Source organism: Candidatus Xenohaliotis californiensis, from assembly GCF_963930935.1.
GTDB classification, from domain to species: domain Bacteria; phylum Pseudomonadota; class Alphaproteobacteria; order Rickettsiales; family CAWVOK01; genus Xenohaliotis; species Xenohaliotis californiensis.
In genome coordinates, this window is record NZ_CAWVOK010000023.1 from 1 (window position 1) to 48,083 (window position 48,083).

Sequence of the window (48,083 nt, forward strand, 5' to 3'; positions counted from 1 at the left end):
ATCTGATGATATATTACCAAAAAATGGAGTGTATAAATGGTCAAAAATTATACATTTTTTAGGTAGGAGAATATAAATTTATGCTTGATAAAAAATAATATTATTTTATTAAATGTTCAAAATTTATTGCTTATTAAGCTTTCCAGCTTTGATTACAATATTTATTTTAATTTTTTTAATTAATCATGGTAATAAAACTATAATATATTTAACTAAGTTTTAGATAAATAAAAGATAGTTAATTAAAATAATTTGTTTAATTTATTTCAAAGTATATTCAATTAAATTTAATCAATGATTTATTTTTTATGAATATAAAAATAAATTTATTTTGCAATAATAATTTTACTCTATATAATTCTATGCTTTAGAAATAAAATTAGGTTTGATTACATGGATGGAAAACAAGAAGATTATCAAACAAAAAAACGTTTTTTTAATAGAAAGACAAAAATGAGAACATCAACAACACGGTATAAAGATGCAGTAACAACTGATAGTCCAGAATTTAAAAGTTTTACGGAAATTACTTATAGTGCCTTGAGTAAACTTGCTGACAAGGATTCTGATGAAGTAGATGAGATAGCTGATATAGTTACAGAAGCTGAAAAAATGCTTGAAGAAATGCAAACCAGTGAAGTGAAAAAAAGATTTATTCCCTCAATGAAAAGTGCATTAAAAGGTATATGTAAAGAGAATACTGATATAAGAGATCGAGATCAAATATTAGATAGACTTGGAGATCAAGCAGATATTGCTAGTAAAGCAAAAGATCAATACACTGTTGCATTGAGTAAAGGTTTGTCTAATGGAGTTAAAACTGTTGACATTCTTAAGAGTTGCCATGCAGACTTGAAAGCACTATCAACAGCTGAGGACTTTCATAATGCTTTTAGAGCCAAGGCAGTACAAGATTCTCTAGTTTTTACTAATGGAGTTATATCTAACAATATAAATAGTAGCAAAAAAGAATGTCATGAAAATTTATTTCCACTATATGCAACACATACACATGCTACTTATATTGCTAACAATGCTGTTCATTCTGATTTAGATGATGATAATGCTCTTGAAGTTGATTTGTATAGAGTTCGTCAAAAACATGAGGCAGAGCTTGAACAAACATTAAAACAACTTGTTGAAAGCGCTCCAGATACTTCTAAAACAACTGCTACTACTAGTGCAGATAAAGCTAAAACAATTTGTATGCAATTGCGCAAATCAACTGCAGATTTTATGAATTCAGAATTTTGTTGGAATGCTAAGAGTAGACTTTTTATAAGGAACAACATAGATAAAGTTGCAAAATGTCAACAAATTGATCTAGCAGAAATAAATTTTGAAGTTTCTGATGTTTTTAGAGGTGTAGATAGTATGCAAGAAGCAAGAAATTCATTAAATAGGGAATGTAGTAGAATTGTAATGAAGCATACTAAACAAGGGGATGTTGATAAAAAATCTGTTATAAAATTTCTAGAGAATACAGAAGTTGTTCATTGTGTGAAAGAATTTACTGATTTTACTGCAAAACGATTACAAGCTCATGCTAGTTGGCAAATAGAATTTTTAACTGGCAAAGAGATAAATCATGAACTTGTGGCAGACTTTACCTATGCTGCTGTTGAGGTAGAAAAGTACAACATGATGCATGGCCATGAATCTGTTATGCATAAATTTTTCTTAAAAAGCAATTTGTATAATCCAAAATCAGTAGATAATAATGAAGGTATTGCACAATTTGCATCAAAGGTTTTTATTGTTTCTGGTCAACAAGGACATCTATCAGAAGCTGTAAAAATGCATATTGAAGATAAGGAAAAATCTGGAACACCAACAGCAAAAAATATTGAAGATTTATTACATGTTCTTGATAGAAAGCATGGTAATTTATCATCAAGACTAGAGCCTAAAGGTGAAGTTCAATTTACTAGTGAAGCAGCAAAAAGTTTTACAATGATAGATCGATTCATGGGTGATTTTTATAGAAGTAATAATCATTCTCATAGAAATAGACCAGAAGCAGCATTTGGTAGTCTTCCTGTGGATTTTAGAAGATTACAAGAAGAAATTCCAGCAGAAGGAAAGTCCCCACACCGCATTCTCAGTGGAATTTTTGTTGATGCGCAAAAATCTATAATTCAAAGAGATATAGCTAGTGTAGCTCATCGTTCAAGATTTGCTGAAGTTGTAACCACTCCATTTAGAGCTGGTGATCATCAAGTGGTTGATTATGATGAATTATTTACGTTACCATCAAAAACTAGTTATGGTAAACTAGATAATCCACATGCAGCTGTAAAACCACAATATGCTGTAACACTTCTCTATGAAAATTCATCAGCTGCTGCTGCTGCTCTTTCAGATGCCAAGCACTCTCATACTGCCTTGGGTCCAAGATATTTTATGAGCGTTGTTGATGGAAAATTATACAATAGAGAAGTGCATAATTTTAAAAGAAATGGAGGTTATCTTGCATCAGAAAAGATTAAGGATGATGATTCAATATCACAACTTCATTCTTTACTATCAGGATTTCATAATAGTCTTTCATTAGCTGAAAAAGAAGGTGATAGTGCTAGAATTGCTGATGCAAAAAAAAATATAGAAAAATATAATAAAAAGCTGGAATTAATAAAAGAAGCCCCAAGACCAAAGCATAGAACTTTAGAAAAATTTGAACATCAAGATATATCCTCAACATGTAGACATGTTGCTGTTCAATTATACAACAAAATATCTTCTGCAATTCCCGAGAAAAAAGATGAAAGATTAACTGAATCCATTGACTGTTCTGTAGATGAACAAAAGAGTATAATAAAACATGTAGAAAAAATACTTAAAGATACAGAACTTAATGAAACACTGAGAGAAGATATTTTTGTTAGATCTGCAGGAGTTTTACATAAAAAATTTGATGATTTATTAAGTGATGATAAATATAGAAAGGCTGTTACCAATCCTTATCTAAGAGATCAGCATATGTGGCAAATAACCCAAGAAAATATACGAGGCTCAAGAGAGAGTAATAGATGGCATAAAAAATTTTCTGAAAATAGTCCATTTAGCAAATTGCATAGAGCTGTGAATGACTATGCATGCTTTCATGATCATTTTTCTGATTTTTTAAAAGAAGAATATCTAAAAAAACATTCTATTACTGAAGTTCAGGCAGTAAATACAGTATTTGCTGGTGAATTTTTTGCTGCTGATTTAAGGTTGATTAATGATAAACATAAGAAGCTTAATGTAATTACTTCAATGGAGATTGATGATGTGCAAAATGTAATGGATGCACTTAATAATGCACGCAAAAAAGCAGTCTTACATTATAAAGGTTACTGTAGTCTTCCTTTTTCTGATGAAGATAGAAAAAATTTTTTTTCCAATCCAGCAAAAGTCTTAGAGAAATCTAAACATGGTTGGGCTGTTTGCAAGTGTGCAAAAGAGGGCAGAGTAGAAAATATTGTGCAATCTTGCACAAGAGATGTGTTGTCAGAAAATGATTCTAAAGCTTTATCTAAGCTAGCTTCATCAGTACATGATAGTTTTTCCGAATTTTCTGAAGCAACAGAACCTCGTGCATCGAGAGTTATAAAGTCAATTGATGTTTTAATGGCAGAAGCTCAGAGTTGTTTCTATGACCATTTAACTAAACAGTTAGAAACTCCAAGAAGCATTATGCATTTACCTGACAGGCAGAGTATTAAGAGAGTTGCAGATAGTTGGAGTGAGGTATCGAAAAGAATTGCTTATTATGAAACAAGACATACAGTGATGGTAAGAAGAGATTTTTCTGTTGAGGATGATGAATCAAAAGTTGCTAATACTGTATTGCAGAAAAGTGTTAATAATTTTTCTCGCAAAGTTATTGTTAATATTAGTGATGCAAAAGATATACTAGGATCTGATTTTGATACTGACCCACACCTTAGAGATATTAGTGCAGCAGATATGCATAATAATCAAGTAGTTCTTTTGATGTCATCTGACGCTATGTTAGAGCTTACACCTGAAGAATACAAAAAATTAACTGGTGAAACCTATAAAGCTAAAGAATCTTTTAGAAAAATTAGAGGTAATATTGTAGAAATAACTGATTCAAATACATCTAGCAGCAAACAATCTGGGACTATTATTTTACAACCAGTAGATAGGATGAATGCCAGAAAATTGGCTTTAAATAGAGAAATGACTACTCAAGATGTTATTGACTGCAGAAGTAGCGATCAATTGCTTGAAGGAATGGATGAGGGCAGTGGAAATTTAGACTCAAAATTGCACTATACAAAAAATGAAGATGTTAAGAGATCTTGTGAAGATTTATATGTATTATGTGGTAAATCTTTAGTTAATGATATGAATGAATTGCTTGATAAGATGGAAAGTGATAGACACTCAGTTGTCTTTGAAGCAGAAGAAAATGCTTTAGCATATAAAAGACTGCAAGAAAAAATGCAGCAGTGCACTAACTTAATGCTAAGATTTAAACATTTTCCAGATGAAAATTTTTCCCAACAATTTACAGAATGTCAGCAAAGAGTATTGACAAACTTTGAATTAAAAGATTTCACTAATGGTAATTCCAAATTTCAAGAGGCCATGGGTTCTAATACTGCTTGTACTAAAGTATTTCATAGTGTAGATCAGCTTTCTTTAAATACGCCAGCAGATTTTAGATTTCATGCTGCGAGATTTGTGGGTACTGTAGATGTGATTGTAAAAAAGCAATGGCAATTAGGAAGCATACCAGGGATAGAGCGCTCTGTGATTGCAAATAGTGGTAATATAAAATCTCTTGGCACTGAAACACTTGCTGAAGTACTTGACACTGAGTATAATATATCAAAAGTACTACCTAGTACCCAAAATCTAGGCATGGAAACTGAAGGAACAGAAATTTTTCAGTATACACCTCTTGATGTAGAGGAAAATAATACTAGGGTAATGGAAGCTAGAGTGCTAGGCAACATTACTTATTATGAAGGTTTTGATGAAGCAACTAGTGTTGATGATTTTATGCATCAACAGGAAGAACAGTCATTAAGGCATGGTACTACTTTAGAGAAAGGAATTATTCAACAAAAAAAGCAATATTTATCAGCAACAGGCTGCAGTAAGGCAAAATTTGCTAGTAGAAATTATTTTAGTGATGATGTTGATGCTGATGTTGGTGGCAGTTCACAAACAATTAAAGTTCAAGTTCATAATGATAATAAAGAAAAAATACCTCAAACATTAATGAATGCAAAGAGAGCGGATGCAGCTGTTGCTAAAAAAGTTGCCGTTACCGCAGTATAATAATTATTAATTTTAAAAAATTTTATTTACAGGTTATTTTATGATGCAGTCAACAAAGGAAAGGATGAAAGAAAAAGCAGATAGAGATGCTGCTAGAGAATTAGAAAGAAAGCAACGTGAAGATATGCAGGCAGCACGTAAAGTTGCTACTGGAGAATTAAAAAGTAAAGAAGATGCACAAAAAATATATTCACCTCAAGAAGCTAGAGATAATGCTTCTGCTCAAACTTTTAGGAAACAGAGAGATGAAGATGTACGAGAAATACGTAGTGCTGCTGCTGCAGATTTAGAGAGAAAAAAGGATGTGCAAGCACAAAAAGATGCTCGTGAGACCAGTATTAGAGATGCTGCTGCTAGATCTTTAAAGGAACGTAAAGCTGAAAATGTACAAACAGCATTCATAGATCAAAAAAGAGATGATGCTTCTAAGGTAGAGACTAATAAAGGAGTAGTTGAAGCTGAAAAATTAAATACACCTTCTAATTTTTCTGAAGACTATGCAAAAGAAGTTCATTATCATAAAATGGAAGATCTGTCCAAATTAGAATGTTATACAAGATCTTTATCAATTAATATGAATGATCCTAAAAAGAATATACATTCAAAAAGTGGAGTTGCTAATAATAATAAGATTGGTGTTAATGATCATGCTATTTATGAGCTTGAGCGTACTGAAGTTGGTGAGCCAGAGAAAGTATCAGACTTTATTGATCCCAAGCGTATGACTTTATCAGAAGTTGGATTGTGTAGATTTAATGAACGAAATTTTGGTGAATATAGACATAAAAAACTTAATGGTAATGGATTTGTTAGTTTTGCAACTACAGAGTTTACACCAGGATATGAATCTGAGATAAGCAGAATGTATTGCCCAAGTTCTGTTGATCATCGAGGTGGTTCTACATATGGTGCACATGGATTTGTTCCATATGAACATACCATGAGCCATATGCAATCCCCTAAAAGATCTCATGGTACAGAACATTGTGCCTTACATGTAGATGCAGTGCATGAAGGTAAGGCAGTATTTGAAGTACATGGAGATACTAGATATAAAGGATCTGTAGTGCAAGATGTTATAAAGGGCAAAAAATTTAGCAGTTATTCAATAAACACAGGTTATTGTACTATAACAATGAAGGATCATGGTAATGGCGCTTCAGATATTGTTGAAAGTAACAAGTTAAATATTCTTGCCCCACATCCAGCATCTTTGGAGTTGGCAAGTGAAGAAAAAACAATGAAGTTTGCTGACAAAAAGATTGCAAATGTTAGACCTGGAACTCATTTTGAGCGTGTAAGCAATACTAGTTTTAAGTTAGATGTAAAAGAGCTACAAAAAGCCCCTCGTGATGATTTTAGATCAGATAAACTAATGGTATCTTATAGCAAAATTTCTGAATATAGAGACACTGTTGCTAAAGATGAACAAAATGCTAATCATTTTGTTTTTTCTACTTCAGGTAAAGTTGAAATGTCAAGAGCAGATCTCCAAGCATCTGTAGGATCAGCTTACTACCATAACAATGTAGGTCTTGGTGCAGATTACTGTTACCTAAAAAATGGAACAGTTCCTGTTACTTGGAGCAGTCTTGATTCCACTACAGTAAGCTCTCATGGCACGGCTAATTTTGATGCAATGGAGTCACGTGATATACAAGTAGCTCGTGATAAAGTTTATACACTTACACAACCAGGCAATGCAACTTTGTTGTTTTTTAATAAAAATGCCAGCAGAACTGAAAGTGCTACTAAGGACAAAACAGTTAGTGAGTATAATTTAAAAGATACAATGATGCCAAAAGAACAATTATCTGATTTAGATATACATGAAAATTTTGCAGCACGAAGAGCAGTTGAAGATTCATACGAACATTTTCATAATGTAGCAAATACTGCTGTTGGAGAGTATGATAGGGGTGCTGCTGTAGAATACAGAAATGCTGCAATGCATACATTGCAAAAAGAATGTATTAATCCAGAAAAATTATTTGCAAATCCAATGCAGGATATTCTGCCAACTACAGATAAAGGTCAGCCAATTGATAGCGTAATGATGCAACATATTGGTGCCTCTAATGCTAATATGTATTACCCTTCTGGTGATTGCAATAGGGATAACACGTGTGTTATGTTGACAAAGAATCGTACTTTTATACCATATTCTTCTTTAAATACTGATTCTGAATATAGAGCTGCCATGGATCAAATTTTTACCAAACCTCAAGAGAGATTAGCTGTACTAGGGGAACCACAAGGAACAACAGTAGAATGTTCTATAGAATCATCTTGTACTAAAGGCAGCTCTGCAAATTTTTTAAGTGTTAAGAAGATACATGTTTATCAAAATGAATCTTCTCAAACCATTGTTAATGAAGAACTTTGTAATGCAATGCATTCAGAAAGAATTCCTATAAAAAGTGATACTGATTTTCTTAGAGTTTTTAAGGAAGAACTTAAGGAAAATAATCCAACATCAATTTTGAGTGATGTTGATTATAGTGAAACTCATAAACATATCACTTTAGCAGAAAAATTTGCTGCAGATGGTACTACTATTTCAGAACCAGGGCATAATATTTCTAATGTACAATTTTTAACCAGAAAAAAAACAACATTAGAACCTAAAAGAAAAGGTCTGTTCCTCAGAAAAAAACACTTTAAGGAGGTTGTTACAGAAGAAGAAAATGCTACAAAGGCAATGCAAGGATATAAAGACCCTCAATATTGTCAGTCAAATGCAAAATACACTTTTACAGTTGGTCTTGACAAAAAAGTATCATCTTGTTTTGTAAATTCAGCACAATATAAGTCAGATGATATACCTCTAACCAATGTTTGGCATATTGAAGAAAGAGGCTCGGTTGCTGAAAGAGAATTTGGCTTGCAACAAGATCCAGATAATAAATATGATGTGAAATTAAAACATAACCAATCTTTTAAAAAATTATCAGATGTTTATACAGCAGCAAATAATTCCAGAACTTGTGAAGATGATGCTGCAGTTTGTAATACAGTAGGAACCACACTAAATAGATCTGGAATTCCTTCTACTGTAGGAGAAAGTCAACAGGAAGGAAAATCTTATGATGTGAGAGTTAGTGTTGTAAAAGGTGGATGTGATGATATGGCTCATCTTAGTAGAACATGGTCAGAGGTTGGTAGTTTAGGCTATACTAGCAAGCATGATGGTCAGTATTCAGCTGAATGGCATAGTGCTACAAAAGAGCGTAAGATGGATGTTAAGAAAAATATATTTAAAAGTGCAGGAGAAATAGAAAAATCTCTATATCTTAATGATAGCACCACTGTAGGAGATGCTAAAACTTTACAACAAGCTGCTGGAGAAAATGTACCTGGAAAAACAGTAAGTGCTTTAAGTACACAATTTTCCACTAAAGATCATGATATAGCAGAAGCAGCAGTGCTAGAATTAAGTAAAGAAGAAAGATTGCAAGAAAGTTATCAAATAACTTCAGAAAGGTTTGATAGAACTCCTCTTGAGGATATTTCTAGCACTACAGCTATTACTGCAGATCAAGGAGCTATAAATGAAGGATTTTCAAATTCTGCAGAAGGTTTTGATGCTAAGGCTACCACAGCAGCAGTTTTTACTGCAGATCAAGGAGCTATAAATGAAGGATGATGCCAAGGCTACCACAGCAGCAGTTTTTACTGCAGATCAAGGAGCTATAAATGCAGAGGGTTTTGATGCCAAGGCTACCACAGCAGCAGTTTTTACTGCAGATCAAGGAGCTATAAATGCAGAGGGTTTTGATGCCAAGGCTACCACAGCAGCAGTTTTTACTGCAGATCAAGGAGCTATAAATGCAGAGGGTTTTGATGCCAAGGCTACCACAGCAGCAGTTTTTACTGCAGATCAAGGAGCTATAAATGCAGAGGGTTTTGATGCCAAGGCTACCACAGCAGCAGTTTTTACTGCAGATCAAGGAGCTATAAATGCAGAGGGTTTTGATGCCAAGGCTACCGCAGCAGCAGTTGATGCCACAGTTATAGGAACTTCTAAAGAAAGAGTAACTAGCCATGATCCAAAATTTAACACTGTAGAAAAAAAACCATCAAGTAAAGTGCATAAAGCTACTAAAGAAAAAGCAAAATCTAAAAAGAAAACAGAAGAAGCATTTTTAGCATAAAATAATGATAGATTTATTGTAAATGAAAGTATCAGGCATGCCATAGCTAACATTATGGCATGTCATGATGTAATGATAAGTATATTTAATTTTATAAAAAATTAATACAAATAAACTGTTTTTCAATGCATAAGTTTTTACTAAAACAGCATTTTTAATTTTAATAATACTGTGCTGATAAATTTTATGGCACTGTAGCTATTTCTGTCATTAATTCTATTAAAATAGTATATGCTAATATTTTAGTACTGCAGTAACAACCATTATAAAAATTATTGTTTTAGGAAAAATAAAATAATTAAATCAATGGTTATATTAATTCTGATGATATTTAATAATCAAGAACTCTAATTGTATCCTATAAAGACCATAGAGTAATATTTGAGTCAATTGATAAATATTTTTATAAATTATACAAATAGATCTTCTTTTTTTTAAAAACTAAAATTTACAAAAGATCTAAACAGTATAGCAATAAATATATAACTTAACTTGAAATGGCACAAGTCATCATGATTCAGAATGCTATAAATTTAATGCTCTTGGTATACAAAAAGCTGCTAGATATCTCAAAAATTTTTACTGAAAACTAACTCTGTGGGCAATAAATTTTAGAAGTACTAACATCTCTTTTGTCCTATTATAATACTTCATTAAAATATTGAAATAATATAAAAGATATAAGCTCCAAGTCTAGTGCTGTGCATCCCAACTATTAAAGTTCTGACAGAGTGTTTACATACTGGATGTGATAAAAATGTTTATACAAAACCCTAATAGCACTATACTCATCGGCAGGTTTTACCAAAAAGATTTTACTATTTCCACACTCTCTAGTAGCAAATACTCTAATCCCACTCTGCATTAGTAAGTTCAAGATATTCTGCAAAGAAAATATCATATCTAATGAAACCACTGATACTTCAGTCATACAAACAACTTTTCCAGATAATTTCATTTTGTTAAAAATTGTAGCACTTGGTTTTTGCATATAAACAAACATTATTTTTGGTGTAGTGACTGAGTTTGCAATATAGATGTTTTGATGTAGTCCAGTTAATAATTCAGAATTATTTGTAATGCAAGCATATATGTTGCATCTAGAACAAAGCATTATTTCACCACCACTACTGTTAGCAGTTAGCAATGTACCATCAGTTTCCTCAAAAGAAGGTAGAATTTCTATAGTTAAATTGTGTTTCATTGCATCATTAACTGCTTTATGGTGTATAACTTTTGCACCTAATAAAGCAGCCTTGTTCATTAAAGTATAATTTAGTTGTGTAAACTTATGTGCTCCTAAAACAATCTTAGGATTTGCAGCATAGATTCCATCCACATCAGTGTATATTTCACACTTATAAGCATTCAAAATACTGGCTAGCTTGGTTGCTGTAATATCAGAGCCACCACGACCAAGTGTGGTAATATTATAACTATAACTAATGCCTTGAAAGCCAGCAACTATAGGCACAACACCTGCTGCTATACAATCTTTCAATTGTTTAACATTGATATCAATAATATCAGCATCTCTGTGTAATTCATTAGTTATGATAGGCAGTTGCCATCCCATAAATGAACGTGCCTTAACACCTATTTTGATTAATGTTATTGCTAGAAGTGCTGCATTAATTTGTTCACCTGTGGCTAACACTACATCCTCTTCACAAAGGCTAATTTCACAACCAATGTTGGCTATATGTTCTAATAAGGAATTGGTTTGACCAGATGCAGCTGACACAACCACCACTACATTAAAGCCATTTTGTATATCCTCAGTAATTACCATAGCAGCATTTTGTAATGATGTCTCATTGTAGAGTGAGGTGCCCCCAAACTTTTTTACCTTTGTGATCATAAAATGAACAAAACTATAAAAATAAAATATTATTATCAATATACAGATTAATTACAATACCAATCACCACTAATAAGCTAACTTGAGTTTTATCCACCAAAAAATAAAAATATTTTAAAATTATATACTTTTACTACCTTGTTTTTCTGTGGTGTGTGGTGTTTGGTTTGCAGATGTAACTTGATTACTGTTTTTAAGGTCAATTCTAGACATAGCACTAATCTCTGCTGCATCTAAAACAACCTTTATTGCATGATCCAATGCTTGTGCATCTTGTAATATTTCATGCTCTGTTTGACTAACTCCTTCTTTTAGATCTTTGTTAATCTCCCTTTGTTTTTCAATCTTAAATTCATTCATTTCTTCCTTTTTTGCCAAATCATAACCAGCATTATGTCCTGTTTTTTTACTGCTTTTATTAGATTGGGTTACAATTTTTTGTTTATTGCTTTTAAGTGTATTTTTATTATTATTCTCATGTTGTTTAGTAGCTTTGTTTTTTTTACCTGTTTCTTTTAGACTTTTGTTTTCTGATACAGCTGAAATCTTCTGACCTATTTTATGTAGCTTACCAGCAACATCTTTTTGTTTAGACTGTATTCCTTTTTTTGAAATTTTTTCTAGCTCAACATTTTTTTTTACTGCCTCTCTTAAGTTAGTAATATATGACTTGTTGTGGTTAATTTCTGCAGCCATTTTTTGCAAATCTTTCATTATTTGCCCATCATGCTCGGATCCCTGTTTAATTTTTTCCTTAAGCACACCCATAATTTTCTCATACAGATTCATGTTTTTATCTTCAATTTCATTAATAAATTTTATCTTATCTGCAGCCGACATGCTAAGCCAACTATCAATAAATTTTTTATTCATGTGCTTTTTTTCAGCATTTGCTATTGAATATTTATTACTTGAAACAAGAGTATGCCTTAATTTTGAGATTAGGTTATTTAATATGCTGCCCATTAACAAAATTACATAATTTATAAACTATTAACTATCATAAAAGAAAAAAATTAAAACTTTATAACATATACTTTTTAAATTAAGATCTAATTAAATTAAAGGAAACAAGATTATAATATATAAAAATAAACTTTAATAAAAATAATAACAAAACGCTTTTTATTAAAAACAATAGTTAACAGCCAATTAATTTAGAAAGGTTCAAGTCTGTATATGTTGACACAAAATAAAATATATCTTACAGCTAAAAATATCATTAGATAATGAAATAAACCTCCAATATGCTATTAAAATATCTTCCATTTTTAATGTTTATTTTGTTTCTTTCCAATAATATATTTGCTTCAGCATATATAAATATGCCAGTTGGCAGGGATGAAATATACTCAACTAATCAAGACATAGCATCAATTTCTATAGGTAATAAAGATTTAATAGAAGTTACTAAACATGGCAATAGAAGACTTTCTGTGCATGGTAAAAAAATAGGATCAACTACTTTATCACTGTATAGTGACCATGATAGTGTAATAGAAAAAATTAACATCAAAATTATACAAGATTTACCTAGTATTAGACATGCAATTAATAACATGTTTGCAGATGAAAAGGTTGGGATAGATTACATGAATGATAGTATTGTTTTAACTGGTAAGGTTTCTAGCGAAGATGCTGCACAAAAAATTTTGCATATGACTCATAAAATATCTAACGAACATGGGTCTGATAAGATTGTTAATCTTATGAAAACAAGCTCCAATCAACAAGTCATGCTACGTGTACGTGTAGGTGAAATTAAAAAGAATGCTACGCAAATGCTAGGCAGCAATCTTTCAATTAAAAATGAAGATATTAACTCCAAATTATTAAATAGTGAATTTAACTCTTCAACAATACTTGACACTGGTTTATTCCAGTATCAAAATGCAGCATCACTTTTATATAAAACTGCATCAGATATTGTTTTTAAAGTTATGCTATCGGCTATGCAGACTAAAGGTTTATTTAAAGTATTAGCTGAACCCAATCTTGTTGCAATATCAGGTCAATCTGCTAAATTTCATGCTGGAACTGAAATAGCTATACCAACTGCACAATCATCAGGGGTCAATACCACAGAATTTAAACCAGTTGGTGTCAGTGTGTCATTTACTCCCACAGTTCTATCAAATGATCGTATACGCATACTGGTTGAGCCAGAAGTATCAGAAATATCTAAAAAAACTAGTTTTAACACACCATCTGTAGCTGTTGGTAATGTAAATTTTGTACCAGATATAAATGTAAGAAAAGCAAGCACTACAGTTGAATTAGCACCTGGGGAAAGTTTTATGATTGCAGGATTAATTAAAAATGAGGCACACAGTAGATCATCAAGCATACCATATACATCAAGAATACCAGTTATAGGATCATTATTTAAAGCTGCTGACTATGCTGAGGAGTCAAGTGAGTTAGTTATATCAATAACCCCATATATTGTTAATCCTGTTGATGATGGTGATATAAGACTGCCAGTTGATGATTATCAATTTCCAAGTGCATTGCAAGCAATAATTATGGGTAATAATGGTGGCTATCGTAAAATAGCCAGCAAAAAACACTCACCTTTAGAAGGGCCATATGGATATATAATGGATTAAAATATGTACAAAAAATTTTTATTACTACTAATTATAGTGTATGCATCACAACTATGGGCCATAGCTACAGTTGAGAGTTTAGCTAAAAAAATACAACGTTACCATGATATAGAAATAATTGATCAGAATGTAATCAATAGTGTTATATCTGAGCTTAATGAATGGTTATTAGCTGGCAGAATAGCTAGGATAAGTCTATTTTGTACTGAAAACAATATGCCATGTGAGAGTGTACAAATATATCTAAAAGACAAAAATATACCATTTAGGCAGCTTGTCAACAGAACATCTGGTAATGATAAGTTAAGAATTATATACCATGAAATTGTACAGCATAATAAAAAACGTAGAGAATTAGGTCATTCGGTAGCACATAATATGCTACACAGTATGTCCAACCTTGAATCACTTGCTAAGTCAAACAAAGTACAGCATTATGACACTAGAAACAAACATTAACTTGTTATATCATGCAAAACAATTATGAAATGATCATAATGTTGACTCAAGAAATGAGTTAAACATTAAGTCAAGATGCTTAGTATAACTAGATTGTTATTTACTTTAAGCCATAAAAATTAAGTTTTCATAGTTCTTTAATTGCACTTTTTATTTATAAATGAATATATTTATGTTAGAAAAAATTTTTTTATTAATGTTGGATGGACAGTTATTGAGTTGGAGTAAATTTTAGAACTGGTAAATTTCTCTCAGGGAATTTAATTGAAGGAATCAATATAAACATTATGTAAATTTTTTGTTAAAATATTTATACATGATTTAGTTATTTTATTAACTATAGAAATAAAGCAATCAAGATTTACTATAAGCAAGCTATAATTAGCTTTACCAGCAATTAATCTTTTTATTATAGCATATGTTTTTGTAATAAATATAACCAATGAGTAGAAAATATTTTGATAAATATATACCTATAGTTGAAATAGATGGCGATGAAATGGCACATGTAATGTGGGACATGATTAAGAAATATTTAATATTTCCTTATATTGATTTAAATATAAAATATTTTGATATAAGTGTAGAAAACAGAGATAAAACAAATAATAAAATAACTACACAAGCTATTGAAGCTGTAAAAAAATATGGCATAGGTGTTAAGTGTGCAACCATAACACCTAGTGTTAATAAAAAAATAGAACTAAAGATAAAGAATGACCTGCCATCACCTAATGCCTCTCTGCGTAATGAGCTTGGTGGAACAGTATTTCGTCAGCCTATATTATTCAACAACATTAAACCATTGATAAAGAATTGGCAAAAACCAATAGTAATTGCAAGACATGCTGAAGGTGATCAGTATAATGCATATGAATGTATTGCTGAAAGAAATGATATTGTGCAGTTAGAAAAAAAATCTAATGGCATGCAGAATATTATTGCATATTATAAAGCTGATACATTAAGTACTTTTTTGCTTATGTGCAATAATCAATACTCTATAAAATCTTTTGCTCATGCATGTTTTACATATGCTATAGAGAAATCTATGAGTGTTTTTTTATCTACTAAAAGCACTGTATCTAAAATTTATGATGGTTTGTTTGAGCAAACATTTAACAATCTTTTTACAGCAAAATTTTCCAGACAATTTGCAGCAAAAAATATATCCTATGAGCATCGCTTAATTGATGATATGGTTGCTTATACAATGCGCTCTGCTGGTGGTTTTATATGGGCATGTAAAAATTATGATGGTGACGTCCAGTCAGACTTCATAGCACAAGGATTTGGTGGTCTAAGCCTTATGCAGTCATTGTTAATAAATAAAAAGAAGAATATTGTACTTGCTGAAGCAGCACATGGTACTATAGCTAGACATTTCAAGATTTATCTTAAGGGAGAAGAAACTTCAACAAATCCTATAGGATCAATATTTGCATGGACAGCAGGAATCAGGCAGTATGGTATTGTAAACAATGATAAAAAATCTATTGAATTTGCCTCATTATTAGAAGATGCTTGTAAAAAAACAGTAGAAAAAGGTTGTTTTACTAAAGATATTGCAAATTTTGTAGGTATAAACGCTAGTCAATCAATGACAACAATTGATTTTATAAAAGAAATTAATTTTGCTATAAAAAATAGCTTTGGTTAATAAAACACTAACTAACAAGCATATTGTCAATAATATTTGAAATTCCAAATTAATTATGCAATGATTATTTAAAAAATCATCAACAATGAGTGAAAGTGGTTCATTAGAGTTAGATATGCTATCAAAAGGCCTTACTAGGCCACCTATGATTTTAGGTGTTAGTATAACATTTTTTACACTAAACATGACTGTAACAATGATTGTCTATGTGCTTACTCAACGTATGACTTTGCTATTTATAGTTTTACCCGCTATACATGCACTTGGTTATATTATTTGTTTTAAAGAGCCATTATTTCTAGAACTCTTTCTTATTAAAGGACAAAAGTGCAGTATGTGCAGAAACAAACGCTATTATGGTGGTAACTCTTACAATGTTCTTTGATGATCTGTTAAATTTCCATCAATACAAAGGTAAAAAATCTAGAGTTATTGACCATGAAATAGATACTAAAAATTTTTTACCTTATGAGCACCACTGGAACACTACAACTATTATTACTAAAAATGATTGGTTACTAAAAGTAATTAAACTTAATGGTTTTTCATTTGAAACGGCAGATGATGAAGATGTTGATATTAGAAAAGCAATGAGAAATCAAATTTTTAAAAGTATGGCATCTGGTTCTATTGGGCTATATTTTCATATAATACGCAGATCTCAAGATATTTTCTCTAATGAGTTTGGTAATGAATACTTGGATAATTATTTTATTGATGAATTGAATGAGAAATGGCGTAAAACACAAGAGCAAAAAGTGGGTTTTATTAATGAATTATATATAACTGTTATTAGAAAGTCGGACACAAAAGGTATTGCAATTCTTGCCCATCTTATTAACAAATTTAAACAAAGAGCTTCAAAAGGTGCATGGGAAGAGAGTATGAAAGAAGCTCATGAGGAGCTTGAAGAGGCAACTACTAGGCTTTTGACAAGTTTTCGTGACTATGGGGCTAGAGTGCTTACTGTAAAACACACTAAATATGGTGTTGCATCTGAAATAATGGGATTCTTATCTAGTATATTAAATGGTTCTTTCAAAGAGAGTATAATGATAGATCCACTGCTAACAATAGCAGAGCAACTAGCAACAAGTAGAACATGCTTTTCAGGGAAAACTATTGAGGTTTTCACTCCACAGGAAAAAAAGTATGCTGGAATAATAAGTGTAAAAGAATACTCTCAGCATACATCAGCTAATATGCTTGATGGATTTTTACAAATACCACATGAATTTATAATGTCTCAGTCATTTCAATTCATTAACAGACAGATAGCTATTGGCAAAATGCAGCTACAACAAAACAGAATGATACAAACAGAAGATAAGGCCATATCACAGGTAGCAGAGATCAGTAAGGCAATAGATGATGCCACAAGTGGCAGAGTTGGTTTTGGTGAGCATCACATGACTGTAATGTGTTTTGAGAAATCTCTACGTGCCCTAGAGTCAGCAATGTCTCTAGTTGATGTAGAAATGGCAAATACTGGTATATATCCATCTAGAGAACGTGTTAACATGGAACCTGTATTTTGGGGTCAAATGCCATGCAATTTTGATTTTATAGTACGTAAATCTGTTATAAACACACTTAACCTAGCAAGTTTTTCCTCACAGCATAACTATCCAGTGGGAAAAAAACATGATAATCATTGGGGTGATGCTGTAACAGTATTTAATACTACCTCTGGAACTCCATTTTTTTTTAGTTTTCATGTTCGCGATGTTGGTCATACAACAATCATAGGACCAACTGGTGCTGGTAAAACCGTGCTAATGAATTTTCTCTGTGCACAGTCAATTAAATTTAAACCTAGAATTTTCTTTTTTGATAAAGATAGGGGTGCAGAGATATTTATACGTGCAATAGGTGGCATATATACTGTTATACAAAATAGAAAGGAATCTGGACTCAACCCTTTACAACTTGATGATACTCCAGATAATAGAACGTTTCTTATGGAATGGCTACAAACTTTAGTAACAGTAAATGGTGAAAAAATAGATGCAGGTGATATAGCAACATTAAGTGATGCTATTGATGGTAATTTTAAACTAAAAAAAGAAGATCGTTGTTTAAAAAATCTTGCCCCATTTCTTGGTATAGGTGGTTCAGATAGCTTATCAGGCAGGATTGCTATGTGGCACTCTGATGGCTCACATAGTACTATGTTTGATAATCCAATAGATGAAATAGACTTTAATAAATCCAGCTTTTTTGGTTTTGAAATGGGTCAAGTACTTAAAGACAAAGCTGCACTTTCACCTGTACTGTTGTATATATTTCATAGAATTAACATTTCTCTTGATGGCACACCCTCTATGATTATTTTAGATGAAGCATGGGCATTAATTGACAACCCAGTATTTGCACCAAAAATAAAAGATTGGTTAAAAGTTTTGCGTAAACTTAACACTATGGTGGTATTTGCTACACAAAGTGTAGAGGATGCCTCTGATAGTGCTATTAGTGGTACACTAATTCAACAAACTGCCACACAAATATTTTTACCAAATCTAAAGGCTACACAAGCATACAGAACAAGTTTTATGCTTAGCCAAAGAGAATTTATTCTTATCAAAACCACAGATCCATCAAGTAGATTCTTCTTGGTTAAACAAGGAATAAATGCTGTAATAGCTAAATTAGATCTAACAGGAATGGATGAGGCAATCACTGTGCTCTCTGGCAGAAGTGAAACTGTAATTTTGTTAGATACGATACGCAAAGATGTTGGCAATGATCCAGCTGTATGGTTACCAATATTTTTCCAAAAGGTGGCTGATGCATAAAGTTATATTTTTTTTAATAATTTGTTTAAGTGCAATAAATGTAAGTTATGTGCAAGCATTAAGTGAACCTAGGATTACAGGTAATAGTGGTAAGGCTGTTGATGTACATTCAAAATTTGTCTCATCAGATGATAAAAACAAGATGATGTCTGAATATAAAGCACAACTTGTATCTAGGGTTAATGGTACTTTAGGTTTGGATGTAGATCATTATGAGTGTGATTTAGCAATAGTAACAGTCCTTATTGCCGACATGTTATATCCATTTGTAGGCTCAATGCTTGGTGGGGCAGGTTTAGTAATGGGTCCAGCATTACTAGGATCAGCAAATGACATAGCATGTTGGTGGTCTGTTGTTAGAAATCCAGTAGCAGTATACCCTGATGTTATAAATCCTAATAGCATAGAAAAAATGAACTCAGGTCATTATAAAAAAATTGCTCATACTAGTCCTGATGCTAATGTAATTATATATACTTCAACAGATAACTATGAAGAAGCTGTTAGGTCTAGTATGAGTGAATATTTAACAGTTTGCCAAAGATTGCCACTGCCTGTTAACGTTCTTACTCCACAAAATTTAACAAGTGAGGAGATTATTTTAAAAGACAGTGAAGCACTACAATGGCTATTAAAAAGAAGTGGTGACTTGAAATGTGCTAAGGGTAAGGCAGGTGATTCAGTTACAATAAATTCCACTGTATTTGATATATATCAGCTTGGTGATCGTATATGTGCTAAAGTTGTCAGTGCACTTGGAATTCCTACTTCATGGCCGCAAAATACGGTTGGTTGTCATAGAACTCCTGTATCTGGTGTTGCACCAATGTGTCCAAGTTCACTGCCAATAACGAATGCAGAGAATGTAATTGTTAGCTATGATAACACTGGGTGCTATAGTTGCTATATATCACCAGCATGTTATAAGGAAGAGCTTAGAGTTGCACAATCACCATTGCCAATTGCAACATCATTAGTTCAATGTTTTTTAGAAACTGTAACTCTTATAGTTACTGGATCACAAGGTTCTAGTGGTAGTATGCATGCTTGTGTTAAAGGTGGCATGTTATATAATGCACAAAAAAAACTTTTTCAAACTTTACAAGCACTGTTAGTACTATCCCTTACATTGTATGGTATAAAAATAATGATGGGGCAAGATGCACCTAAAAAGCAAGATGTTGTATCTTTAGTTCTTAAAATAACTTTAATACTATATTTTTGTGCACCAGACAATGGAGGAATGAGAAAATACTATAAATACCTGCAAGATTTAACTGTTGGTTTGGCGGATATTTTGATAGCTAGTTCAGGTAATCAATCTATATGTAATTATAAAACAAGTGAATATGTGCTTCCTGCAGATGCAAGTCAAATGTTTAGACAACATGTTCCACAACTAGCACTATGGGATAGATTAGATTGTCGAGTTATGCATTATCTGGGAACACCAGCATTCACATTAGATGCAGCAGTTAAAACAGCCATTGAGCGTGGTAATCAGTCTGTGCAAGTTAGCAAAAAATTTATGTTTTTTATTATACTAATCCCAGCAATTATTACTGGGCAACTTATTGTTTTTATTGCAGCTGTTGTAATAGTTGTTTTTGTTTTTGCTATGGTAGTGTGGGCACTACAAATATACTTACTTTCTGCATTAGCACTTGCAATTGTAGTTGTGGTTTCTCCACTGTTTATTCCTATGGCATTATTCCAGTACACTAAACCATTTTTTGATAATTGGTTAAAAGAACTTATAGCATACACTCTTTATCCAGCGCTCTTAATAGGATATTTAGGTTTCTTTTTTACGGTTATTGATGAAATATATTTTGGTGATTTAGTTTTTGAACGCGTAAGCCAAGGTGGTACTAAATCTGTTTGGTTTACCTTAGCTTCTACTGGTAGTAATGCACATCTATATGATGATGCATTAGACACTAACACTCCATTAGTACTAGGTATAGCAAGTGGATTAACAATTAAAACTCAAATAATAGCAGCATTTTTACCTATTGCAATGCTAGGAAGTGTGGGGGTAAAAGTGCTTTATCCTATGCTTAAGATGGCCTTAGCACTTTTAATGTTTATGTTTTTTAACAGAATAATTGTTACTATAGTTGGTGAATTATCTGGTGGCTCAAGATCTGCAATTGAGATGGGAAGTAGTGCACAAGATCCATTAAAGACAGTAAAACAAGTTGCAAGCGTGGCTCAAAAAGGTGCTAAATTAGCTAAAAAAGGAGCACAAAAAGCTAAAGAAGGAATCAAGAAGGCAGCAACAAAGAAAAGAAGTGGTGGTAGTTCAGGAGGTAGTAGTGAAGGTTCTGCTACTAAGATATCTAGACTTAAAAAATAGTAAACTATGCATAAGTTTATAAATCAACGAAAATTGTTAAACAAAATTATATATTGGCAAGATTGGTTAAAAATCCAAATACTTATTGTAAGACAAATTGTAATGGTAGAATGGTGAGATTATCAAGATTGTTAGTGTTGGCATTAATACTATCATTAATCACTGGATGTGCAAATGATGTATGTATTACACCAGAAGAAATATATACAGAATCTACAAGTATTGTTATGCATGCCTATCCAAAAGAACCAAGTGATAGTGAAAAAAAAGATAAACCTTGGTTAGAGCTTGGTTGGATAAAAGCAGGATTTCGACACAATGCTAATGCTGATATAAATCTAAAAACTAGTGGCAATGCAAACATGTGTGGGATTTCTAAAGATGAGCTAGAGGCATCCAGTAAGATTCCACTTGATCAAACAAATGATGCATATTTTACAATAGATTACTCCACTGCCCAACAAGATATAAATGTTAATATGCAGGTATTGAAAGGTGATTTAGTGTCATTTCATTTAGACAAAATACGTGTGCCAATTGATTGCAATAATCCACAAAGCAACGTTAATATACGTGATAAAGATGCTTGCATGAATGGCACAGAAATTGATGTTAAAGGACAAAAAATTAAAATAGATAAATATCAGGGTAGTTCAATTGGTGTAGACTATGGTAGTAGTAAAACTAAACCTAGTAATTTTGTTTTTAGAAGCATGCCATATAACTGGATAGCAGGTGGAGAAAATGGTGCCTATGATGTTATTGTGCCTATGTCTACTAATGATCTGGATAAACAAGATTGTAATACCATGCGTAATAATCGAGATAAATATTCAGCATATATAATTAACAGAATTTGTGGATTTTTTTGTTCAGATACAAGTGATATGATTAATGGTAATTGTGTGCTAGGCCTTATGACAGACTCAGATACACAGAAAATAGACAATAAAGCAGAATTAAGAAATCAATATTTACCATCAATAGCTAAATTTTATATACAAAAAGATAGCCACAGGCACACTATGACAGTTGATCCTGTTTTAAAAATTGACACTCCATATAAGGTAGATAATTCAGGCTCATTATTTGCAACACGTTTAAGCAAATTTTATGCATTATACGGTGGTTTTAAGTTAAAAGTTAAAAGAGACTGCTCACAAAGAGCATACAATTCACTATACTTATATATCAGTGATACCCCACCAAATGCAAAACCAAGTGATCAAAATGCAATTAGAGTATCATCTTTAAAAGATATAGCCCCAAAGGGCAATATCAAAACTGCAAACACGGGCATGACACACAGTTATATGATAGACAAAACACTTCCATTGGGAGATATTTACTTAGGATTTGATACTGATGGAGATATTATTGAAAATAATACTGGTAAAATAAATGTTACCTTAGGCAGACCTAGAGTTCTTAAAGGTGCAATATCCAAAGGGATTATGAATACTAGGGACTCTATTCTAAATCTTGTACAAGGAAAACATATAGACAAAACTACTGGTCTTAGAAGTGGTGGTGCTAGCGATGAGATATATAGTCAAATCTTACGGAATGTCCAGTTTAGAATGATCATATATGCTATAGTATCATTATTTGTCATGATGCAAGGAATTTTTTACTTCACAGGTATAGCACCACTAACCAAAGAGGCTGTTATAATTAGTATTTTGAAAGTTGCAATAGTTATGAGTTTAATGGCTCCAGCAACAGCTGCAGTTTATAGAAATTTTCTACAAAGCATTTTTATAAATGGTATGGATTATATAATTAACATAACAACTTCTTTTAACAAAGGCTTTAGCACTAAAACAGATTTCAATTTTATAGATTCATCATTAGGCAGGTTTACTATTCATGAAACATGGGTGCAAGTACTTGCTTTATTTCTCAGTGGTCCATTAGGTTGGTTGGCTTTATTCTGTATTTTAGTTTCTTTGGCTGTATATGGTTTTGTGGCAATTAAAGCAATAGTGTTGTATCTAATGAGTTTAATATTAATAGTGTTCCTAACTGCTTTAATGCCACTATTTATATTAACATTGCTGTTTAAATTCACTAGTCGCATCTTTCATACTTGGATTAAGATATTGGTCACTAACATGATTAAACCAATATTAATATTTATAACACTTGCAATATTAAATCAGCTCATGATGTCAGCATTCTTTGATGTTTTTAATTTTTCAGTTTGTGATGATTGCATATTATCATTTCGCATATTTGCTGAGCTAGGTTTGTTTTGCATTCTTAGTGGTCCAGTACCAGTTGGCTATGATCCTGTGCTAACTTTTGAAGAAAAAGCAAAAAGAGCTTCTGCTATGTTTCAAACAACACTTTTTACCTTACCAGTCAAAATGGAAGATTTATTTTTTATGGTTTTTATTGCATTTGCTGCAAAAATAATGGCAGAAAGATCAGCAACCATGGCATCATCAATAACTGGTACATTTGGTGGTAGTATTGGTTTTCATACAGTTGCTGGTATGATGGATAGTGCTATGGGATTGATAGGCATGGATAAAGAAAGTAGGGATCGTAGAGCACGCTCATTGTATCAATCAGCAATGTCGAAAAAAGCAGATTTAACTGCAACAGAAAAAGATGCCTTAAAAGATACAGGAGCTAAAAGAGCTGATGGCAGTAGAACTAATGCTTCTAATGCTTCAGCAACTAGAATATCTAAGCCAAATGATTTAGATATGAAAGACTCTAAGAGAAAAGAATCAGCTGGTGCTAAAGATCTAGATGATTTATTAGATGAACCAATAGATCCTTATGATGGTGAAGAAATTTATGATGAAATTAATGATGATGAAATGGATGATATCTCTGATGAATCTAGGGATGGCATAGATCAAGCAGGTGATGATAGTAATCCAGCAGAATCATCAAACACAGAAGATTTATCTGATGCCCAGCCAAAAGATACAGATAGTAGTCAAAATACAGCAGATACAAGTGATAATAGCAATACACCTAGTAAAGATGATGAAGAAAAGGCAACTAGATCTACCATAGATGTTGATAATAATGAACCCAATATCAATAATGATGAGGGGGATAATGATCTTAAGTAAGTTGCTGCCAATATTACTTATGTTTTTGCTAGGTGGTTGCATAATTGATCCAGTTGATGACAAAACGACAATTAATACTGGCGATGAACATGGAAATTGCTACATGCCAACAAAAATAGGTAATCGTGATGTAAATATAGAGGTTTTTGCCAATCCTCAGGATTCTTCAAGCTATGATTCTAAAAATGGCATATGGGTTGACAGTGGTGTTAAAAAAAGTGATCTTGGTGATCTAAAATCAGTAATAATAAAATACAGCACTGGTAAAATAGAATTATGCGAAGGTCACGATAAAGATTTTGAAATATCTTATTCAATGTGTTCAGATGGTAGTGCAATAGATTATAGCAAAATTAAAGCTACAAAATTTGGCTTTGAATCTTCTGCTGAAGAAATGTGTCCAAAGACCAAAGAATTAATAAAAACCATGAGTTACAAAACTACAGGAATTTTTTTAGAGCCAAATGATTTAGTTACATTCTCTCCCATAAGGTCAGATATTTCACTTGGTGATTGTAATAATATCTCTAGTAAGTTTGGTCAGGCTGATGTTGATTTATATAATAAAAAATATACAGCTAAACAGTTATGTGAAGGTGTGGATATAAGTGATGGTAGTATTGATAAATTAACAATCAGATTAAGTGATGATCAGGGTAAGTTATTAGGATTAACTACTAATGATCCAAGTCCTAAGGGTAACAAAATTGATATAGATGGACAAGAATCAAAGGGAATGAATAAGGTATTGGATCCTGTAGTAAGTGAGTTAATGGTTGAACATGCTGGTAAGCCTATGAGCATATTAGATATTCACGACATGTCTTGTGATGATGCCAACAGAAAATATGGTGTACTTTCTGCACTTAGTAAAAAAGATAATTTTGCTAATTTCGTAATGGACGTATACCATTTAATACCATTGCTTCCTCAAGAAGATGACTACAAGTATGACTATGGCATAGGAGATGTAGCAAGAAATAAACTAACACAATACTTTAGTATTTTTATGAAGCATATAGACTACAATAATAGTACTAGAGAATTTTATATAAAATCACCATTATCTTGTAATGAGATAACAACTCATATGCTATGGTATATTTTTTTTATATCACAAGTTCATCTTGGGCGTTCTGGAAGTTTTACTGTTGAGAATGTAAGCAAATTTGAGGAAACAATTAAAAATAACTATGCATCTAAGGGTTTTGTTGGTTATAAATCAGGGGAGAAAGCAGGATGGCTGGTAGCAGAGGTAAAAGATGCCTCACAGGGAACTTTTTTGCCAGAGCCCATAGTTGTTGACATATCTACCAAAGTAGCACAATTTAAATCCAATCCATGTACACCTTCAAGCTATCAGAGCAAAAGTACAGAATATGCTAAATTTTTTATGAATTTTTTAGCTAATAGAAAATCTGCCTCTTCATTAGATAACATGGATCTATTAACAAAAGCATATAATGAAAATAATATTTTTTTTACAGATATAGATAAGGCTAACTATTTAGCAATAGCAACAAATAACCTTCCAACTGATGAAGCTAGTAGATATTCTGCATTTTTTGAAATAATTAGGCAAAAAAAATGCTCAGCATTTAATGCTTTAATTGATTTACTTGATAAGTTTAGTAAAAAACAACAAATAATTTTACCACCAAGCATGCTATATTTTAGGAATTGGATTCAAGGCAAAGAGTTTGCATTGGCAAATATAAGCAGCAATTCTCTAAGTTCATTTAAATGTAGCGATATTCAACCAAATGCTCCTTATGATCAGTGGGATCTTTATACACTTAATACACAATGCAATACCATGTTATATTCATTTAACATGAATGAATGGAATAAAAGCATTAAGGATATGGGAAAGGATATTGCTTCTAGTAAAGTTCCTAGATTATATGCATCATCATTAATAGCTAAAATTGGTTCAAATGATACCAGTTACAATGCTGTTGGAGATGAATGCTGGCCAGATAACACGAAAAATGCTAAATGTTCAGCATATAGCAATATTAGAGATGGTTTACAAATGTATACTCAATACATGCCAAAATCATCTGGTGAATTAATGCTAATAATTAAAGATCAGTACAATGCATATAGTAATAATATGGGTGGCTATCATATTAATATTAAGCAAAAATGTCCTTATACTGATGGTGAGAGGCTCTATGCATATATAGGCATCAATCCAAGTGGTACACAACCTGGGGATAGCAGTACAATTTCTATTATTCCAGGACAAGGGAATAAGACAATTGATTTTACACCATATAATGATAATGATCATTTATATTTCGCTATTAAACCACGTGCTACAAATAATCACAAAAGTAGTAAAGGAAAATATAATGTAATGTTACAATTACAAGAGACTACAGTAGTACCATCAATTGCCATAGGACAAATCTTTAAGATTATTAGAAATGTTTTAGCTTATGATAGCGATAAATCTTATGTAAAACGTCATTTTGAATCATTAGTACGTAACATGGGCAATGCTATAAAAGCCACTTTAGTGCTTTATATAACTTATACTGGATTGGGTTATGTTACTGGTTTAATTCCAGTAAGCAAAGAGGGTGTTGTAATATCTTTAGTAAGAATAGGGTTTGTGGCACAACTTGCTGCACCAAATAGTTGGCAGTTTTTTAATAAAATGTTTTTTGAGAGCATATTGCCATTTATTAATACATTAATAAGTATGTTATCACTCTCCAGTAAACCAACAGATGATTTTACCTTTTTTGATAGTACTTTTGGTGCATTATTTAGTGCACAGGCTTGGCGTAAAATGCTTGCATTGTTTTTATCAGGTCCAATTGGTTTCGTTATTTTTATAATACTCATTTTAGCATATTGGAAATTTACTAAACTTTGTTTGAAAGGACTGCTAATGTATGCAATGGCCATGATGGCCATTGCATTTTTAATAACACTCTTTCCATTATTTCTTATATTTATACTATTTAAACAAACAAAATACTTGTTTGATGCATGGCTTAAGATGATCGTAGGGTATATTGCACAGCCAGCTTTTTATTTTATTTCAGTAGGATTTATGATTCAATTGCTAGAATATGCAGTAGAAGATTTGTTTTATTTTAAGCTATGCAATCTATGTGTATTTGGTCTAGTAATTGGCATACTGCCTGGTATATTAAGCTTTATACCTCCATTGGTAATATGTTTTGCTGATGGATGGTTGCCAAAAACATATATAGACTATAGCAATGCTGGAGGTGGTGGTTGGCAACACATTCCAGAGTATTTCACACATGATATTGGAGATTTTTTGAAAGGGGAGTTTTTTGGCATGCCATTCTCAATAAATGTATTATTTTTCTTTGTAGTAGCACTTCAATCAATGGATATAATGGCTAAGGTATCTCAAACAATGGCATCCTGTATGGTTGGATTTAGTTATGCACACCAAGGTATAAGTTCTGCAACTAATGCAATGATTGCACAAGGTAAAGGATTTTTGGGAATTGACCAAAAAAGTAAAGACAGAAGACAAATGTCAAAAGACCTGTTAAATAGGTTTAAGAAAAATGTGTCATCAGAAAAAACCAAAAGATCTGACAATAAGTCAAGTATTGATTCCAAGAAAAAAGACATGGGAATGCCAGCAAATGATTTAGATAGCAGTGGCAAAATAAATTCTAAAAGATCAACAAATAATTTGCAATCTGACCTAAAACTAGGAGGTGGAAATGATACAGATAGTGCTAACAAAAAGAATGCTACACGTATAGGAAAAGCTGATACAACTAACTTGCCAAGCCCAGATAGTAAAACAACAAATGGAAATAAGAATGATAAGATACCTAGGAAATAGCTGGATTTGTGTATGAAATATGGATATTTAGCAAAAAATATTGCATGTTGTTTGTTGTTATTAATGCTTTATGGATGTAGTGGTCCTTGTACAGAAGCAGATGATGTTGGCCAAGGATATGCATTAAACGTAAGAGCAAAATTTACTGATATTGCTGAGTTTAACATGTTAGATGATAGTGAGAATGGCTATGAGCCTAAATATCATCAAGTTTTACCATGGCAAGAAACAGAACTAATAACTAATGGTAAGCCATTAGTTATGGAATTATCTGGCAAATGGACATCATGGAACTCAACAGCAAAAGATAGAAATTGTAGTAATTTCAGAAAAGTTAATATAGAAGGTCAGGAGTGTTTAGAAATAATAGATGATAATCCTTATGTTATAAATGATTCTGGCTCTGGATCATCAATAAAATATGGTGCACCATGTTGGTTTGAAGATGGTTTTGGTATTTATTTATTATTTTTTCGAAATTATGCTGTGTATGAAAAAGAATTAATGAAAATTGAAAGAAATGGTGGACTAAGCTCAGCTGCAAAAGAGCAAAAGAAAAAAGAACTTCAGATGCGTTATCATCCAAATGCAACTAAAGCTAGAGTGCAAAATCCTATAGACACAACAGTGCATCTATATTCACCAGGAAAAAGTAGATTTTGGAGTGGTGACACAGCACTAAAAGATTCAGCTGGCAATGAAATACAACCACAGAAAGGTTGGAAAATTTTTGTCAAAGTTATTTCTAGTTACTACCCAGACAATGAAGTGGATAACTTAAAAATAAAATTTATGTCTGGTGTGCAAAGAGGTGGAGGTACAGAGCTGTTCTCTTGGTTATTAAATAAAATAAACTCTCTTTTTTCTCACTATGCTGAAAAAACATTCTCTGGTATTGTCAAGAACCCTAATTACAAGTCTGCAGTCTTAGCATCAGCTTCCTTGATGATTATTCTAACTGGTTTTGGTTATGTTATTGGTTCAATAAACATTAGCTATGCTGATGTTGTAGTTAGAATTATTAAGATTGCTGTCATTGCTTCACTATTAAGTCCTAACAGTTGGGATTTTTTTTATCAGAATTTTTTAATACTTTTTACTGATGGCGTTAGAGATTTATCTGGTATTATTGGTTCTGCCATTGCAGAATATGATCCTGATAATCCATTTTCTTTTATCGATTACTTTTTTTTCACTCAATTCTTTAGTAGCACTATATGGAATATGAAAATACCAGCAGTAATTGCAGCACAACCTGGAGTTGGAATAGTTTGGGTGTTGATATTGCTATGCATTTTCGTAATGCTAATGATTATTACTATAAATGCAGTAGCAATCTACCTATCCGGCATGATGGTAATATCATTCCTACTTGGGTTAACTCCAATATTCTTAATTGCTCTTTTATTCAAGCCATTAAAAAGTATTTTTGATGGCTGGCTTAGCTCATTAATACACAATGCATTACAAATTATTGTATTAATGGCATTTCTAATTTTTGTATTTGATATAGTAAAAACACATGTGCTTAAAACAGTTGGTTTCCCAACATGTAGTAGTACTATAATAAGCTTTGCACCTTGTGCAACTGGATGTGATGTAAGTATATGTTGTCCAGATATAGGGTCAATAACTGGGCATCATCCTGGTGATATTTTCTATCCATTTATACTGTTATCTGGCAGTTCTGCTCCAAAAAGACAAAGAGTTGATGCTAATGATCAAAATAGAAAAATTTGGTATGATAGGCCATATGAGATTGGAAGCAAGATGGAAGTTATGGCAGTGCCACCATACTATGATTTTAAAGCAAAACGTTATGTTAACTTGCCATATCTTGATCCAAAAGATGATGCAGATAGAATTATAGAAATTTTAAATGATGGTAAAATAATTGATCTTAATGAAGCTAGTATAGTTCTGCTAATAACTATATTGGCAATTTTTATGAAGGATGCAGTGCTTGAAGTAGGTCAACTTGTTGGTGGTGGGGAAATATTTAGGGACAATCTATCTGCAACTTTTGGTAACGCCACTAGATATCTAGCATCTTTTGGTGGAAAATATAATCCATTCCAATTTGCACTTGCCCTTAAAGGTAGTCTTCAAGATTCTGTGGCACGAGTTGCACGATTAGATAAAATACACAGCATAGTTGGTACTATTGCTTCACCAGCTGCACTATTTGGTGCACCAAAAACAAGAAGTGCAATAGATAAGGCTAAAAGCATGGAAGACAAGCATAGTGCACTTAGTGCACGTATTAGTGATTCTGTTTTTGGGAAATTAGAATTTTTTGACAAAGGCATAAAAAGACTCACTCCAAAAGGCTTAGCAGAAATGGCAACTAGCCCCAAGAAAACAATGAAGGAACTATATAATATAGGATCTTCATATAAAGATCATGTTGATGGACTTGCTTTCCTGCGAGATAAGAATGTAAGAGGTAAGTTGCTTAATGAAGCACTTGCGAAATATGATTTCCAAGATAAAAATATAACCAATGAAGCTGCAAGAGGTGCTCTCAATATAAACAAATCCAAAGAACCAATTAGTGATGATGAAAACATATATGATACAATTGATGATGAAAACATATATGATACAATTGATGATGAAAACATATATGATACAATTGATAAAGATGACAGTAAAAATATATATGAAAATGACATAGCAGATGCTACAGAGCAAAAAAACAAGGCACTCAAAGATGAATATGGCAAAATATCCAATCAGCAAACTAAAAGATCAGAACTTGACAGAAAACCACAATTACCACCTAGATCACGTAAGAAGAAGTCAGAAATATTAGGGACTGTGGATGATGAAGGATCATTTAATAATGATCTTGAAGAAGATGATAAAGACAAAAATTAACAATATTTACTTATGCCAGCAGAGCAATGTGTCTGAATATACATTCTCACTGCATATATATTGTGATATATTGAAATAAATAATTATTTTGTATTAACAATGCAGATTCTCATAAGAAAAATAGTATTATTATCAGTGGTGTTGTTAATACAAATTGTTTGTTATGCAGAAAATAAGATAGTAGATGACTACAGTGCATATGATGATGAATATATGGAATACCTAGAAACAGATAATAAATTTAAGATAAAAGATAGCATTGAATCATTTAATCGTAATCTATACAAAGTTAATCGTTCATTTGATGCTATTATTGGTATTCCTATAATTAAGACATATAAATATGCAATACCATCAGCCATAAAGCTTATGTTAAAAAGTAGTATTAATAATTTTCAAGAACCTAGTAATGCAATTAATTTTTTAATAGATGGCAATCTAGAGATGGCATTTAATAGCTTTTGGAGATTGTTTATTAACACTACTGCTGGTGTTTTTGGTATATTTGATGTTGCTACTGAACTTGGCTTGCCAGCAAAAAATAAAACATTTGATGAAATTTTATATAAATTTGCAAAAGATGACATATACTTATATGCACCAATTCTTGGACCAAGTACAATTATAGGCTTTATAGGACTTCTTTTTGATTTTATTGTTAATCCACTTAGTTATTTTATACCAGGTTATGTTTATCGTAGTGCATTTTTATTATATATAATACAAATGAAATCTGATATATTTAGTTTTTATGAAAATACTGAGAAACATTCCATTGATCCATATATAAGTTGGCGCAGTTATTATACTCAATACAGAATAAATAAAGTATTTGTTAACTAATCTTAATTATTATTAATAAGTATATTAAAATTTTATAGAAAATGAAAATACTATATTTAAGAAAACAAATGCATGTAATGATGTTGCCAACAGTTGTTTTGATATGTTGTCTATTTTTTATAAATGCTTCAGCAAATGAAGTGGCACAAACTGTTGAAAGTACAGTTGCAGCAATTAAAGAAATTTTGGCAAAGAAAAATAGTGAAGAAGCCAAAAAGAGTGAAGTGTTATCTATTATAGATAAGCAAGTAGATATTAAATGGCTTAGTGGTTTTATTTTAGGAAAAAATAATAGCCAACTAAACAGTGAGCAACATAAACAATTCATTCATGGATATAAAAATTTTGCATTAAATCTTTACTATAGCTCATTAGGTTATATTAGTGATAAAGAATTAAAGATAACTAGCACAAGTGAGCGTAGCAATAATCGTTTTTCAGTAATAGGTTTTGTCTTATCTAAAGATGGCAGCAAAGTGCCATTTGAGGTTAGGTTGCACAAAGCAGATGGTATGCTGCTAATTTATGATGTTATTACATCAGGTATTAGTCTTGCACTTTCTCAAAGAAATGAGGTTGACTCAGTTATAAAAAACAAAGGCATTGATGGTTTGCTTGATACCATTAAGTGACAGCATAGCATACTAATCATTTAACTATATGCATTATCCCACTACTCCAAGAAAACTTCCAAGAGATTTCTTGAGGCATTAATTCATCTGCAAATTTGACCAATAAATTTCCACAGTCTTCTCTTACAATATTTCTGCTTATTTGATCTAAAATTTTGCTGCATGAACAGGCAACATTTTTTCTAGTATTGTTAGTATAGGTGCAATCATAAAAATTAACCCCATTAGCACTAAGCACCTGCCAACCAGGTATCTCCATTGCTATATTTACTAATTTAGCCATTGAAATCATTGCATACAAAAAATCATAAGAATTGCCAAAAACACTAAAATTTTTACTATTATTAGATAAATTTATATCACCAATAATAAGATCAGTAATATGACCATTACTGTATAAAACTTTTGTATTATTTATATTGCCAATGTTGCAAATATGACTATCTGGTAAATAATTACTGTTTGTTCTATGCCATCTTGTTGTACATTTTGTATTACCAATAATTGGATTTATTTTAAACAAAGACTTCTCTGGAATAATTTCCATGCTAATATAACCATGATCACTTTCATCTTCTAATAAAAAATTCACTAATCCTTTGGCTACAAAGCCATACTCAAAATTATACAACACTTCAACAGCAGTATATCCCTTTAAGTTATAAATAAACAGCAGAAATAACAACCAGCACCATTTCATCATGAACAGCTCATCATACTAAGACTTTTACTAATTAGTTCTTCTAGAGTTATGCTTTTATTGTTATTGTATATATTTTGTACAACTTTTTGTGCATCAGCTATGGAGTGTCCTAGTGAGTTTAATGCACCAACTGCATCATTTACAATATTATTATGCTCAGTAATATTGTTTAAAAATCCTAAGTCCATATTATCACCTATGTCTGAGACTAAACGAGATGCTGTTTTTCTGCCAATGCCAGGAATTGTTGCTAGTAATGTTATATTTGCTGAAGAAATTGCTTTTGCCAGCTCATCTACACTTAATGCATTCATTATACGCATTGCATATTTACCACTAATGCCACGAACTTTTGTCAGTTGACAAAAACATTCCTTCTCTTGTAAAGAAGTAAATCCAAACATATTAACACTATCTTCTTTGAACTTACATTCAATAAACAAACTAATATTCTCAGCAATCTTAAATTTTGTAGATAATTTATTAGTAATGTTAACTATAAATCCTATTCCTAAGACTTGGAGTATAATACCATCTTTTAACTTACTATCTACAATACCAGAAAGTTTGCCTATCATATAAAAGCTCCGTATATTCAGACAACATTGTATCCCAGATAATATGAAGATGCTATAATATAAACTATATGAATTAGGCAAATATTTGCTAATTACATCAAAAACAGTTGTTGCTAAGTTGCTTTAACAGAATTAATGTAGCTGAATTTTTTAGTTGAAAAATGCAACTAAGATAGCATTGAATTAGTAGATGATTATACAAATATTTTTACTAACTTAACTAAAAAAATTATTAGAGACAGCAAACATACTATTTTCATATTAATGCCAATTTTGACAATATATTTATTATAAATTACTAATCTAATAGCCATTGTAGTTGAGGCAATTCTTTGAATAACTAAGTAAATTATGTTGTTTTTAATTGCAATGCTATTATCATCACAGAAAATTACTCACTGTCAATATCTCACAATATCTCAGTATTATTGTTTGCAAGACTGGATTAATATATACCAAAGTACTTATTCTCTATTAAAGTTAAAGACAAAGATGATCAGGGTCTGTTTAGTTACCTCAAAGCTTCACTTAATTATTGAATGGCCATACTGCCACTCTTATCATAAAAAATGAAGGTGAATTTATAATCTTCATCACTTTTGGATTTCATCATGTTGTGCCTTACTACTAATACTATTTGTGGTAAGCATGCCTTTTGGTGTTAAGTATTGTTTTACTAACTCTAAACATTGTTCTTTCTTGGCAAATTTTGTTTTTGCAGTACTATCATCACTCCAAGTATCATCACTCCAAGTTTTAGCATTATTTTCACGATTTGCATTTGTTATATCCCAAGGTATAAAAGACTGTTTTGGGATGCTGCCAATTTTTTCTGGAGTCATATCCTCATCTTTAATATAAGAGTGTTCTGGCTTATTGTATTTTTGTTTATGGTATCTGGCAAAATTTCTTTCTTGTATGCTATAGGTGCAATTTAGCACATTATCATGCATTTCCAGCATAGCATCATATGTATTACAAACACAATCTTTAGCCTTGTCATCATCTTTATAATTATAAAATATCAGACTATTTTCTATGTAAGGAGGGTAAGGCCTTCCTCTTTTAGGATGCTCAATAAGATTGAATGGTATATCTTTATGTCCTTCAAACCATGGTAGAAATAATCTAGGATCTAATGCCATATCAACATCAATACTCATAACTGGAGAGCCAAATCTTTCATGTAGATCCATACATGTTCTTGCTTTAGTTATATCAACATGGCTTCCCAAGTCACCTAAATTTGGATTAAATTTTTTTTCTGGGTTACAAAGTTCAATTTTTACTGGTGTATTATATAAAACTTCTAGGAGATTGTGAAAATTTGCTTCAGGCATTGAATCTTTTTCAACGTTTAGCACAACAATCATGTTGTTTTCTTCTGCCATTTTTGCTGTTTGTAGTATATTGGACAACTGTGATGTAAATTCCTGCTCACCAGTTAATTTTACCTCATGTATAGGAAAGTCATCAGGTTGTAATTTATCAGGATCTTTTGTGCACCATGTATAAACTATAAATAGATTTGGTTTTTCACTGCCTTTTAGTAGTATTTCTTCTAATTTACTGTTTAAGTCTGTTTTCATAGAGATATTTAGTTTTGTTATATTATAATTTTTACATTAGTATTCTTAAATTTATTTCATAAAATTTTGTATTATTATAATAAATATTATTTAATTTATAATTAAATCAACTAGCATGAGATGTTTCATTAAAATTTTTGATTTAGTTGAAGGTGAGTAGTGCTAAAAATCAGTTAACTAGAAAATTGAAATATAAAATTTTTAAAAAAAAGAAAAAATTATCTTACAATAGCAGGGAGTGCAATTATCCCTTGTGAAGAGCACATTCTTTGAGTTTTGAAAAAAATTAAGATAAACCTATGCAGTAATAAGATTTCTATGTAGTGTCTTGTAGTTTGTAAAAACTTTCATTAATTCCATCCCTTCATGAACAACTGCACTTGCTGAATGAGTTATTGGAATTGTATTACAGTTAAGGCTAATATTCTGGCTTGAATATGCAATGATGTCTTTAGATTTAGGTGTTTTGCACCATAAACTTGGCTGAGTTAAGTGCATAAGGCATTTGTTAGCTGGAGCAATTTGACCTAAAGGTGCACAGTTTGTTATTAAACCACCTATAGGAGCATATAGTGTTTGAAAATCATTAAGTATACAAGTATAAAATAAGTTAGGTTGATTGCAAGGCACATCTGTGCAAATACCTTTTGTACTAAGATAGTGTAGAATATTATTAGCTTGTTGAGTAGCTTCTTGAGAAGAAATAATTTCAGCGGAGCCTAATTCAACAGTAAAAACTTCAACAGGAATTTTTTTTGGAATACCATTTTTATGGTTTTGATTATAGACTTTTGTTAAAGCAATCCAAGGGCAAAATATTGCTTCATCTAAGGCATGTGCAAAAACAGATGGAATGCTAATAATAAATGGAATTCCTAAATGTGTTGCAGACTTTACTGCATAATTTACACTGTAAACGTGAGGTATGGATGTTGTATCACAATGCAAATCAAGCACAACATCAGCCATAATGGCAATCATATGCAGATCTCGCGCTAGTTTTTTGGCATAGCTCCCATTGCCTTGTTGTTTAAGATGTTGCTTAAGTGTTTGTTTGAAAAGAGGAATAAGTTGATCAAAGTGTGCCCAAGAATGTTTTTCAAGGAAATCTTTAACAAGATGAGTTAAATCTTCATAAAGGCGATTCCAGTTCTCACCTGTTGATGGGTCAAAACGACCAAGTGTGTAATCTCCAACCTTATGATTAATAGCATAGGGATTTGTAAGGGGCAGGAGAGTTATATTGCCCAAGGGTGGATTTTTTCTGAAATGTTCAATAAGTTGTAAACTAACAAGACATCCTTGTACTTCTGAGGCATGAATACTTGATTGAATATATGCAGAGGGGGCATTTTTATCAGTTCCTTTGAAATGGAAGGTGGGTATATTTAGTTGTTCACCACTAGCTAAAGTACGTGTATGAATATGAGTTATTATCATGAAGATTATCCTATTTTAACCATGATTGTGCTGATTGTGGGGTGCGAATTATTCTTATTTTATCTTGATAGTAAACTGCTTCTCCTGGTATCTTATGACATAAAAAGAAAGGTAGGCTTTCAGTAAATCCATATGCTCCTGCTTGCTGGAAAATTAGTATATCATTTATTTGTACATCACTGGGCAACATAACTTTACCTAGAAAATCCAAAGATGTACATAATGGACCATATAATAGGAAATATTGTAATTTTGCAGATGTGTTTCGCAACAAAGATACAGGGAAGAATTCTTTTACTAGTGCTGGTCGGGCTATATGGTTGATTCCTCCTTCTAAAATTAGTATATCTTGAGCATAAGTTTTTTTACGATCTACTACAGTAGTCATGTAAAATCCATAAGGTCCAATTAAATAACGCCCCATTTCAAGCCAGAATTCTGGAATATTATAGGTATTTTGCAGATTTTTTATAAGCATATTAACAGACTGCCATGATATAGGTTTTTCTCCTTGATATGGAATACCTAGTCCACCTCCAACATCAATTACAGTAAAATCTTTAGTTAAAGTCTGGCAAGTTTTAATAGTATGCTCCCATATGGTTTGTAATTTATTTATGCAAAGAATATTGCTCCATTGAAAGACATGAAAACCCAAAAAAGGTAGTTTAATTTGATGTAAAATAGTTTTTGCTGTTTCTAAATCAATGCCAAAATGTGTAGTATGATTGCCTCCTATAATATTTGTATCATCAAAAGAATCCCATTGTAGTTGAATTCTAAGCAGAACAGATGGTTTATAAGAATAGTTTTTTGCAAGCTGTTGCAATAATTGTAGTTGCTGAGCACTTTCAATGACAAAAACACCAACTCTGCAATTAAGTGCCAGTCTTAGTAAATGCTCAGATTTGGCTGGGCCTGTTAAGATAATATGATTGCCCAATATATTTTGTGCAACTACTTGCAGCAATTCACCTTCACTAGCTACATCAAAATGTAAACCAGCTTTTCTTAATGTTTTAATCACGGCACTCAATGGATTTGCCTTACATGCAAAAAATATTCGTATTTGATTGGCAGTTAGTTGTGTTGCATGCTTGTAGAGTTTGTCTAAATCATATACAAAGAATGCACCTTGCATAGCTAATTTTTCTAGTTCTTGATTTTTCATATTTTACCTTAGTGCAGCTTCTAGAGCTATGGATTTATCTGTTTTTTTATCACGATATTTTACAATAACTGCACATCCAAGTGTAAGTTGTTGTTGTTCTCCCCAGGTATTTTTTTTAACAGGGCGCGTTCCTGGGACAACAACAGCATTTTCAGGGATTTCACCTTTAATGATTTTCTCACTTTCAAGATCATAAATAGGAACTGAAGCAGATAGTGAAACATTAGGAGCAATTATAGCACCTTTGCGAACTAAGATTCCTTCTGTTAGGATTGCTCCTGCACCAATGAAGCAATCATCTTCCACAATAACAGGCTGGTAATTAATTGGTTCAAGTGTGCCACCAATTTGTACTGCAGTTGATAAATGAACACCTTTTCCTATTTGAGCACAAGAACCTACAAGAACATGACTATCAACCATGCTATTATCATCAATATAAGCACCAATATTAATGTAAGATGGCGGCATAACAACAACTTTTTTTCCTAGATATACGCCTGGTCGAATTGATGTACCACCTGGAACTATCCGAACATCTGAACGTTCTGTAAATATTTGTGGTAATAGAATAGATTTATCACGAAATCCATTTGGTAAATTAATTGTTTCTGTTTGTTGAAAAAGATCTACAATTTGTTGTTTTAGTTTTAAGTTCACATTCCAAGTTGTTCCTGTTTTGTTTGCAATACGTTGCTTTCCAGTTTCTAAATTTTTAAGAAGTGTTTTATAATCCATATTTTCCTTAATTTTATTAACTTTTGATACATTGATAAAGTTCAATCATTTATGCAAAATTATATGCACATTAATTTAATTATAACCTATATTTTTCACTAGAATTTTGTTGTATGTAGAATTGATTGTTTTTATTAAAGCTGGATAATGCTACAGCAAGACATTTGTTGTGCAATGTATTGTTATATCTGATTCCAAAACATTGTCTAGCATCTTAGTAAAGATATTTGTAAGATAAGATTTATACCAATTACCATTAATGTTATATCATTATTATCATAATAAACAAATGCTTTGGTGGTTATTGTTTTATAATTTGCTAAACTTCTTATCCTACCATTTGGATTTTTCATAGATAGGGAATAGTTGTAATGCTTTGAGTGGTGTATGGATTTTTATATAGATTAATATTGTATGATAATGTTCCAGAAACAACTAAAACAATACTTGTCATTAAAAATTCTAGATCAATAAAATTGTGGCATAATAATAATTATTCTATGGCAATGCCATAAGAATATTTGTATGTAGGTTTAATTGGCATGCAAACACTACCAGTATCAATAATGTTTTTATCAACTAAAGAAGAAACTTATTGTTATGTTTAATAGTATATAAAGTTGTTCATTTGTATGCCAATCTGACAAAGAGTATTGCCATCAATAAGATTATTAGTAGATTGTTGCAGATTTTGTTGTAATTTGTCATACTTAGTTTAAAGGTGAAAATATAACAATATCAACACATTAAGCAGAAATTTAAGGGAAGTTACACCATTAGCACTAGATCATAGATATATGTTTAAATTTTTTATAGTTTGCTTTATTGATCTTAATTTTTAGAAAGATTGTGTAAGATATATTAAATTTTATTATAGAGTTATTTAGTATTAAAAATTGTTGATCATGTTTTGGAAATTGGAACGTATAGTGTGTGTAACTAATCCAGGTTTAAAGCTCCACGTCTTGTTATGCCCAACAATACTTCCTACTGGTAAAATTTCAATAGCTGTTCCTGTTAGAAAGACTTCCTGTGCCTTGTTAAGATCTTCAAGTGTTAGCGTTATTTCTTGAGTAGGAATTCCAGCATCTTTTGCAATTTGCAGGCAAGTACAGCGTGTAATTCCATTTAAAAAGCATTTGGGCACTGGAGTATAAAGTTGACCATTTATTACAAGAAATATATTTGAGCTAGTTGCTTCTGCAATATTACCTTGATAGTCAAGCATAAGTGCATCTTTAAATCCTTGTTTTTCCGCTTCCTTTTTGCTTATAGATGATATTGGGTAAAGCCCAGCTGTCTTACTGTGTACAGGTGCAGTATTTGGATCTGGTCTTCTCCATTGTGCAATATTCATGCAAATACCATCTGAATAATATTGAGATGGATAAGTAAGAGGTCTTTCCCAAATTCCAATAGCCACATTAACATCAGCACCATTATGAGAAACTGTCATAACTTTACTTCCACACCATGCAATTGCTCTTATATACCCATATTGGTATTTGTCTCTTATGATAAGTTGTTGTGTTGCCTCTATAAGCTCTTCTGATGTATAAGGGATTTGGAAGTCTAAATAAGCTGCAGATTTATGAAGTCGTTGATAATGTTCTGTTGCCTTAAATATTTTTCCATGGTAAGAGCGCAAACCTTCATAAACACTGCTTGCATAGTGCAGTGCATGAGTCATAATGTGAATATTTGCTTCCTGCCAAGGAATTATTTTTCCATTGAACCATAAATTACTACCTGATAATTCACTAAACACACTACTCTCCTATTAGTTTTTTGTGAAGTTCCTTTGCAAGATATACTGCATCCTTTTCTTTAACAAGGATTCCAATACTTGAATTACTTGCACCATAGCAAATTAAACGAATTATAGAAGGTTGTATGTAGCTTAATGTTTTTTGTATTACACCTGAAACTGTAAGCCCTGAACCAATTACAGCTAGAAGTGTTAAATCTTTTTCTTGGGCAATATCTGCAAATGGCTTGAGCTCTTGCATTAATTTAGATGATGGATGAAAGACATCTTTACATTCTTTTTCATCAACTGTTAGAGCAATGCTAACTTCACTAGTAGTGATTAAATCAATACTTATCTTATATTTAGCAAGAATATTAAAAATGTTTGCCAGAAATCCATAAGCATTTAACATTTGTAAGCTTTTAACAATAACAAGGATTTGCCTTCCTCGCATTGTTATGGCTCGTATTTTTGGTTCTGGCATTTTGGGTGCTGTCATGCAAATATGCGTTCCAGGTTGATCAGGCTCAAAGGTTGATAGAATTTGCACAGGTATATGTGAACGTATACAAGGCTCTAGTGTTGCTGGGTGGAGAATCTTGGCACCAAAGTTTGCCATTTCAGCCATTTCTTGGAAAGTAAGCTCTTTGATAGGATAAGTAGGTGTAGTAACATTTGGATCCATGGTAAAAACTCCTGGCACATCTGTATAAATTAAAAGTTTATCTACAGACATAGCTTCTGCAATAAGTGCTGCACTGTAATCACTTCCTCCTCGGCCAAGAGTTGTAGTTTGTTTTGTATATGTAGAACCAACAAATCCTTGAGTGATGCATAAATCATTTGGCAAAGAAGCAAAGCGTTTTCGAATTTCTTTTATATCAGGAGTTGCTTTGCCAAAATGAGTATCTGTTATTAAATAGTCACGTATATTAATATGTTTAATTTTAATGCCTTGTGCAATTAAAAAAGCATGGATAATAAAAGAGGATAAATCTTCTCCAAGTGATAGTATTTCATCAATTTGTCTTGTGGTCAAAGCATTGCTGTTAATTTTTGGATTTAGTTGATCTATATAGTTAATAATCTCATCTGTTAAAGAAAGGTTTAGATCTTTGGCAAGTGTTAGATGTGTTTGTTTAATTTTTTCAGCTAAGGTATGTTGCCTTGATGAGCTGGATTTACAAAATTCCATGAGAAGATCAGTAATTCCACTTACAGCACTAACAACTACAACATTAATGTTGGTATTCATGCTAATAATTTGTTTGATCTTTTGAATAGAGGTTGCCGATTGTACACTTGTGCCCCCAAATTTTGCAACTACACTATGAATCATAAGATTTTCTTTCTACATTTAAATAGTTTTTTATGTTTGCTATAACAGCACCTGCAGCACCACGCACAAGGTTGTGGCTTAAAGTGGTTAATCCCAATATATTCAATTGACCTCCTTGGCATAAAGAACCAATGTGAATACGCATATCATCATGATGTAAATCACGTATGCTTTGTGGTCGATCATTTTGCTTATGTAGCACAAATAAGTTAGGATGCTTTTGGTTCCAGTCTTGATAAGATTGAATAGCTTCTTCTGGTGTTATGTTATCTTTAAATGTAATATGCAGTGTTGCTACATGTCCATACATAACAGGTACTCGATGAACATGGGTTGTAATTGGAAAAGTGGCTGGTTTTGTAGCTGTCCCTAGAATTTTTTTTACTTCCTCCGTAATTTTTTTGGCTTCTCCTTGGATATAAGGGATAGTATTTCCTGTGATGTCAATAGATGATATCCCTGGATAACCAGCACCACTTATTGATTGCAACGTTACAATACTAACATGTATAATTTCTTTTTGGTTTGTTAGTGGCCCTAGTGCAAGAGTGGCACCTGTGGCAGCACAGTTTGGGTTTGTTATTAATTTACCTGATGTTGTTTGATTTGCCAGTAAAGACAAATGGTCTTTGTTAATCTCAGGAATGATCAATGGAACATTGTGTTGCATACGAAAAGATGGTGCATTGGAGAAAACAATTTTTCCTTGTTTAGCTAAAATTGGTTCTATTAATTGTGCTGGTTCAGTTGGTAAGCATGAAATATTATATGATGCTTGTAAGTTATATGGATCAACTAATCTTATATTGGCAATATCACTAGGCAGATCCATAATAGGCTCACGCCAATCACATACATTGCCAAATAATTGTCCAGTGTGCTTAGGAGATGCAATGAGTTCTGTAATATGAAAATTGGGCTCTTGAGATAAAAGTGCAATAACTTTTTGACCTACAATACCTGTAGCTCCTAGTATAGAAACATTAATAGACATAAATTTTCCTTAGAATTTGCACAAAATTATATTTAAGAGAAAGCAAGTGCAAAAAATAAATTTAATTTAACTAAATTATATTATTTTTAATCAGATAGGTCAATATTGCGTAAACCAAGCACATCGGTCATTGTATATATCCCTGATGAAGGATAAATTGCATCAAGCCATTCAACAATTTTTAATGCTCCTTCTGCAAATAATATGTGATTAAATGCTATGTGTTTTATGGCAATCATTTCTTTAGAGTTTGTAAAATTGATATTATGCTCTCCAGAGAGATTTCCACTTCTTTCAACAGACATGCTAATAATATTGTCAGGTCTGGATCCTTCTTTTATGAAGAAGTGTGGCTCAGCAGGCTTTATGTTATTACGTTTTTGCACAGATTGAATTTTTTGTACTAAGGATAGAGCTGTACCAGAAGGGCAATCAACTTTATTTCTATGGTGTTTTTCCAGTATGCTGATATCATAGTTATTTTTTAAAATTTTAGCCAACAGTCCTGTAAAATAACGTTGTATACATGCTCCAATACTTGTGTTTTCTGCTATTACAACAGGAACTTTTTGTTTAAGGCATATAAGATCTTCTTTTATGTTTTGCATAGACCATCCTGTTGTGCAAATAATTAATGGTTTAGGATTTTGGTTTGCAACATAGAGAATTTCTTTAGTAAACTTGGATGATGAAAAATCAATAATATAACTATTTTTTTGAAAAACATCACTTAGAGCAACAAAAGGATTTTGTGAGTGAGAATATGACAATCCAACTTCATAATCTTTATGGTTACTAATAGTTGCTGACAGTGCTTTCCCCATTCGTCCTGTAATTCCAATAATACCAATTGATTTATTTATACTTGATTTCATATTATATATTTTAGCTATTATTAATTTTATTTTATTAAATTAATTTTTTTAAGCTATTTATTATTTATTATGTTTCTATGATCTTGATATTGTATAGATCTAAATTTTACTTATTGTATTAAGTAAATGATGTGAGTGATAAAGCTTTAGAACAATAATTAAATCTAAATAATATCAATTAATTATGAGACATTTTATTAGATATTGATACTAATATACTTAGTTCTTGGTTAAGCAATTTTTATGCTCAAATTATCATGAATTTATAAAATATTAGAGCCTCTGAGTATCTCTATTATTCTATTAATAAGTGCTAATATAAAAAACAAATTAATATTTATTATTCAGTACATAGTATCTCACTTATACAACCATATTCACATTCTTTTCTTGAATAGAAGAAATTGATTGCTGAATACTTGTATTTTGGGATGATAATAGATAATATTGTAAATTACCTATTTTTAGCATTAAATTTAGATTGTGCATTAGTAAAAATTATAATTGGCATAGCTTTTTGTTCTTCAATGACATAACAGTACTTACACCAGTTTTATCTGTGGCCTAACTTTCTTCTTGTTTTCAATAGACATAAGTTTAGTATTTACACCAGCAGAGCTTTTAACTTCTGACAAAGTAACATAACATCTCAATTATTGTGCTTCTTAGTTCTACTCTTATATTTATATGCACCATATAATGATAATGAAAGTGTTAACACTGCTGGTATAGCACAGAGAGTATAAGCAAACTAGGTGTTTATGTAGATACAGGCATAGGACAATCCAAGCTTTACTTAGATCAATATCTGCATAATGTATATTGTTTTCTAGATTAAATGGACTATATAATCCTATCATAGGAAGAGTTACGTTTCTGACATTTTTCTCAGATTTTATAACATTGATCATAGTTTTGTCATGTGTATTATAATCTATAATTACTTATGCTGTATTGCTGCAAAACAATGGAATCCATTGATATGAGACAGAAACACCATCATGATGTAAGAATGGAACCATTAAACTCTAAACTAGGATATGAGATATCATCAAACTTTAAATCAAAAAATAAATTATGATTTTGATCAATAGCCATAAGATTAATAAAGCTTAAATTTTAATTTTGTAAATAACGCTGTAAAAAAACAAAGATAATTTTTGTTTCAGATTCTAAGTAGGGATTTACACTTACATACATGATATGATCAAGTATCAATAAGTTCTGTTTTGCTATATCTAAATAATAATTTGGGAATAATAAGTACATTCATCAGTGCACATACTATTCCAAAAAATTTGCAAACTTGACAAAACACAAACTTCCATACTGCCATCTTCCAATGTTGCAGTAAAAGTACAGAATAATGATCTCACAATAAAATTGTTACATGAGAAATCATTAATCACACTATTAGATTGTGTAGTGTATGATGCTATAATTCTACCCTAATGTAACTAGGTATAGTAATAATATCTTTATTAGGAAGAAGCTCAATATATTGTATAGCAGGGTTATTAATATATGCAATAAATGCAAAAATTCTTTTCTTATATGAACCAGATTTAAGTTTTTCATATATTAAATAATATCCACTAGCTTGCACTTTAGTATCATCTGCTGTTGGTAGGTACTGCTTTATCTTTATAAGATTTAATGGTGTAATCATTATTAGACTGCATATCATTAGAAATATCTGTAGCAAGATTGAGCAATGAAGCTGGAGATTCTCAAATCATAGTAAAATTATTTATAGAATTATCATCTGATTCAACCACTAATCCTATTTGTTTATCTGAATCATTTTGTTTACAAGAATTATTTAATAAATGAGGTAACACTTTATCAGATGAGAGAAAGGAGGGCACTCCAAGCTTTTTATTTGTTGTCTAGATGTTAGGAAATGATAAGTACATCTCATATATTTTAGAGACTTATCATTATAAGTATATTTTATATTTGAAGATTGATACTCACAGAGTAATTTTATATTATTTGGAGATTGATCTGGCAGAATAGTCTAGGAAACATATTATTGTCATTATAATCATAATATATAATATTACCATTAGAATCAAGAGATGCTATTCTTTTTGCTATAGATTGATTGTCAGCAAATGCAGCCAATACAAAAATAAATGAACGTTTAAAAATTTTATAAAAATTTATAAATATACCAAAAATGTAAAGAAAATAATAATACTTATTTTTACATGTTCTGTAAACAGTTCAGATAGTTTTATACTAGGATCTACTGTGTTATTGATATGCATTACTCAAAGATTAGTGTGACAATATTATGTTAGTTTTAAATGTTATAATTATTAATAATTGCATAATAAAAAAGATATATCATATAGAAAATTAAAAGTATGTATATAATTACACTACTACTGTATGTATAGTAATAATTGTCAATGAGCAATAAGTAGAACCACCTACTACTTACTAGTACAGCCATTATACTTTCTAGCTCTACTAGTTGTTAAGTATACAATTAATTTTTTTACTAAACTAAACATCTTTGTTTATTAGAAAAGGTTAGTTATCTCACTAACCTTTTTAATAATTAAATTAGTATACTGTAATACTTTATACTAATTGGTTCTTTTTGGAAAACGTAGTAAATTTATAGAGAAGTTACAGCTGCTCGTCCAAAAGAAGGATGAATAGAAGCATTTGATTGAAAAGTACTTGTGTTTGGAGCAGATTCTGCAATTATACTTGCATCTACAGAATCTTCTCCTGTTTCACAAATAATTTCCTTTGTTGCAAGTCTAGAAGCTTCTTGATAATGATCATCTGTACTACCATGTTCATATTGAAAAGTACTTGTGTTTGGAGCAGGTTCTGCAACTACATCTTTAGTAGAAGCTTCTTGATAATGATCATCTGCACTACCATGTTCATATTGAAAAGTACTTGTGTTTGGAGCAGGTTCTGCAACTATATCTACATATACAGAATCTTCTCCTGTTTCAGAAATAATTTCCTTTGTTGCAAGTCTAGAAGCTTCTTGATAATGATCATCTGTACTACCATGTTCGCTAATATATTTTTGTAAAGTTTCACTAAATAGTTTACGCTGTTTTTTTGATAATGCTTTAATAAGATCAACAGGCAAAGGTATCTTGTCTTCTGGATGTTTTGTTTCTACATTTAGACCATAAACTGAATATTCATCAGCACCTAAATAATGCAATTTAATCTTATGAAAATGATCATTAGATATTATGCATGCCTTTGATAATTTAAGCACTGTAGTACTTGGCACAGGCTGATAATGAATAGATGTAACATTATCACAATGATATTTTGGTTTGTTACAATCAAGTCTTTTATTTGTATTATTTGATATTGATGTTGAATTTTTATTCATACAAGGAGTAAGATGTTCTACTACAGTTTCTAATAAACTAATATTTTGATCATTATTCTTAGTTTTATATTTATATGCACCATACAATGAAAGTGATAATAATGCCAGTGCAGGTATAACAAAGAAAGAGTAGTAAGGATTTGAAGAAGGAAGACAGTTTAAGCTTTCTACAATATTGCTTGAATTAGTTCTTAGAATAATAGCATTTCCATTTTTAGATAAAATTAATCTATCTTTTGGAATAATTATTTCTCTGGCACCTTTTACCAATCCAACACCACTGATCTTCAATTTTACAGATGAAACAGAAGAAGTATTTGAGGTATCAATTAACTCAGAAATTAAGTTTTCATTTGTATTTCCGCAAAACAATGGAATCCATTGGTAGCTTGAGGTATCATTATTTAAATGTAAATTAAAAAGTAAACTGCCAGTATATTGATCAATACCCAAAAGACTGAAAAGACTTAAATTTTGATCTTCTAAATAACGATGCAGAACAACTAAGATATTATTATAAAACCTATCATTAGGTATAAAAGTATCTCCTTTTTGCATGCCTTGTATAGCATTTGGAAAAGAGCTGACATGTGCAATATGATCATTGCCATCAATAATTCCTGTTGCATTGCCACATACAAGTGATAAATTATCTCTAGCACCTTGTTCAGCATTTTGATCTAATAATGGCTGCACAAAAGCACAAACTGCCATATCACCATTTTTCAATGTTGCAGTAAAAACACAAGCTAAGCTATGAACAGTGTATGGAGGTTTTGCAGAACATGAGAAATCATTAATTTCACTAACAGTTGGCATTCTATGTGTTGTTCTAATTTTAGAGTGGTGGGTTTGGTTATCATCTAATACAAAGCCACTGTTAGCAGAAGATAGCTCAACAAACTGTATAGCAGGGTTGTTATTATATGCAATAAATGCAAAATTTCCTTCAGTTTCATTGAAATGTGCTCTGAAAATTCCAGCAATTTGCACTTTATCATCTTTTGCTACTGGTACTATGCTATTCTGCATATACTC

General features: G+C 31.5%; 30 protein-coding genes. 14 read left to right on the forward strand and 16 right to left on the reverse strand.

Annotated features, from left to right (window positions below):
* The first annotated feature begins 393 nt into the window (after window positions 1-393).
* Genes AABI72_RS02470 through AABI72_RS02480 form a run of 3 tightly spaced genes read left to right on the forward strand, consistent with a single transcriptional unit; the run spans window position 394 to window position 9,452 of the window.
* A complete protein-coding gene (locus AABI72_RS02470; protein WP_338364070.1) occupies window positions 394-5,298 on the forward strand; it encodes a hypothetical protein in 4,905 nt (1,634 codons plus the stop codon).
* A 40-nt stretch (window positions 5,299-5,338) separates the two neighbouring features.
* A complete protein-coding gene (locus tag AABI72_RS02475; RefSeq protein WP_338364073.1) occupies window positions 5,339-8,944 on the forward strand; it encodes a hypothetical protein in 3,606 nt (1,201 codons plus the stop codon).
* Complete coding sequence (locus tag AABI72_RS02480) at window positions 8,934-9,452, forward strand: hypothetical protein (RefSeq protein WP_338364075.1); 519 nt, start codon at window positions 8,934-8,936, stop codon at window positions 9,450-9,452. Before AABI72_RS02475 ends, AABI72_RS02480 begins: the two co-directional genes overlap by 11 nt.
* Before the next feature lie 715 nt (window positions 9,453-10,167).
* Here AABI72_RS02480 and AABI72_RS02485 read toward each other — a convergent pair.
* A complete protein-coding gene (locus AABI72_RS02485) occupies window positions 10,168-11,313 on the reverse strand; it encodes a hypothetical protein (protein ID WP_338364077.1) in 1,146 nt (381 codons plus the stop codon).
* 120 nt (window positions 11,314-11,433) lie between these two features.
* The gene (locus tag AABI72_RS02490; protein WP_338364079.1) at window positions 11,434-12,279 is read right to left on the reverse strand and encodes a hypothetical protein; all 846 of its coding nucleotides are present in this window, start codon (window positions 12,277-12,279) and stop codon (window positions 11,434-11,436) included.
* 308 nt (window positions 12,280-12,587) lie between these two features.
* Between AABI72_RS02490 and AABI72_RS02495 the strand changes: the two genes are divergently transcribed.
* From AABI72_RS02495 to AABI72_RS02545, 11 genes are all read left to right on the forward strand, one after another.
* Window positions 12,588-13,922: a type II and III secretion system protein family protein gene (locus tag AABI72_RS02495; RefSeq protein WP_338364081.1), complete on the forward strand. Its 1,335-nt coding sequence runs from the start codon at window positions 12,588-12,590 to the stop codon at window positions 13,920-13,922.
* 3 nt (window positions 13,923-13,925) lie between these two features.
* Window positions 13,926-14,381 (forward strand): hypothetical protein, encoded by a 456-nt coding sequence (locus AABI72_RS02500; RefSeq protein WP_338364083.1) that lies wholly within the window; start codon window positions 13,926-13,928, stop codon window positions 14,379-14,381.
* A 442-nt stretch (window positions 14,382-14,823) separates the two neighbouring features.
* Window positions 14,824-16,041, forward strand: a complete 1,218-nt coding sequence (locus tag AABI72_RS02505; RefSeq protein WP_338364085.1) for an NADP-dependent isocitrate dehydrogenase — start codon at window positions 14,824-14,826, stop codon at window positions 16,039-16,041.
* 85 nt (window positions 16,042-16,126) lie between these two features.
* The gene (locus tag AABI72_RS02510) at window positions 16,127-16,426 is read left to right on the forward strand and encodes a VirB3 family type IV secretion system protein (protein WP_338364087.1); all 300 of its coding nucleotides are present in this window, start codon (window positions 16,127-16,129) and stop codon (window positions 16,424-16,426) included.
* 4 nt (window positions 16,427-16,430) lie between these two features.
* Window positions 16,431-18,836 (forward strand): VirB4 family type IV secretion/conjugal transfer ATPase, encoded by a 2,406-nt coding sequence (locus AABI72_RS02515; protein ID WP_410520600.1) that lies wholly within the window; start codon window positions 16,431-16,433, stop codon window positions 18,834-18,836.
* Window positions 18,829-21,195 (forward strand): type IV secretion system protein, encoded by a 2,367-nt coding sequence (locus AABI72_RS02520; protein WP_338364091.1) that lies wholly within the window; start codon window positions 18,829-18,831, stop codon window positions 21,193-21,195. Before AABI72_RS02515 ends, AABI72_RS02520 begins: the two co-directional genes overlap by 8 nt.
* A 110-nt stretch (window positions 21,196-21,305) precedes the next feature.
* Entirely contained in the window at window positions 21,306-24,287 is a 2,982-nt protein-coding gene (locus AABI72_RS02525) for a type IV secretion system protein (protein WP_338364094.1), read from the forward strand.
* Window positions 24,241-28,134, forward strand: a complete 3,894-nt coding sequence (locus tag AABI72_RS02530) for a type IV secretion system protein (RefSeq protein ID WP_338364096.1) — start codon at window positions 24,241-24,243, stop codon at window positions 28,132-28,134. Before AABI72_RS02525 ends, AABI72_RS02530 begins: the two co-directional genes overlap by 47 nt.
* 12 nt (window positions 28,135-28,146) lie before the next feature.
* Complete coding sequence (locus tag AABI72_RS02535; protein WP_338364098.1) at window positions 28,147-31,014, forward strand: type IV secretion system protein; 2,868 nt, start codon at window positions 28,147-28,149, stop codon at window positions 31,012-31,014.
* A 99-nt stretch (window positions 31,015-31,113) separates the two neighbouring features.
* Window positions 31,114-31,857, forward strand: coding sequence for an MlaA family lipoprotein (locus AABI72_RS02540; RefSeq protein ID WP_338364101.1), 744 nt, complete (start codon window positions 31,114-31,116; stop codon window positions 31,855-31,857).
* A 41-nt stretch (window positions 31,858-31,898) separates the two neighbouring features.
* Entirely contained in the window at window positions 31,899-32,489 is a 591-nt protein-coding gene (locus AABI72_RS02545) for an ABC transporter substrate-binding protein (protein WP_338364103.1), read from the forward strand.
* Window positions 32,490-32,505: 16 nt separating this feature from the next.
* Here AABI72_RS02545 and AABI72_RS02550 read toward each other — a convergent pair whose 3' ends face one another.
* The 14 genes from AABI72_RS02550 to AABI72_RS02615 all read right to left on the reverse strand — a co-directional run.
* Window positions 32,506-33,192 carry a hypothetical protein gene (locus tag AABI72_RS02550; protein ID WP_338364105.1) on the reverse strand — a complete coding sequence of 229 codons (687 nt, stop codon included), beginning with the start codon at window positions 33,190-33,192 and terminating at the stop codon, window positions 32,506-32,508.
* Window positions 33,189-33,770 (reverse strand): Holliday junction branch migration protein RuvA, encoded by a 582-nt coding sequence (gene ruvA / locus AABI72_RS02555; RefSeq protein ID WP_338364107.1) that lies wholly within the window; start codon window positions 33,768-33,770, stop codon window positions 33,189-33,191. Before ruvA ends, AABI72_RS02550 begins: the two co-directional genes overlap by 4 nt.
* A 593-nt stretch (window positions 33,771-34,363) precedes the next feature.
* On the reverse strand, window positions 34,364-35,359 hold the full coding sequence (locus AABI72_RS02560) for a hypothetical protein (RefSeq protein WP_338364108.1): 996 nt from the start codon (window positions 35,357-35,359) through the stop codon (window positions 34,364-34,366).
* Between the two features lie 297 nt (window positions 35,360-35,656).
* The gene (locus AABI72_RS02565; protein WP_338364110.1) at window positions 35,657-36,799 is read right to left on the reverse strand and encodes a succinylglutamate desuccinylase/aspartoacylase family protein; all 1,143 of its coding nucleotides are present in this window, start codon (window positions 36,797-36,799) and stop codon (window positions 35,657-35,659) included.
* 10 nt (window positions 36,800-36,809) lie between these two features.
* Window positions 36,810-37,970 (reverse strand): hypothetical protein, encoded by a 1,161-nt coding sequence (locus tag AABI72_RS02570; RefSeq protein WP_338364112.1) that lies wholly within the window; start codon window positions 37,968-37,970, stop codon window positions 36,810-36,812.
* A gap of 3 nt (window positions 37,971-37,973) precedes the next feature.
* Complete coding sequence (locus AABI72_RS02575) at window positions 37,974-38,708, reverse strand: 2,3,4,5-tetrahydropyridine-2,6-dicarboxylate N-succinyltransferase (RefSeq protein WP_338364114.1); 735 nt, start codon at window positions 38,706-38,708, stop codon at window positions 37,974-37,976.
* 206 nt (window positions 38,709-38,914) lie between these two features.
* Entirely contained in the window at window positions 38,915-39,061 is a 147-nt protein-coding gene (locus AABI72_RS02580; protein ID WP_338364115.1) for a hypothetical protein, read from the reverse strand.
* Between the two features lie 536 nt (window positions 39,062-39,597).
* Entirely contained in the window at window positions 39,598-40,476 is an 879-nt protein-coding gene (locus AABI72_RS02585) for a branched-chain amino acid transaminase (protein WP_338364117.1), read from the reverse strand.
* Between the two features lies 1 nt (window position 40,477).
* Window positions 40,478-41,797 carry a lysine-sensitive aspartokinase 3 gene (lysC, locus tag AABI72_RS02590; RefSeq protein ID WP_338364119.1) on the reverse strand — a complete coding sequence of 440 codons (1,320 nt, stop codon included), beginning with the start codon at window positions 41,795-41,797 and terminating at the stop codon, window positions 40,478-40,480.
* Window positions 41,787-42,791, reverse strand: coding sequence for an aspartate-semialdehyde dehydrogenase (asd, locus tag AABI72_RS02595; RefSeq protein WP_338364121.1), 1,005 nt, complete (start codon window positions 42,789-42,791; stop codon window positions 41,787-41,789). The genes lysC and asd overlap by 11 nt, the downstream gene beginning before the upstream one ends.
* A gap of 86 nt (window positions 42,792-42,877) precedes the next feature.
* Complete coding sequence (dapB, locus tag AABI72_RS02600) at window positions 42,878-43,666, reverse strand: 4-hydroxy-tetrahydrodipicolinate reductase (RefSeq protein WP_338364123.1); 789 nt, start codon at window positions 43,664-43,666, stop codon at window positions 42,878-42,880.
* Between the two features lie 1,435 nt (window positions 43,667-45,101).
* Window positions 45,102-45,335 carry a hypothetical protein gene (locus tag AABI72_RS02605; protein WP_338364124.1) on the reverse strand — a complete coding sequence of 78 codons (234 nt, stop codon included), beginning with the start codon at window positions 45,333-45,335 and terminating at the stop codon, window positions 45,102-45,104.
* A 61-nt stretch (window positions 45,336-45,396) separates the two neighbouring features.
* Entirely contained in the window at window positions 45,397-45,534 is a 138-nt protein-coding gene (locus tag AABI72_RS02610) for a hypothetical protein (protein ID WP_338364126.1), read from the reverse strand.
* A gap of 761 nt (window positions 45,535-46,295) precedes the next feature.
* A partial coding sequence (locus tag AABI72_RS02615) for a hypothetical protein (protein WP_338364128.1) occupies window positions 46,296-48,083 on the reverse strand: 1,788 nt, incomplete at its 5' end.

Coding starts and splice junctions, on each gene's coding strand:
- AABI72_RS02580 (WP_338364115.1), bottom strand. CDS start 39,061: ATGAAAAATCCAAATGGTAGGATAAGAAGTTTAGCAAATTATAAAACA.
- AABI72_RS02500 (WP_338364083.1), top strand. CDS start 13,926: ATGTACAAAAAATTTTTATTACTACTAATTATAGTGTATGCATCACAA.
- AABI72_RS02560 (WP_338364108.1), bottom strand. CDS start 35,359: ATGAAAACAGACTTAAACAGTAAATTAGAAGAAATACTACTAAAAGGC.
- AABI72_RS02540 (WP_338364101.1), top strand. CDS start 31,114: ATGCAGATTCTCATAAGAAAAATAGTATTATTATCAGTGGTGTTGTTA.
- AABI72_RS02510 (WP_338364087.1), top strand. CDS start 16,127: ATGAGTGAAAGTGGTTCATTAGAGTTAGATATGCTATCAAAAGGCCTT.
- AABI72_RS02520 (WP_338364091.1), top strand. CDS start 18,829: ATGCATAAAGTTATATTTTTTTTAATAATTTGTTTAAGTGCAATAAAT.
- AABI72_RS02545 (WP_338364103.1), top strand. CDS start 31,899: ATGAAAATACTATATTTAAGAAAACAAATGCATGTAATGATGTTGCCA.
- AABI72_RS02550 (WP_338364105.1), bottom strand. CDS start 33,192: ATGATGAAATGGTGCTGGTTGTTATTTCTGCTGTTTATTTATAACTTA.
- AABI72_RS02525 (WP_338364094.1), top strand. CDS start 21,306: ATGGTGAGATTATCAAGATTGTTAGTGTTGGCATTAATACTATCATTA.
- AABI72_RS02495 (WP_338364081.1), top strand. CDS start 12,588: ATGTTTATTTTGTTTCTTTCCAATAATATATTTGCTTCAGCATATATA.
- AABI72_RS02570 (WP_338364112.1), bottom strand. CDS start 37,970: ATGAAAAATCAAGAACTAGAAAAATTAGCTATGCAAGGTGCATTCTTT.
- AABI72_RS02575 (WP_338364114.1), bottom strand. CDS start 38,708: ATGGATTATAAAACACTTCTTAAAAATTTAGAAACTGGAAAGCAACGT.
- AABI72_RS02530 (WP_338364096.1), top strand. CDS start 24,241: ATGAACCCAATATCAATAATGATGAGGGGGATAATGATCTTAAGTAAG.
- AABI72_RS02565 (WP_338364110.1), bottom strand. CDS start 36,799: ATGATAATAACTCATATTCATACACGTACTTTAGCTAGTGGTGAACAA.
- AABI72_RS02490 (WP_338364079.1), bottom strand. CDS start 12,279: ATGGGCAGCATATTAAATAACCTAATCTCAAAATTAAGGCATACTCTT.
- AABI72_RS02505 (WP_338364085.1), top strand. CDS start 14,824: ATGAGTAGAAAATATTTTGATAAATATATACCTATAGTTGAAATAGAT.
- lysC (WP_338364119.1), bottom strand. CDS start 41,797: ATGATTCATAGTGTAGTTGCAAAATTTGGGGGCACAAGTGTACAATCG.
- AABI72_RS02470 (WP_338364070.1), top strand. CDS start 394: ATGGATGGAAAACAAGAAGATTATCAAACAAAAAAACGTTTTTTTAAT.
- asd (WP_338364121.1), bottom strand. CDS start 42,791: ATGTCTATTAATGTTTCTATACTAGGAGCTACAGGTATTGTAGGTCAA.
- AABI72_RS02605 (WP_338364124.1), bottom strand. CDS start 45,335: ATGATTACACCATTAAATCTTATAAAGATAAAGCAGTACCTACCAACA.
- AABI72_RS02535 (WP_338364098.1), top strand. CDS start 28,147: ATGAAATATGGATATTTAGCAAAAAATATTGCATGTTGTTTGTTGTTA.
- AABI72_RS02475 (WP_338364073.1), top strand. CDS start 5,339: ATGATGCAGTCAACAAAGGAAAGGATGAAAGAAAAAGCAGATAGAGAT.
- AABI72_RS02480 (WP_338364075.1), top strand. CDS start 8,934: ATGAAGGATGATGCCAAGGCTACCACAGCAGCAGTTTTTACTGCAGAT.
- ruvA (WP_338364107.1), bottom strand. CDS start 33,770: ATGATAGGCAAACTTTCTGGTATTGTAGATAGTAAGTTAAAAGATGGT.
- dapB (WP_338364123.1), bottom strand. CDS start 43,666: ATGAAATCAAGTATAAATAAATCAATTGGTATTATTGGAATTACAGGA.
- AABI72_RS02485 (WP_338364077.1), bottom strand. CDS start 11,313: ATGATCACAAAGGTAAAAAAGTTTGGGGGCACCTCACTCTACAATGAG.